Raw genomic sequence first — 57,671 nt, forward strand, 5'->3', positions numbered from 1 at the left:
AGTTTCATCATTCCGGTCCGGTACAGCTGGGGCTCGTAAGCCGCGTAGAGACCAACGAACAGGATGACGAACGCGCCTGTGATCGCCGCTCCGGCCGAACGCATGCCGCTGAGGACGCCCTGCCACGCAGTGCTCGCGTGCTGGAACAGAGTCGTTTTGAGGTCAACCGATTCAGGCACCACTTTTTGGGTCAGCTCTGATTCGCTCGCCCGCTGCTGGGCGTTTACTAGCGAGGTTTGCAACTCGGAGGCGAACTCGTCCGCTCTCGCTACAACGAGCGACCCTAGATAGTAGAACCCCAGACAAGACGTCAGCAGAAACACCGCCACGACGATCATGTAGTTCGTTCGGTACGACAGCGGCGTGTTGGAGGCGAGCCAGTTAGCGATGCCATGGATGAGTAGTCCGAACATGAGCCCGGCGAAAATCAGCAACAGAACGTTCATTGCCGGGACCAATAGCCCGGCGGCCGCGAGTACCAAGCCGAGAAGCAGGATTCCGAGTACGAGCGGTTGGAGGTGGCGGAGACGATGGGACACGGGGGACTCAGAGCGAGGATGAAACGTGGGAAACGACAGGCGGTTCACGCAAGCGTTTGAAAACGCAACTTCGCCTGCAGGCAGGGGAAGCACTTTTCATGCCAGGCGGGTTGCATGCGTCGACTTCCATTTCAGCTACTTTGTTGCGTCAGCATCTCTATCCCAATCGCCGCATGGATCGATGCGAAACCAGAGTCGCTGACCGTCTTGGAATGGCATGCTGAGCTCGAAGTTCTCGAAGCAGACGCCGCCGGCAATGGGAGCGTCCGTTCCCCAATAGGTCCGCCGTGCATTCACCGCAACCATCGGCGCGGCATCCGCCTCAGCACGCCAAACGTGCATCGCCCCCTGGCCTTGGTACCGCCACTGGGGTGGAACCGCCGGCGCATAAGCGGCGCGAGAGGGGTGAGCAAAATCGCTGCTCAGACCGGCCCAGTAGTCGCCGCTGGCGGTCCGGTCGAGCGTCTCGGCGGGCCAGTCTCGCCAAGGGAGAAACCCGAGGCCGTCAAGCTGCTCGTCGCTCCAAAGTTGGGACGCCCACTCAACTCGACCCTCAGCGAGATGCAGTTCACGCAGTAACCCGTAATTGCCCATCGTCGCCGAAATGACACAGCTCTCCATCGGAGCACTCTCGGCGGCGGCATGGATCACGATCTCCACCTCGTGAGGTTGGCCGCGATGGAAGAGAAGTTCGAGGATCGGCTGAGCCCCATTTTGAAATCGTTCGGGATGCACGAATAGTCGCAGCGTTCCGGCCGCTCGATCGAGCACTCCCGGCGGCAGTTCGTCAGCGACCTTCGGTCCAGACAAAGAGTTCGAGGGGATGAACGTCAGACCACCCTGCCCTGCCCGCTGGCGGCTTTGCTCAAGCTCCGACTGCCCACGTCCTGCCTGGCCTTGGACTGCCGGTTCGACAGACAGGTAGTTGACCATCCGAGGGTAGTGCTGGCCCAGATAGGGCGCATAGATGCGAATCAGCCCGTGTGGCCCTGGGGCCGGGGCCAAGCCGATCTGCAGTCCATCACGATGTCCCCAGGTCGGCTGGTCCGCGGGGACGCCGTCACCGGGCCACACAAAATCGTCGCTTCCTGACGCTAATGGGCACGCGATCAACGACAGCAACAGGAACCGATGAAACCAGGACATGATGTTCCTCACGCGGGTTTTGCGTTGGTTTATTGAACGACATTGAAGTAGGGCCGGTTCCTACCGGCCGTCCCCAGTGCGTCACACACAACCGAACAACCGCCTTCCAATTCGCATTTGGAACCAACCTAATTGAATGAGCGGCGCCTTTGGCCGGTGGGAACCGGCCGTACGGTCGCGCACGCGGGTTTTGCGTTGGTTTATTGAACGACATTGAAGTAGGGCCGGTTCCTACCGGCCGTCCCCAGTGCGTCACACACAACCGAACAACCGCCTTCCAATTCGCAATTGGAACCAATTTAATTGAATGAGCGGCGCCTTTGGCCGGTGGGAACCGGCCCTACGGTCGCGCACGCGGGTTTTGCGTTGGTTTATTGAACGACATTGAAGTAGGGCCGGTTCCCACCGGCCGTCCCCAGTGCGTCACACACAACCGAACAACCACCTTCCAATTCGCAATTGGAACCAATTTAATTGAATAAGCGGCGCGGGTGGCCGGTGGGAACCGGCCCTACGGTCGCGCACGCGGGTTTTGCGTTGGTTTATTGAACGACATTGAAGTAGGGCCGGTTCCCACCGGCCGTCCCCAGTGCGTCACACACAACCGAACAACCACCTTCCAATTCGCATTTGGAACCAACCTAATCGAATAAGCGGCGTCTTTGGCCGGTGGGAACCGGCCCTACGTTAGCGTTGCACGCGGGCTGAACCGCCCTTGGCCAAGGCTTCAACTTCGGCGAGCGAGGCGCGGGAGACGTCGCCGGGGAACGTTGTCAGCAATGCTCCGTGAGCCCAACCCAAACGCAGTGCTTCGTCGGGGCTGCGACCATCGAGCAGGCCGTAGGTCAAGCCGGATGCAAATCCATCGCCGCCACCGATACGATCGAGCACGTCGAGTTCTGCCGTCGGGGCCACGTACTCTTTGCCTTCGTGCCACAGGACGGCGCTCCACGAGTGCCGATTGGTCGAGTGGACTTCACGCAGCGTTGTCGCGACGGCTTTGACGTTGGGGAATTTTTCCACCGCGTCACCGATCATCTTGAAGAAATTCTTGGGGTCGAGTCCACCGCCGGCTTTCTCTTCGACGTCGGGACCTTTGATGCCGCAACCCTTCTGCAGGTCTTCTTCATTGCCGACGAGCAAGTCAACGTTCTGGACGATCTTGGCCATCATTTCTTGTCCCTTGGACAAGCCACCGATGGTGTCCCAGAGCTTGGCGCGGTAGTTCAGGTCAAACGATCGAATCGCACCGTGGCGCCCAGCCGCTTCCATCATCTCGATCACGACTTCGGCAGTCGTTTCGGACAGGGCGGCAAAGATCCCGCCGCTGTGTACCCACCGCACACCGCCCGCAAAAATCTTGTCCCAATCGAAATCACCGGGCTTGAGCATCCCGCCGGCTTCGTTGGCTCGGTTGTAGAACACAACCGGGGCGCGGACGCCTTGCCCGCGATCGCTGTACACGGTGGCCATGTTCGGTCCCCGTACACCGTCATGCTCGAATTGTTTGTAGAACGGCCGCACGCCCATCGCTCGGACCTGACGCTGGATCAGTTCACCGATGCCGTTGTTGACCATCGCCGTCGCCACGCCCGTGGACAAACCAAAGCAGGATGAGAGGTTTGCGGCGCAGTTGTATTCACCACCCGAAACGTGCACGTCGAAATTGGTCGCCGTGCGAAACGGGATCACACCCGGATCGAGACGATGCACGAGGGCACCGAGAGCAAGGAAATCGAGATCAGCACCAGCAGCGGGGATGTTCAGGGAAGCCATGTTTTTTCCATTTCAAGCAAGAGGAGTTTAAGAGCCGTGGGGGCGTTAGGCCCTGGTTGCTACCAAGGAACCAGGCTGTTTCGTGAATCGAATTTCTGGCCGGCAATGGTGAGCCGAATGTCGTCATGGTATCGGGCAACGCGCGAAAGTCGGCCGACCGAAGGAGCGAGCGGGAAATGACTGTCTGAAATTGTGGTCGAGCGCTCCGCGGTCGACCATTCCGGCCGCGGAGCGTTCGGCCGCTTATCTTCCGCTCGTTCCTAAGCATCGCGGCTCACTATATCAACCGCCCGCGAACGCCAAAATGGTCAAACCTCAAACGAAGGTTCCGCTCTGGCCAGCAAGCTGATTGCAAACCGTTCCGTAGCCGGCAGCTAGATCGTCACCGAGGCGAAACCGCCATCAACGGCGATGTTCTGGCCGGTGACGAATGAGGACGCCCGTCGGCTGGCCAACCAGATCGCTGCACCGGCGAGTTCTTCGGCCTTGCCAAAGCGTGCCATGGGCGTGTGACCGATGATCTGGCCGCCCCGCTCGGTGTAGCTGCCGTCTTCCTGGAACAGCAATTTGCGGTTCTGTTCGGCTGGGAAGAAACCGGGGCTGATCGCGTTGACGCGGACACCGGTCGTCGCCCATTCACGGGCCAGCCACAGGGTCAGGTTGATCACGGCGGCCTTGGCAGCCGAATAGGCAACGACTCGCGACAGCGGAATGATGCCCGACATCGAAGCGATGTTGATGATGCTGCCGACACCGGCGTCAATCATCGCCGGTGCGAACACTTGGCTGGGTAACAACGCACCGCCAACGAGGTTCAGGTCAAAGACGGTCTGCCAGGCATCGAGTGGCAGGCCACAGATATCGCCGCCGGGAGGGATCGTGGCATCGGGGTGGTTGCCGCCAGCGGCGTTGACAAGCACGGTTGGCGTACCGGCCCAGGAGATCACGCTATCGCGGGCGGCCTCGAGCGAGTCGCGCTGCAAACCGTCGGCAGCAAAAAACTTGGCTTCGCCGCCCGCCGCTACGATCGCCTGAGCGCGAGCGTTGCCGCGATCCGCATTTCGCCCGAGTACGGCGATTTTCGCCCCCGCACTACCAAGCGATTCGGCCATCTGCCCACCGAGTTCACCGGTGCCGCCGATCACGACGGCGACATCATCACTGAGATCAAAGAGTTTATTCATAGTGGCCGACAATTTAACCCTCTGACGATGGAAAGGCTAGTCGTGATGCGGCGGCTCTGGGATAGGCTCCAAGCTATACCGACAAGCGTGTTTCTCTCCGGAATTTTGCATACCGCTATTCGTTGCCTGAAATGACCGACCAGGGAACGTTGTAGTAAACACCGTTGGGATCGCTTATTTTAGGGCCTCCAAAAGGAGGAGCGATCGCGGGGACCTCCCAAGCCGCCTCGTCGCCCCGAGATAGTTTCAGGCCGCGATGGTTCTGCCGGATCGCTGCGTAGTGCCAGGATCGTGTTTCACCTTCGACGCGTGATTCCACCAGCAGGAGCAGTTCAGGATCGGTGCTGTCGGCAAACGCAAAGAGGGACCCACCGTCGACGTTGTTGGCCTGGCTCTCGTAATGGTAGAGCGGCGATGTCAGCAGACGCAGTTCTCGGAATCGATCAGCTTCTCCCTCCTCTTGGATCCGACCGCGGAACTGTCGTGCGATCCGCGACATTTGCAATCGTCGCAAGGATGATTTTGGGCTTGGGGGAGGCACGTCGGTCAGCTCATTGAACTCAACTCCGGGCTCAGTGGGGTGCCAGACTGGAACGCCGTTCAAGCGAGCGGTCAGAGGATCAAGGGATAGCGACTGAAAAGTCAGTCGTCTGGCGGTGACGGGGCCATCGAATCTCGCGTAGATACTTAGGAACGCGGCGGGGCGACCTTGCTCGGTCCACAAGTACGAGTCCCCATGAAAATTTCCGGCGATCGGGTTGGACCAACGCAGCAGCGACTTGTCTTTCTGGATTAGCTGTCGCCCCGTCGAGTTGTTGCTGAGCTTCAAATTACCAACGACGTTGGTGACCCACTCACGCACCTGTTCGCGATCGGCGATTTCGGCGGGTTGCGATATTGGTTCCTGGGCTTGCGAGTCCCCTGCGAACAGCAAAACCAGCGAGATGGAGACCGCAGATAAGTAGAGAACGCCAACCCGGGAGCAACGAATCTGCATGACTTCAAAACTCGCTCATCGGGTTGACGCTAAGCACACGAGCAAATGTCTTTCGGCTGACGGGGTTACGCCCAAGCTCTCTCGCTCACATGCTCAGGAGATCCAGATCACTCACGACGGGCGGAGCCGTCGGTCGACAATTGACTTCGGAATGAGCGGGGAATTACTGTCTGAAATGGTGGTCCAACGCTCCGCGGTCGACCGTTCCGATCCGCAGAGCGTTCGGCCACTTACTTTCCGCTCGTTCCTTAGCTTAGAAGTCGAATGGGTCGCCTGAACCGCCCGTGCTGAATGGGTCGGCACCGCCGCCGGTCGGATTGGCGAATGGGTCGCTACCGGGGGCGTCAAACGGGCTACCTTCGCCAGCGGGCTCGGGAGCAGCAGCGGCTGCTTCGCCTTCGGCGGGGACCGCGTTCTTGGCAACATCCTTGAGCACGTCGTTGGATTCGACGACGGGATCTTGGTCCATGTCATCGGCAAAGGGATCGTCTCCTGCTGGCACGGCGGGGGCCATGACGGCACGGGGGCGGGCCGCGGCCGCTGGTGCGGTTTTCGCCGGGGCCGCGGGGGCTTTATCCGCTGCGGGAGCCTTGGCGTCGGAGGAGGCTCCGAGTTCGCCGTATCTCGCCTGTGACCGGGCCAGTCCCTTCGCTAACGCAGTTAAACGGGCGGTCTCGCGAATCTGTTCCAGTTTCAATCGAGTCGGGCCTTGGATGCGAGCCAAGGCACGGCCGACCGAATTGCCGAACGCGCCGCTGGCTTCGATCTCGGCACCCTGCTGGAAATCACCCTCCGCTTCGACTTGGCGACCACTCGCCGCAGCGCTGAAGCCAAGGAAGTAGTAGGCGCGAGGGTCACGGTAACCGTTGTCAATTGCCATGTTCAACCATTCCGAGGCGCGGTCGTACTGTCCAGCGTTGTACGCATGGACTCCCCGGCCGTAAATCTCAGACAAAACCGCGGATTGAGCGTGGCAGGTGGTCCCGGGAACGGTCGCCGCCAAAGCAGTCACGCAGGCAAGAACGTTAAATATAGGGGTAAAGCGAATTTTCATCGCAGACGAGATCCTTGAGGAGGCAGTGAACACGAGAGGCGTCTGTGTTGGCAGCTTAACTTCCGGAACGACCGCTGGCAAACTTTTTGTCGTGGCAAGCCGGGAGATTTGCTACGAAAAACACCTTTTCGCGCGGTGAGGGGAACTGTGCGGGTTGTTTTTTGGGGTCTTACAGATGGGAGCGAATGATCGGGATGAGTTGTTTTTGTGGGTTGTGCCCCGTCCGGCCCACGCTGCCGATGTGAGGCGACTGCACCAAAAAACCAACTTGGTTTTCAGTCAGGGGTGGTGCGGATTTGGTAGAGTGGAGTGAACTGTCGACGATTGTAGCCAGGCGGTTCCGTCCGTCTGAGCTGGTTGAGCCTGCACTTCATTTTTGCGGATACTTCTGACGATGTTACTCAGTCTGCCATTTTTGAACCTGTCAGCTCGCGTTCCACGACGTCTTGTAGTGGCTGCTCTGCTGGTGTGGGTTTGTCTGGGATGCGGGCGAGTGCCCTGCTCTGCCGCCCAGCGTGAGGTGGTCGGGGTGAGCGATGCTGAGATCGCCAGGTTGATCGAAGGGCTGGCGTCGGATAGTTACGCGATGCGAACTCGCTGCCGCGATCATCTGATGCAAATCGGTTTGGCGGCCTTTGATCAACTGCGTGAAGCACGCAATCATCCCGACAGCGAAGTGGCTATCGTGGCGCGGCGTTTGACGAGCGGTTTGCAGGTCCAATGGTCCACCCCCGCGGACGCTACCGAAGTCCGTGATTTATTGTCGGAGTACAGTTCGCACAGTGTCTCACAGCGACGCAAACGGATCGACGCGATCGCCGATCTGACTCGCAGTGACGCGTTTTCGCCGCTGTTGCGGCTCGCCCGATTTGAACCGGAGCCCGTCCTCGCTCGGGCTGCAGCGTTGGCGTTGATCGGATTGGATGCTCGGGGGGCGAATCCTCTCGAGTCCGTGACCGGGGGCGCGGCCTCGGACCGGGAATCGAAAGCATCGGTCCGCCGTGAAATGGAGGCCGCCCAGATCGCAGCGAGCTCACTGCCGCCGGCCCGGGTCAGCAGCGAATGGTTGCAGCAGTACGCCGTCGACCTGCGTTCCGGGCGTTTGGATGTGGCCGCCTGGGAGAAACTGATCGCCAAAAACCGCGAGCAACTGGTTTTGGATGACGGTGACTTCGCTAGCGAGTCCAATGTTTCGGCTGTCGAGCTGCTCGATCTCATTGAGATGACGGCCGAGCGAGCACTTGCCTACGAGAGCCAGGACGATGCCGTCAGGATCATGGTCGCTAACGTCGATCTCATTCCGGCAAAAACTCAGACGTTGATCGAGGCGGCGACGTGGGCGCTCGATCATTCGCTCGACCCTGTCGTGATCGCCCTGTATGAATCGCAGCGAGCATTGGTCGAGAAAAGTCCGATTCTGCTCTACTCGACGGCGGAGGCGTTCTCGCACCTCGATCGTGATGCTGACGCAACCCGGCTTGCCGACGCTGCGCTCGCGATCAACCCCTTGTCGCCGCCTGACGACGCCGCGGTGCACCCGCAAACCATCGAGTACAATGCTCTGGCGCATATTGAAATCGCGGCCGAGCTGATCGAACGGGGGCTCTTTCGCTGGGCCGAGCAGGAGTACGGGCTTGTCATCGATCGATTGCCCGTCGACACCGCGGTCTCTTCGTTTGCACGATTGCGACTGGCCGAGATGCTCGGCGAAATGCAGCGTCATGCCGATGTGGTGGACATACTCACGCCGCTGACCGAGCGGATCGATCAAGATAACGAGTTTCGCGACCGATTGATTGCACGTCGCTTCTCCTACACCGACGTGCAAAGCAATCTGGACTTTCATCGTGCGTTGTTGATGATCGAGCAAGGCGAGGGCGAGGCCGCGAAGCCGATCCTGCGGAAAGCCTACGACATGGACAAGGAAAACATTGATATCCTGATCGCGATGTATCGCCTCGATGGCGATGGCGATGGCGATGGCGAGTGGGCGAAATCGGTCGCCAAAACGCTCGATGAGCGAATTCGGATGGTCCAAAGTTCGATCGATGACGCCCGCAACAACATGCAGCGGCTGGGGCCGTTTCGGACATCGAGTTTGGAATTGGCTCAAGAGCTCAATGCCTATGCGTGGTTGGTCAGTAACACGGCCGGGGATACTGCCAAGGCACTGCGGTACAGCAAGGAGTCGCTGCGAATCTCGCCAGGCCGATCAGCGTTGATGGATACTTGTGCCCGCTGCTATTTTGCGGTGGGGGATCTCGAGGCCGCCGTCAAGATGCAGGCCGAGGCGTGCGCGCTGACCCCGCACTCACCGCCGCTGCAACGCCAACTCAAAGAGTTTCGCGACGCGTTGCAAGCGTCGCAAAAGCGTATAGATTAGGTGGCCGTGGTATCGACTTCTTGCCTATGTTGAAGAACCCTCGCAGGCTCCAAGTCGATGCCGCGTTCCACAATGCACCTTCGCCGAAATCGATTCACTTTTCATGACCCAGCCTATTTCACTTGGACTCGATTTCGGTACGGAATCGGTTCGTGCCGTTTTGGTCGATTCGACGGGCAAACAGCACGGCACGGCAACGGTTCCGTACGCTCACGGCCAAATCACCTCGTCGCTGCCAGGCTGTTCCGAACCTTTGCCGCCGCACTATGCCTTGCAATCTCCTCGGGACTGGGTCGATTCGGCAGCCGAGGCCACGCGGGCGGCGATCGCCCAAGCGGGTGTCACGGCCGATCGTGTGAAGGGTATCGGTGTCGACTTCACCAGCTGCACGATGTTGCCCACCACGCGAGAGGGGCTGCCGCTGTGTGAGTTGGAGCGGTTTCGCACCGTGGCGTTAGCGTGGCCGAAGTTGTGGAAGCACCACGGGGCGGTGACGCAAACAGCGCACATGAATGAGGTCGCGAGCGGTCGGGACGAATCGTTTTTGAAACGATACGGCGGCACGATTGGGTTGGAATGGTTCTTTCCCAAAATGCTTGAGACGATCGAGGATGCACCCGACGTTGCCGCAGCGGCAGAGATTTGGATCGAGGCAGGCGATTGGTTCGTCTGGCAACTCGTCGGTGGACCTGCCGAGTCACTGGCCCGCTCGACGTGTCAGGCGGGCTACAAAGCGATGTGGTCCGCGGCCGACGGATACCCTTCGCAAGACTATTTCTCAGCCGTTTCGCCGGCACTCGCCGCCGCGGTTGAGAAATGCTTGCCTGGTGAGATGCGTTCCCCTGGCGAACGAGCTGGCGGCTTGAGCGATGCGATGGCTGAGCGGTTGGGCTTGGCACCGGGCACCGCCGTTTCCGCAGCGATCATCGATGCTCATGCCGCCGTGCCGGGCGTCGGCGCAGGCGATCCGGGAACACTCGTGATGGTGATGGGCACGAGCAGTTGTCACATGCTTAACTCCCATGCGCTGGCGGATATCTCCGGTGTAGCCGGTGTGGTCGATGGCGGGATTTTGCCTGGGCTGTATGGTTACGAGACAGGGCAAGCCGCTGTGGGGGATGCGTTCGCTTGGCTGCGAAACCTGCTCGGATTGAAATCATTTGACTCGCTTTCCGACGCCGCCATGGGGCTGCCGCCGGGTGCCGAAGGCGTGACCTGTTTGGACTGGATGAACGGTTGCCGCACGCCGTTGATGGACGGTGACTTGCGAGGTGCGTTCACTGGGCTCGGCCTTCATCATCGTGGCGAGCACTTGTATCTGGCGATGTTGGAGGCGTCTGCCTTTGGTCTCCGCTGGATCGTGGAGTTGCTGCGTGAAGGCGGGGTGGAAATCAACCGGTTCATCGCCACCGGTGGACTGCCGCATCACAATCGTGCCTTCATCGAAATCTACGCAGACGTGATCGGCAGCGAGATTGAGATTCACCCTTCAACGCAAGCGACCGCGGTCGGCGCGGCGGTGTTGGGGATGATCGCGGCGGGCTCGCAGGCCAGCGGTTTCAGTGAGATTTCGGCTGCCGCCACCGCCATGGCAGCAGCACCGCAGTCCGAATTTGACGTCGTGCGTCCGCGTTCGGACCGCACCGAGAAGTACAACGATCTGTACCGGAGATACCGAGGCTTAGCCGCCGCTGTGGCCGGCGGTCTCTCCAGCGAATGATCCCTGTCCCCACAATTTTGAGCCGAGTGCCGTAAGGCACCGGGTACCACCCCGCGAATATTCCCTGTCCTCACAATTTTGAGCCGAGTGCCGTAAGGCACCGGGTAACTCAAGAAAATGATCCCTGTCCTCACAATTTTGAGCCGAGTGCCGTAAGGCACCGGGTACCACCCCGCGAATATTCCCTGTCCCCACAATTTTGAGCCGAGTGCCGTAAGGCACCGGGTACCACCCCGCACCCGGTCGCTCACGCGGTTCGGCTTATTCTTCATTATTCCCCAACCACACCTGTCGCCTATGTCCACTGCATCACTCAACGCAAACGCACCCATCACACTCGTTGCCTCGGGCGACTTACGCGATTCGGCCAACCAGGTTTGTTGGGAGGCTCAGCAAGCCATGGAATCGCAGTTGACCGCGGCGATCGGTCGTTTCGGGCGCACGGTCGTTCGCGGTCACGAGTTCGACGAGGCTCGCGGCCATGGCTTCATTCGCTCACAGCGGCAAGGGATGGATGTGTTTCGTGGCATTGACCCTGATTCGCCCGTGATCATTGCCGAAGCGGTCTGGCAATACTCGCACCACGTGCTCGCTGGATTGATCTCGCACCGAGGGCCAATTCTCACCGTTGCAAACTGGTCGGGACAATGGCCTGGGTTGGTGGGGCTTTTGAATCTAAACGGGTCGCTCGCCAAGGCAGGTGTGAAGTATTGCTCGCTGTGGAGCGAGACATTTGACGATGACGCTTTTCTCGAAAAGCTGCAGTCATGGCTGGAGACCGGTTCGCTCACCCATGACACCTCTCACGTTGGCCCCTTCGATCTCTCGGCATGCGACGATCAAGCACACGCGGTCGGCCGAGAGGTTGCCCAGACCCTGCGGCGTGACCAAGCGATCATGGGTGTTTTTGATGAGGGGTGTATGGGCATGTTCAATGCCATCATTCCGGACTCGCTGCTCAATCCACTCGGTGTTTTTAAAGAGCGGCTCAGCCAATCGGCCCTTTATCACGAGACCCGCGGCGTGTCCGATCGCGAGGCCCAGGCTGTCCGTGACTGGCTGGACAACCAGGGCATGAAATTCCATACCGGCGATGATCCTGCGAACGACCTGACGGATGCTCAAATCCTCGATCAGTGCCGCATGTATATCGCGACATTGCGGATCGCGGATGATTTCGGTTGTGATTGTGTCGGCATTCAGTACCAGCAGGGACTCAAGGATTTGTTGCCGGCGAGTGATCTCGTCGAAGGCATGCTCAACGATTCGGTGCGGCCAGCGGTGATGTCGCGCGATGGTTCACGCGAGCTGTTTGCCGGCCGTCCCTTGACGCACTTCAACGAAGTCGATGAGTGCGCGGGCGTTGATGGCCTGTTGACCGACCGCGTCCACCGTGCGCTCGGCCAACCGGTTGAAAACACGCTCCATGACTTGCGGTGGTCCGACCGAGATGCCTCCGGCACCGTCGATGATGAGGTGTGGGTGCTCGAGATCAGCGGCGCAGTGCCTGCGTCGCACTTTGCCGGCGGTTGGGCCGATGCGGAAGGCTTTCGGCAACCGCCCATGTATTTCCCTAGCGGCGGCAGCACCGTGCGAGGTGTTTCGAAGCCAGGCTCCGTTGTATGGTCGCGAATTTTCGTGGCTGATGGCCGACTGAAGATGGATATCGGGCGGGCTACTGCCGTTGAGTTGCCCGCCGAGGAAACGCAGCGCCGCTGGGATAGCACGACTCCGGTATGGCCGGTCATGCACGCGGTCTTGCACGGTGTCACCCGCGACCAAATGATGGCCCGGCATCACGCCAATCATATCCAAGTCGCCTATGCCCATTCCGAGGCGGAAGCCGATCTCGCCATGCAGGCGAAGGCAGTCGCCGCGGCCGAGCTGGGTATCGAAGTGTTCCAGTGTGGTGGTGCGAAGTAGCCCAGGACGACAGCCATTGCCGTCGGTTTAATGATTTTTCGGTGGCTAGGCATCGCGGGATCGCATAAACTAGACGGTCCCGCCGCCGACTCGATCGGCAGAATTCCCCTCTCCCTTCCCCTCATTTTGCTCTTGCGGAGCACCTGATGCTCGCGATACGCCACGCCACGATCCTTTTGCTTTTGCTGGCCGGTAATTCGGTCGGCCGAGCGGAGTCTCTGCAGTCTACTTTCGAAGGCACCGTGCAACCGGTTCTGCAGTCGAGTTGTGTCGAGTGCCACAACGGTGACACCACCGAGGGTGATCTCGATTTGACGGTCGACCATGACCTCGCGTCGGTGGTCAAGAATTTCCGTCGCTGGTCGGGTGTCTTGGATCGGTTGGAGGCTGGTGAAATGCCGCCCGAAGACGCCGATCATCAACCGACGGATGCGGAGCGTGCGGCGGTGATCGCGTGGATCGAGCAAGTCAAATCGGCGGAGGCGGCGCGGACCAAGGGCGACCCCGGCATCGTGCTGCCCCACCGGCTCAGTGGTAGCGAGTACAACTACACCATCCGCGATTTGACGGGCGTTGATATTCAGCCCGCCGCAGCCTTTCCGGTCGATCCAGCCAACGAAGCGGGGTTTGATAACTCCGGTGAATCGCTGGCCATGTCCCCTGCCCTGCTGAAGAAATATCTCGATGCGGCGGGGAAGGTTTCCGAACATCTGGCCCTGACGCCGAGTGGATTTGAGTTCGCTCCACATCCCGTGATCACGCCCACCGATCGCGATAAGTTTTGTGTCAATCGCATCATTGATTTCTATCGAAACCAGCGGACGGACTACGCGGATTACTTTGAAGTGTTGTGGCGGTTCCAGCATCGCGAGGATCTTGGCAATGACGACGCAACGCTCGCACAGTTGGCGAGTGAGCGCGGCCTCAGCGAGCGATACTGTGAAACGCTATGGCAACTTCTCGGTGGCCATCATGAACCAACAGCAGACCTCCCATCGGTTGGCCCCGTCGCCGCGTTGAGGCTTTTGCTGAGCGGACTTCCCGATGCCTCGACACCCGAGAACATCGCTGCCGCACGGGCGGGATGTCAGACGATGGCTTCGTTCGTTTCGGATTTGAGAGCGTCATTGGTCCCCAGTATTCCGAACTTGACCTCACCGCAAATGAACAACGGGTCGCAGCCGTTGGTGCTATGGAAGAATCGCCAATTCGTCGCCAACCGACGTCGCTATGTCGAGGGCGAACTACCAACAGGTGGCTTTGGACTGGAGCCTGATTCGGCGGCCGCCAAATTGATGGAGGTGGCTGACGATGCGGATGCAGCGGCGCTGAAGCAGTCACTGGCTCAGTTTTGTGATGTGTTCCCCGACACCTTTTTTGTTTCTGAACGCGCTCGCGTGTATCTCGATCAAAAGAACGAGAAGAAATTGAAGGGGCGGTTTCTGAGCGCTGGGTTCCATAGCCAAATGGGATACTTTCGCGACGACGCGCCGCTGTACGACTTGATGCTCGATGATGCTGAACGAGAGGAACTCGACCGTCTGTGGCTAGAACTTGATTTCGTCGCGGCGGCTCCGATGCGCCAGTACTCCGGGTTTATCTGGTTCGATCGTACGGATTCAGGGTTCATGCGTGATCGCGTGTTTGATCTCTATCGCGCCGAAGATAAAGACAATACGTCGGCGGAAAAGGTTGCTGGGCTAGCGGATGCTTACTGCGAGAAAGCCAAGCGAGTCGGTGCGAGCGACCAAGCCCTGGCGGTCATCCGGTACTACTTTGAAGACATGGCGAAGACCTTTCGAAGACTCGAGAAACTCAGTGTTGAGTCACAACCTCGCCAGCTCGAAGCGTTAATTGATTTCGCAGCGCGCGCGTACCGGCGCCCGTTGTCCGGGGCTGAAGTCGCATCGATTCGGTCGTTCTACGATGCCATGCGTCAAGACGAAGGGCTCAGTCATGAACAAGCGATTCACGACGGGGTGGTCGCGGTGTTGATGTCGCCTCATTTCTGTTATCGGATCGATGTGTCGCGTGATGGGCAGCCTGCTGCCTCCTCGCTGGACGCCGCTCCAACGGTGGCGCCAGCAGTCCAACCGCTGAGTGATTACTCTCTGGCCAGTCGCCTGAGTTACTTCTTGTGGTCGAGTATGCCCGATGACGAACTGTTGGATCTGGCGGCCAGGGAACAGTTGCGGGAACCGCAGGTCATGCTCGCGCAGACCCGGCGACTGCTCGCTGATGATCGGGTCGAGGGGTTCGTTACCGAGTTCGCAGGTAATTGGTTGGATTTCCGCCGCTTCACCGAGCACAACGGCGTCGACCGGGAGCGGTTTCCGGTTTTTACCGATGAGCTCCGGCAAGCGATGGCAGAGGAGCCACTCCGGTTCTGCCGCGATCTCATCGAGCGAGATGGCTCGGTGCTGGATTTTCTCTATGCCGACTACACCTTCGTAAATCCTGTGTTGGGTCAGCACTATGGTCTCAATGCCGATCACGTGGGTGAGTCGAATGAGCAGTGGATACGTTGGGGCGAGGCGGGCCAGCACGGACGTGGCGGATTGTTGCCCATGGCTGTGTTCCTGACGCACAATTCGTCGGGGTTGCGGACGAGTCCGGTCCAGCGAGGCAACTGGCTAATCAAACGGATGCTCGGTGAAAAGGTGCCCGCGCCGCCAGCGACCGTGCCGGACCTGCCTAGCGATGAATCCAAACTCGGCGATTTGACGCTTCGTGAAACGCTGGCGCGACATCGGCAAGACGTTGCCTGTGCTGGATGTCACAACCGCATCGATTCGATGGGGTTGGTCTTCGAAGGCTACGGTCCGATCGGCGAATTTCGCGATGTGGATCTCGGCGGGCGTGCGATCGACGACTCGGCCGTGTTCCCCGACGCCAGCGAAGGAAGCGGTTTGACGGGCGTGCTGGAGTATATTCGCACTGCACGTCAGGATGATTTTGTCGACAATCTATGCCGAAAACTGTTGGCCTTTGGTCTCGGTCGGACTTTACAGTTGTCTGATGAGTCCATCGTTGCCGACATGAAACAAAGGCTCGCCGAGAACGATTATCGATTCAGCTCGATGATTGATGTGATCGTGACGAGCCCCGTATTTTTGAACAAGCGTATTCGCATTCCTCTTGATGAGACGGTAGCAATCCCATGACGTCTGCAAACTCTCACTCCAATCCTGTGAACGATTCTGTTTCGCGTCGGACGCTGCTGCGTGGTGCGGGCGTCGCGATGGCGCTGCCATGGTTGGAATCGGTTCCCGTGTGGGGTAGCGAATCGCCTGCGGGTTCCGACCCCACCTCATCACCCCAGCGTTTTGCCGCCCTGTTCATGGGCTGCGGAATCAACCAAGACCATTGGTGGGCCAAGGGCAGCGGCGCGGAGATGGAGCTCGGCAAAAGCCTCGCGCCGATGGAAGCGATCAAGCACAAGATGAATTTCATCACGGGGCTGTTCAACGAAAATGCTACCCAGGTCGGCATCCACCCGGGGCAAACCGGCAATATCCTCTCAGGAGCTTCGTTGAAGAAGGGTTCGGAGCTGCGTGGCGACATTAGCGTCGATCAGGTGCTCGCCAATCATTTTGCCGACCAAACGGTTGCCCCCAGTCTCGTGCTCGGTTGTGAGCAGCCAGTGACGGGGTATCACGAAACGAATTTCTCGATGGCGTACAGCTCGCATATTTCGTGGCAGAATGCGACCTCGCCCGTGCCGATGGAAGTCTATCCCTCGCTGGCTTTTGATTCACTGTTCGATAATCACGGCAGCCGGCGGATGGAGAGTATTTTAGACCGCGTCCGTGAAGACGCCTCTTCGCTGAGTCGACGGGTCAGTCAATCCGACCGCACCAAACTCGACGAATACCTCAGCAGCGTTCGCGAAGTCGAAAAGCGTGCTGTCTCCATGCGCGCCGCCCACGCCAAGGCCGCCGAGCGAGCCCAGCACCGCGGCAAGGACATCGCGGCGATGAAACGTCCGGATGATGGTCTGCCCGAAGACATCCGCGAGCACATGCGACTGATGTGCGACCTCGTCGCGATCGGATTCCAAACCGATAAATCACGAGTGGCAACCCTGTTGCTCAATCGTGACCTTTCAGGATTGTTCTATCCGTTTTTAGATGTCACCAACACGCACCACTCCGCGTCGCACAATGACCGCTCCGATGAATACGAGCGGATCTCACGCTACTACTGTTCGCAGTACGCGTATCTAGCGAGCAAGCTCGATGCGATGCCCGAAGGGGACGCTACCGTGCTGGATCATTCGTGCCTGTTATTCATCTCAAGCATGTGGTCGGGTAACTCACACGACTCGAGCAAGGTACCCGTGTTGTTGACGGGCGGTTTGTCCGGAACATTGGAAACCGGCCGCGTGCTGGATTTCGTCGGCAAAGACGACGACGACCGCAAACTCTGCAGCATGTATTTATCGATCATGGACCGCATGGGCGTGAAGCTCGATCACTTCGGTGACGCCGAAAAACAGCTCGCCGGATTGTAATCCTGCCGCCGCGCTCAGCAGCTTAGCGGCGTGTTGATTTCATGAGCCGAGTCGCGTGAGCGGCCAGGTGGCTCGCGTTACCCGACTGCCTTGCGGCATTCGACTCACCATTGCTGGTTGAAATTCGACTGAGCATTGCGTGAACAACACGTGATAAAACCTCCCGTAGCTACCGTCGCCAGACGGTGGGATCCCACGCTCTGGCGAGCGTACCTGCGTCCGTTTTTCTTCGCGTGATGCTAAATCAACAGCAGGTAAGGAGAAGCCCAGGCTAGCCCCGCCATTGGTCGGCACTGCGAGCCATGATCCGTTCGCAGTGCACGTTGAACGGGCCATTGGGAAGATCGAAGTTTTCGACGGATGCGGCGAGGAATCGAGTGTTTTTTGGGGAAATGTTTGGATTTCGGGTAACCTTATCCAAACAGCTGCCATGACACTAATGTGACTACCATGAACTCATTACCGGATGATTCGCAACCCGATGATTCGAAAGTGACCGATGCCTTGCAGCGTGTTTTGCGTGGTGAGACGGCTGCTTTTGAAGTCGTGCTGCGCCAGCATGAGCGGTCGTTGCGCGCCTGGTTGGCGGCGCACGTGCCGATGGGCGTTGATGTCGATGAGATTGCTCAACGTAGTTTTGTGGCTGCGTTCTCGCGTTTGGAAGAGTTCGAAATGGGAACAAATTTTGGAGCTTGGTTGTTCACCATTGCACGCTACCAGTTGATGTCTGAAAAGACTCGCCTGCGACGAATTGCGGACTATCATGCTCGCTACGGGCCGGAGCTGTTGCAGAGAGAGCTCGATCGTCGCTGTGACGAACCCCCGGAGGTTTGGACGGCAAGGCTCGAACATTTAGAGCGTTGCCTGGGGGCGTTGGGCGATCACGTACGCCGCTTCGTAACGTGGCGTTATGACGAAGGGATCCCGCTTCAAGAGATGGCTGCACGCAGCGGACGATCGGTGCCCGCGGTGAAGAAGCAGCTTTGGAAGATCAGGGGAAAGTTACAGGAGTGCATTGATGCAAGGCTTGCCAAAGAAGGGGTGTCGCCGTGAATATCCAAGACCGTTTCGCCGAATTGTGGACCGATTACCTCGAAGGTGAGTTGGACGAACGCGGATTCGAAGAGTTGCAGGAATTGCTCTCCATTGACGAGAACTTCGTGCAGCGTGCCGCCGACTTGCTGCAAACACATCGGCTGCTTGGGCTGGTTGTCGGGGATTCGGCACCGCAAAAAGATGCGTTCGTTCGCGAGACGCTAGCTCGATTACCGGAGGGCCAGGATGCGTTCGTCACCCAGGTGATGTCGCAGGTGACTACCCAGGTCGCCGCTCAGGGGGCGACGTTGGAGCCCACTCGGCGAACGCAATGGAATCGCTCTGTGATCTCTCAGCCCGTTTGGGGTGTGGCCGCATTGGCGATGGTCGCGTTCTTGTTCTTTACGTTTCGGCCGCAAGAACGATCTCCGGGCGTAATCAATGGTTCATCTCCGCACGTCAAGACAGTGGCAGGACGTCAGGTTCGGCTGGGCAGCAGTGCGCATGCGAAGTTTTTCGGTGAACTCCCTCCGCCCGTGGGCGCCGTGCTCGCACCCCATCGCGAGTACGTCCTGATGAGCGGCCTGATTGAAATCTTGTTTCCCGCTGGCGCGGCGGCGATTCTCGAAGGACCCGCGGTGTTTCACGTTTTGTCCGACGAGAGTCTGGCGTTGGACGTCGGCCGCTGCTCGGTCCATGCACCCGAGGGGGCGGAAGGTTTTCATGTCGAAACGCCAGTGACCCGCGTGGTGGATCGAGGGACCCGGTTTTCCGTGAACGTCAGCGAAACAAGTGAAACAGAAGTGCAGGTGATCGAAGGTGCCGCAGATATCTATGATGTTCAGCGATTTGCAAACGCTCCCGACGCAGACGACTCGGGGGAGCGGTTGGCGGGCGGGGAAGCGAAACGGTTTGTGACGGCAGGTTCCTTCGCGACAGTGGATCTTCCATTTCAGGCGAACTCCTACCGCAGTCAATTGCCTGACCGCGTGATGTCTTATGAAACAACTTTGGGACCGGACGGGGACGCTGAAAACTTGACGAGTGTGACCGTCCAACGTGGCGGCAAAGTGACGCAATTCCCCGTTGGTTCATTGATTCCCGCGCGGCTCACCTGGTTCAAAGCGACCGTCCCCCGACCGTTCCTGTGTGGTGGTGCAACACTCCCAGCGCCCCGCATCGAGTCCCTGGTGGATTGCAGTCTCGTCACAGGCGTGATCAATCCTGATGGGAGCGTCGATCCGCTGACAACCGATCCGGTTCTCGAAGGTGATGCGGGTTCGCCGGGGATGGCAATTCGATTCGACCAACCGGTCGTTAATGGTCCCGGAGCGGATGTGCTCGTCTTTGACCTGCAAGCATTCGGGAATCCGCCTGATGGTGATCCGTTTCACGTCAGCCCGCTGAAGTTCCGCGACGGTCTAAAATCGCAGACAATTCGGAAGTATGATCTCACGATGGAATCGCCCGAAGTAAAAGTACTGACGACGTTCCATGTCCACTTTTTTGCGGACAAGGTGAGATCGCTCGCAGAACTCGACTCACTTAAGACTTCATCTCAGCAGCAAAATATCAAATTTCGCGGCCTCGCCGTTGGGATTGATCTCTCAGACATGGGATACGCGAGCGGCGAGGTCGTCGAAGGACTCTTTATCCAGGACGCACTTGACGATGGTCATTATGTCGACCCTGTTTTCATCGCTGGCCTGCCAGAGGAAGAATTAGAATGAAATTTGCTGAACAACATGATGTTCGAGCGACCGGTACGCCGGCGCGTCAGCGACGGAACGCGTTGAGGCAGTTCCCTCGCTTACGCTTCGGAGTGCATTGGCTATCGTCGCCAACAATGCTTGGCGTTCTAACAATCGCGTCGCTGCTCGTGTGCGGACGTCCAGCGATCGCTGCGGACCCATCGACGGCAAAACGGGACTTGTTTGAACAGCACGTCCGACCGATGCTGCTGACGAACTGCATCAAGTGCCATGATGAGAGCAAGCAAGAGGGCGGACTGAACCTGACCACCATGGAAGGTTTGCTGCTCGGAGGCGACTCCGGTCCCGCGATCGTTCCCGGGAATCCCGATGAAAGTTTGCTGCTCGAAGCACTGCGTTATGAATCGTACGAAATGCCTCCGAGTGGTCAGCTAGAAGATTCACTGGTCGGCGGCGTCGCTGCCTGGGTGGCTGCGGGGGCGGACTGGCCAACCGGTCTGGAACTGAAGAAGGTCTCGAAGATCGACGAAAACGATCGCCACTGGTGGTGCTATCAACCTGTTGGGAATCCTGCGGTTCCCGACGTCGATGATAATGGCTGGTGTCGTAATGAAATTGACCACTTTGTCTTGCAGCGTTTGCGGCAGGACGACGTCAGCCCCGCGGTCGAAGCGGAACCGCGAAAGCTCGCTCGCCGCGTTCATTTTGCACTCACAGGATTACCTCCTTCCGACGAAACGGCTTTGTTGTTGCAGAGTGGAGATGGATGGTACGAATCACTTGTCGATCAGCTTCTCGACGGGGCTTCCTATGGTGAGAATCAGGCAAGGTTCTGGTTGGATCTTGCCCGCTATGCTGATTCGGATGGATACAATGCGGATCACGGTCGCCCCGAGGCCCGCCACTTCCGTGACTATGTGATTCGTTCCTTTAATGAAGACAAACCTTATGATCGTTTTGTGCAGGAACAACTCGCCGGGGATGAAGTCGATCCAGGGAATAAAGATGCCCTGATCGGCACGATGTTCTTGCGACACTGGATTTACGAATACAATCAACGTGATGTTGAGGGGCAATGGTCGCAGATTATCAACGACGTCACCGAAACAACTGCGGACGTCTTCCTCGCCCAAGGTCTCAAATGTGCCCGCTGCCACGACCATAAGTTTGATCCCTTGTTGCAGCGAGACTACTTTTCCTTCCGCTCCTTCTTCACACCTCTGCTGCCTCGCGAAGACCAACCGATTGCAGACGTTGCCACACGCACCAAGCATTTTGAGCAACAGCTCGTCTGGGAAGCAGCGACGGCCGAGATTCGTCAGCATCTGCACGAAATTGAAACGCCTGTGCTCCTCAAGAAGGCGGGAGGACAGGGCTTCAAGATGTTCACCAAGGAAATCCAAGCTCTCGTATCGAGTCGACGTGCTGAGATCAGTCCGTACGAGTATCAGATTGTGGCACTGACGAAGCGTCAGTTGGAGATCAAGCCTGAGAAACTACCTGAATGGCTCGACGAGGCTCAGGAAGCTGAACGCCAGGAACTGCTAAAGGAACTGGCGAAATTTGATCACTTAAAGCCTGAACCACTGCCAACGATGAAATTTGTCGTCAGCGACGTAGGGCCGGAAGCACCACCGACGTTCATTCCCGACATGAACGATCAGACTCCCATTGAGCCTGCATTCCCTGTCGTTTTGGGAGATGAATTGCCGGAAATACAGCCTCCTGCCGTGGCGCTGCAATCGACAGGACGACGCACCGCGTTGGCGAATTGGATTGCCAGTAAAGAGAATCCTTTGACCGCCCGAGTGATGGTCAATCGTGTCTGGCAACAACATTTCGGACGTGGTCTCGTCGAGAACACCAGTGATTTTGGTCGGCTTGGAACACCTCCATCGCACCCGGAATTGCTCGATTGGCTCGCGCGTCGGTTCATGGACGACGGTTGGAGCTTCAAGAAACTGCACCGTCTGATTTTGACGTCAGCGACCTATCGTCAATCGTCTGAACGTCCCATGGACGATCAACTGGCGACGCTCGACCCGCAGAACATACTCCTGTGGCGGCAGAGTCCACGCCGACTTTCAGGTGAAGAAATCCATGATTGCTTGATCACGGCCAGTGGTGAAATGGGACCGTCGAAACGAGCAATCTACAAGAACGTCAAACGCAACGCTCTGGATCCGTTGTTAGCCGTGTTTGATTTCCCAGACCGTGTCGAGAGTCAGGGGATGCGGCATCGGACGACCACCTCGCCTCAATCGTTGCTGATGATGAACAATCCGTGGCTGCACGATCGTGCCAAGGGGTTCACCGGAAATGTGGGGTCAATGAGCCTGGATTCGCTGGTGGACGAGGCCTTTCAACGCCTCTATTTCCGTTCGCCGAGTCCGGAAGAACTCGAGATGGCCGCCGCGTTCATCGAGTCGTATGAAGCCGATGCCGAGATTTCTGAACCGCCGAATCCATTGGTCTCCATGCCGAGCGGCGGCTCCGCAATCCAGCTCAGTGCGAAAAAGCCGATGTCCATTCAAGTTGCCCCGCTGAAAGAGTTGCTCGAGCCTGAAGCCGATGGTGACTTCACGATCGAAGCGACCGTGATGCTGCATTCGCTGTACCCCGATGCCTCCGTTCGGACAATCGTCTCGGGTTGGTCGGGCAATAACTCCCAACGCGGTTGGTCGCTCGGTGTGACGTCCACCAAGAGTAGCTACCAGCCCCGCAATCTGATTCTACAGTTGATCGGTTCACGAAGTGACGAGAGTAGCAAACCGGAATACGAAGTCATTGCCTCGAACTTGCGACTGGAGTTAAACAAACCGTACTACATCGCAGTGTCGATTGATTTGGATAGTCCTTCCGAGGAAGGCATCACGTTCTATCTGAAGGATCTGTCGAAACCAGATGCTGCACCGGAAGTTGCTCATGTTGCTCACCAAGCTCGCTGGAACGTGCAAGCGAACCGCCCGATTGAAATTGGTGGTCGTGCGGGTCACCATGTTTGGGATGGGTTGGTTCAAAATGTTCGGTTGCAAAGGAGTGCTTTGAGCCAGGAGGATTTGTTGGGCGATCAACCCGATAAGTCCCCGTTACTCTTCGATCTCCAGTTTACAGACATCAAAAATTTAGGTCAGGATCAATCGGGGCATCAACATCATGCCAACGTGACTGATCGAGAAGCGACATACGCTTCGCCTGCGATGCAAGCACGTATCGCATTGATCCACGCACTCCTATGCTCTAATGAGGTGATTTATGTCGATTGATAAGAGTGGACCAAACTTCCCGTCTGCCATGCCGGAACGCCAGCCCGAAAGCCCATCCTACGAAAACCTGTCTCGTCGAGAAATGCTCTTGAAGGGTGGCGGGGGCTTCGGTGCGTTGGCCTTGGCGGGTCTATTGCAAAACGACGAAGCCAACGCATCGGAGCAGGCGGCGACATCACCGCTGTCCGCCAAATTGACTCATCATGCCGGCAAAGCGAAGAGCGTGATCTTCCTGTTCATGGATGGGGGACCAAGTCATCTAGACACGTTCGACCCCAAACCCGCTCTCGACAAACTGGCGGGGAAGCCCATCCCTGAAAGCTTTGGTCGTGTGATCACGGCAATGGGCGAATTTGACTCACCCATCATGCCGACGAAACGAAAGTGGAAGCAGCATGGAGAGGGTGGGCTGTGGATCTCTGACTGGTTGCCGCACACTGCAAAGATGGCCGATGAACTTGCCGTCATCCGCTCCTGTTGGACCAACGGTATCAACCATTCAGGCGGCATCTGCCAAATGAACACAGGGACTCAGTTCGCCGGTCGACCATCACTGGGCAGCTGGGTGACTTATGGTCTCGGTACCGAGAACGAAAACCTGCCAGCATTTGTTGTGATGCAGGAAGGCAAAGGACGTGTGATCAACGGTGCCCGAAATTGGGGGGCTGGATTCATGCCCGCGGTCTATCAGGGAACCACGATGCAGCGGCAAGGGCCTGCGTTCTCGGACCTCGTTCCTCCGAAGCACGTCGCGATGACTCAACAGCGCAAAGAACTCGACTTTCTTTCGCAACTGAATCGACGACACGCCGAATCCCGGCAGGACAACACGGACCTCGACGCGCGGATTCGCGGTTATGAACTCGCATATAAGATGCAGTCGCATGCTCCCGAGGCCGTGGACCTGTCACAAGAATCCGCCGCGACGCATAAGCTATACGGCATGGATGATAAGAAGACAGAAGGGTACGGACGTAATTTGTTGATGGCACGTCGACTCGTCGAACGAGGGGTTCGATTTGTGCAGTGCTACCATGGCGCCGGTAGTAAGTGGGATGCCCACTCCGATATGGAAGGGAATCATACGAGGATGTGCGGTGGCATGGATTTGCCGGTCGCAGGACTTCTCCAGGATCTCAAACAACGTGGATTATTGGACCAGACTCTGGTCGTTTGGGGAGGTGAATTCGGTCGGACGCCGATGAGCGAAAAGGGAGACGGTCGCGACCACAACCCAACCGGTTTCACGATGTGGATGGCCGGCGGTGGAGTCAATGGTGGGCAAGCCTATGGCACGACCGATGACTTGGGGCTTCATGCGGTCGAAGATCGCTTGCATGTTCACGATATCCATTCCACCATCCTGCATCTGATGGGTGTGGATCACAAAAAACTAGTGTATTTGCACAAGGGACGCCCGGAACGGATTGATCAAAACGAAGGCCACGCCTACAAGGAAATCGTATCGACATAGAAGTCGATTGAGGTGTGGCGTGGATCGTTCGGCGCCGCAAAACAAGTAAGGACCGAGCGGGGAATGACTGTCTGATATGGTGGTCGAACGCTCCGCGGTCGACCATTCCGACCGCGGAGCGTTCGGCCACTTATTTTCCGCTCGTTCCGAAACAGGTTGTCCGCCTCAGGCTGGTTGTTCGGTCAGCTTGCATGTTTCTTAGGCGGAACCGTTCTTCGCCACGTCCATAGGTGATTCCAGCCCGCTGGCGCCGGACGATCAACGACTCGGATCGGCTCTCTCGAAACGCAAGAGTCGTGGTGTCCCCGTGTGGGAGCCGACTCGTTCATAAGCACAAGCCATCCGTCGCCGACGGTGCATCACGATCGTGAACAGCGTTTCGTCAAACGATGATCCATCGATCGCTGGGGCGATCACGGGGAGGTCAACATCAGTGCTGTCATCGCAAGAACAGGCGGTAGACCGGGTTGTTGGACTCGTCGGTGCAGCGGTAACCCAGCGAGTCGATGAAGTCCGCGAACGCGGGCAGGTTGTCGTCAGGAACCTGGATCCCTACCAAGATGCGTCCGTAGTCCGCGCCTTGGTTGCGGTAATGGAACAGGCTGATGTTCCAGTCCGGGTGCATGGTTGAGAGGAAACGCATCAACGCGCCGGGGCGTTCGGGGAACTCGAATCGGTAAAGTCGTTCGTTCTCGCCCAGTCGGCTTCTGCCGCCGACCATGTACCGCAAGTGTGCTTTGGACAGGTCGTCATCGACGAGGTCGAGCGTCGCAAAACCCTCGGCGGTGAGTGCCTGGCTGATCTCCGGGACTTCATCACGATTTTGAATCGTCAGCCCCACCAACACGTGGGCTTTTTTTTCGTCCGAAAGCCGGTAGCTAAACTCGGTCACGTTTCGCTGGCCGATGGTTTGGCACAAACGCATGAAACTGCCTCGCGCCTCGGGAATCGTGACAGCAAACAGTGCCTCGCGCCCCTCACCCGCTTCGGCCTGTTCGGCAACAAATCGCAGCCGATCGAAGTTCATATTGGCGCCGCAAGTGATCGCGACAAGCTCTTCTCCAGCAAGCCGATGCTTGGCGATGTATTGTTTCATTCCAGCAATCCCCATCGCGCCGGCGGGTTCGAGAATACTGCGGGTATCTTCAAAGGCGTCCTTAATCGCGGCGCAGACGGCATCGGTATCGACGGTGACGTAGTCATCGACGAGTTCTCGCGTCAGCCGAAAGGTTTCATCACCGACTTGCTTGACAGCCGTCCCGTCCGAGAACAATCCGACATCCGCCAGTGGCACGGGCCGGCCCGCCCGAATCGATTGAATCATGGCGTCGGAGTCAGACATCTGCACGCCGATCACCTTGATCTCCGGCCGGACAGCCTTGATGTAGGCGGCGACTCCCGAGATCAGGCCACCACCACCAATGGCCACAAACACGGCGTGGATGGGGCGTTGGTGTTGGCGGAGGATTTCCATCCCGATGGTGCCCTGCCCCGCGATCACGTCGGGGTCGTCAAAGGGATGAACGAAGACGTACTGATGCTGAGCCATCAACTCCATCGCGTGAGCATAGGCGTCGGAATAACTGTCGCCGTGCAGGATCACCTCGCCGCCCCATGCCGCGACCGCATCGGCCTTGAGCGAGGGCGTCGTGACTGGCATCACAACGACCGCCCGGCAGCCCAACTGGCGCGCACTGAGGGCAACCCCTTGAGCATGGTTCCCGGCTGAGGCACAAATTACGCCGCGCGCCAGCTCGGCGGCCGACAGATGGACCATCTTGTTGTACGCCCCCCGCAGCTTGAAGCTATGTACCGGCTGCGTGTCTTCGCGTTTGAGCCAAATCTGATTTCCCAAGCGGGCCGACAGTCGCTCAGCCCGATCCAGCGGCGATTCAATCGCCACGTCATAAACGCGGGCGTTGAGAATTCTCTGCAAATAGTCCAGCAAGCGGGTGTCCATGGATACTCATTCTGATTCGGTGCAGCGTGTCCCAGGCGAGATCGCCTGTATATTGACGTGACCATGACCATCCTACCGAATTGCTTATTCGGTGCGAATGAGTAGGCAGGTTTCTCCGGGACGTCGATTCACTGTCACCGTACACGAGAACCGTTGTAGACGCGGGGTTTGGGTTGGCGGGTTTTGCTACCCGCACCCAACGGAGAAACCCCATGACCTATTCCGAAACCACGAACCTTCGGACACAGCGATTGCGGAGATTTGATCAAGCCGATACTACGGTTGCCAAGTTCTGTGCACGCGAAGGCGTCTCTCAGCCTTCGTGCTACAACTGGAAGCGAAAACTATGTGGATCTGCAGTCGAAACCGATCGTCAACTATCCGCGTCGTTCGCTATCAGGCGAAACCGACTGGCGGTCGATGACGCCGAACGTATGGAAGGCCGAGCACGCCGAATCGATCCGGCAATACCGCGACGACGAACGCCGCCAAGTCGCCGACCGCAAGAAAACCCGTCGTGCCCGCCACGGAATCCGCAAGAAGTAGTCGAGCCCAAGGAACCGACTGGATCTGGTGTACGGTTACGGTTTTGTCAAAGATCCTTCGGGTGATAGAGCAGGTCATTCTGGAATCGACCTCCCATGCACACGTGGATGCTCGGTACACTAGCACGGGATGACAGTTTACAACCAATGACAATGCAATAAAGGCCATTCAGTGCGATATGCCAATCGTCGCGGCGATACTTACTTCGCGTTTCAGGGCACCACTAAAACGGGCAAGCCCAAGTACTTTGCGTCCAAGAAAACCGACAGTCCGAAAGCGGAGCGTGTGTCCGAATTACCGAGTGAGTATGAGTTCTATGAGAACCCGATGAATGCAACGGTGGTGATACGTCGCCGCAAACAATCCGTGTTGACGACCGCCGAACGGAATCTACTCTCACGTCTCGCACTCGAACATTGCGAGGTCGCGTGCGAAGTCGTGATCGATGGCGATTCCCTGATCGTATACGCGGGCCCGTCCCCTTGTGACAACAGTGCGTTGGAAGCAATGATGCCCGGAATCAGCGTGACGCTCCAGCGTGGATTCAACCTTGAGCCCGGATTCAAATTCACGTTGGCTCAGGTCGAAGCACGCAAGTTTACAGTCGAGAGGTATTGCTATCGCGGTGCGATCGATGGTTGGTGGGAACTTCACGATCGGCCAGGCGTTCTGGAGTCGCTTGCGGTGAAGTACTTGCCTCATTTGGGACAAGAATCATTTTTCGAGCTGGTGTGAGGCGAGGTTCTTCTCGGAATTGAGTGGCTGGGGTGCCGGATGTTGGATTTTTCAGGCATTGACTCCTGCGTCCAATGAGCAAAAAAGGAAGTCCCCGACGGGAGCATTCCCGTCGGGGACTTCTCGCACCATGGGCGAGCTGTCGACCGAGATGTCCCTTCGCAGGCCAGCGTCCCCGCAGTGCCCGCGTCCGTTTTTCCCGGCACAATTCAGTGTGTCGCCTAACCTCTCGCGAGGCAAAGAAATTATTGGACGCAGGAGTCAATTCCTTGAAAATCCACCACGCTGTGTAGCCGCCCAGCAATCAAATCGCGATCTTCAGTGCCACTCAATTCCGAGAAGAACCCGAGGTGAATGGCTCGCTCGCAGGTGTGGTGCAACTCAGTCATGGATTCGATATTAGCTGGTCGCGTATCTGAACTTTTCCATCGTCAGTATCTTTTGCGAAACAGCAGCTCGAATGCTGGCGTCAGCACAGACGGACGGAGCCGTCTGGATAACAGTGTCGACCGCTGGCTCCGCCTGTCGTGAGAAATTAGCGTCGAATCGCTCCGGCTGATCGACGAGAACTGTGCTTTTGACACGAGCCTTGCAACCGCATCGTTGGCCAATACGCTATTACTTTGCCTGCTGGTTTTCAACTGAATCGAGGAAACCGCGAATCAAGAGTTCTCGCGTGGCTCTAATCCAATTGCTTCAGGATCTTTTTTAGATAGTTCGCCATTCTGTGGTCCAGGAAGCTTATTCCAGGAATAATGCCTTCGACGTTCGGTGTGTCGGAGTTGGTTGCTTCACCCATGGCAATGCTCGATTGCAACTCGCGGAATTCCGTCTCGGACATCGTCAGCGTTTCTGTCCCGTCTAAAGATGCAGTTCCCAAGCTCTCATTGGAAACTCCACCAAAGAATCCGAAACGGTATACTTTGCCGACATGAACGTACCCCGGCGGTACTTTGGCAATGAGATCGCCATCGTTCACGACGCGATAGAAACGGGAGCTATACCGCTGCATAAAGGTGCGGAAGTCTTTTTTGCCAACCGCAGGCTGACCGAATGTGTAGACACCAGACACCGAATATTTCTCATCAAATTCAGCCGCTGCGATCGTTGCAAGTGCCCCACCGAGACTGTGCCCCGTCAATACGAATGACTTACTCTTTGCATTGACTCTCTCGAGCACGCGGAGGATTGGGGCCTTCACTTGTTTCATACCGAGGTAGAATCCTTCATGCACAGATCCGTACTCCGCATTTGTGCTATAGACCGTCAAGTCCCGAACCCAATCGGCAGTCCCTGCAGTACCGCGAAACGCGAGCAGGACTTCATTTGCTGTTGAGGCGACGAAGCATTCTGTATCGTTGACGTGGATGAAATCGCAAGTATCGAAATGCCACGTGTCCAAGCATACTCTCTCGACACCCAACCTGTTTTGATACGCCAAATTGCTCGCGGCCCCCGTTGCTAGCACGGTCTCCCAGTCGAAGCTCGTTCGTCCCAGTGCGCTGGTGGAAAATTTTCCATATGCCTTTGCCACGGTCTCTGCTGCGGTGTCACCAAATATTCCTTCAACCCCTGCGTCTGCTGATGGCGGAGGTTGTGCTGCTCCGTCGGCAGGGGCGACTTGCGGCATGCCAAATGTAATCGTCACACTCAGCGGGATCGTCCAGGTTACGGAATTGCCCTGGACTTGGACACTTGGGCTTGCTGGCGGTTGCTGAGTTGGCTGTTTCGACGGTGAAGGTGGCGGTTGTTGAGGCGTGATCGATTGTTCTGTGGGAAATCCTTCAAGAGGCTGATCTGCGATTCGCCAGCGGCCTGCCCAGTCATCTGTTTGTTCGACATTACCGGCAAACCGGACTCCCGCATTCACAACGCGGCTATCTCGTGCCAGTTCATACGACGGGACTGCGAAGTTCGCATCGAGGTACAGCCCAGCGAAATGCAAAGCAACAACCTCGCCGGTGTTGATATCGATCACTGCCGACCCCGAGTTGCCTCCCAGGGTCGATGCGTCATGAGTGATTGCATTGACTTGATTTTCAAAACTTGTGATTTCTCGCCGCTGGCGAAGAAAACCTGGTTGCAGGCGTTTGACGTCGAATACGCCCCCAAATATTCTATTTTGTAGTGCAAGGTCGTTTCGTTGATCCTGCGCGGGATATCCGATGATCACGACGTCGCGGCCATCTAATTCATCAGGATGCAGGACCGACAGTTTCAGTGGCTTTCGCTCTTCGCGATGACCCTCAACTTGCAATAGAGCCATGTCCCAATAGGGATGGATCATTAATACCTGTCGCACTATCAGGCTTTCAACATCGCTGGGGATTTGCTCTCGCCGGAAATTGATCGCAGATCGATGGTTGGGTTTGAAACGCAATCCATGATCGCCCAGTCCTGCTGCAAAAATCTCCGCTACATGGCGGTTCGTCATGATCAAGTCCGGACCAACAATGAATCCGGTGCCGCCATATTTCCGAGAGATGTCGCCTGGCAGCTCTATCCGGCCCACAGACAGAATCGCATCCTTGATTCTCGGCTTGATTTCCTGGGATCCCAAATGTTCCCAAGGAGCTGACGGCGGGTGATAGTCGTCATTGATTACATATTGAGCTGGACGGAACTGCTGATGAATGATCGCCTCCAGCCCGATCGCTTCTACGGATTCAAGTACCTGATTCGCTTTGATCTTTTTCAACCCTCGCTCGGCAGCTTCCAAACCGGTCGACTCGGACATGCCCATCGACTCCAATTCTGTTCGTGGGTTCTCCAGCAGCTCCGGTGGAGCAACCTGCGGCAGCATTTTCCTCAACAATCGAGTCTTCTTTTTCAAGTCCATCGTCGATCTCCAGAAATTACAATGTGTATCTAGTATGCTAATAAGCAGACGCTCGATGACCGATTTCGGCTTCCCAGCAAACTCAAAATCCGTGGTTTGTTTGTTTAATCCGCCGGATAGATTCTAAGGTATTTGAGCATCAAATTGTTCAAGCCTAGAAATTTGTTTGCTGTACTTCGAAAGATCACCCGTGACCATCTCTGATTCGGAACGAAGATTAAGACTAGCGTGCCTGCTTACGAAGCTTGCCCCCGAGGGTTCGTTGGCGCAGTTGCAGGAATCGCTTCAATCCAGGGCATTTGGATCCGAATCACTCGAAGCAAACTCGGCGGGGGAGGTGCTGGAGTCTTTTTCGCTCGCTCATGGGCCCTCGAAAGCTATGGAAGGCCTCGATGTCTTGATTCAGAAAGGGCCTGATGGTTTGGACCGACAGCTCACTGAATCCCTCGAGGCTGTGGTGCACCTTCGTCTGCGTCCTGCTATCGACATTGTGAACGATCGTTTCGTCGAATTGTCTCCAGAATCGGAATGGAGTTGGCTCTCCGAGTCGAAAACACGCGAACACATCGAACGAAACATACGATCGATAGGCCGAATCGAATTGCCCGGCAAGGCGTTATTGCCCTTCGCAGGAACTGGTTTCGTTGTTGGTCCTGAATTGGTGATGACGAATCGACATGTGGCAGAAATTTTTGCCGAGCAGGACGCTGATTCGCTGATTCGCTTTCGGACCAGTTACACCGCGAACATAAACTTTTTTCATGAAATCCGTCCACGTGAAAGGGAGTTGGAGCAGATTTTGGCTGTCGAGGATGTCGTGATGCTTCATCCGAATTGGGATATGGCGTTGCTGAAAGTGAAAGGTCTTTCCGCACAGCAGATCCCGTTGCAGCTTTCCACCATTCATCCCGATGACTTGACGTCCCGCGATGTTGTCGTGATTGGCTACCCCGAAACGGATGATAGGGGAGACATCAACGAGCACAATCGAATTTTTGGCGGTATGTACGGCGTGAAACGTATGTTGCCTGGAAAGGTTGGAGGGTATCAGCGAACGGTAGGGCTGAAGGATGTCGTCGATGCACTCACCCACGACGCATCGACCCTGGGAGGCAATTCCGGTTCGGCCGTGATCCATGTCGCGACCGGCGAGGTTTTGGGACTGCATTTTGCCGGTGAATACTTGAAAACAAATTACGCGGTCGCCACCAAGGACTTGAGTCAGGACAACCGGGTCGTTGATATGGGAGTGAATTTTGTACAGCCACGGCAGCCGAGGTTTGGTAAACCAAGTCGGCTGAGAGTTGGAAGTCATATCGGTGATGGCGATGATCGGAGCGGACCTATCAGCGAAATTCCGGCGAAGTCTCTGTTACCTAATGGTGCCAGTGATCAACCGAAATTGACCGAACTGGACCATGTTTCTGAGAACGATAACTGGGAGGACGGCACCAAGGAAGTTGTTCCGAGACGCCACGAACCGACCTCACATGTTCGCGGAATTTCCGAGGAAGATGCGATCTCCAAAACGAACGGACCGCCGCTAGGTCCTGTGATCGCAGATGTTGTCCGTGTGCCCTCGCCAACGCCCGAGGCACTCATTGGCTCTTCGGTTGGCGGTGCGAGCACGGGAATCATAAAACTGTTCAGTGACGCGATCAAAACTCTTCTGGAGGCGCTTTCACCGTTCACTATTCAAGCTGAGTTGCAGGAAACCGTTTGGTACATTGAAGCTCATTTCCCCAGCGAGCTCCCACAATCGGGCTCGGGTGTGATGATCCGCCTGAAAGATTCGTCTGGAAGAATGGAGAACTTCGTGTTGACTTGCCAGCACGTCGTGAGAAACCTTGCCTACGGCAACTATTCCAGCGACATCCGTTGCTGGCGTCACAACGATGGCTACCATCCTGCGCAGTTCTGGCAAGCGAGTGTATCTGGCATCTCAGGCTCAACTCGAACGGATGTCTTTGAGGCCAAGGTTGCTGGCGGAAAAGACTGGGTTCTGCTGAGGGTCGAAAAGTTGGGTCAGTTAACCAGCGGCCTGCCCTTTGCTCCCGGTTTTGCAGGCGTCCATTTTGCCAAACGGTTCTGGCTGGTTGGATTTCCGGGAGGGACTCAGACGATGGCGCGATGTATCGTCAAGGCGGATATATCCCAGGAGTTCCGACTTTCGCGTTTGGACGCCACCACCGGAACATTGCCCCTGGCTGGATATGAGCGAACTGGGGGCGGTTTCAGTGGCGGCCCCTATTTAAAGAGCAACGGCAAGATTGTTGCGTTACATCGAAGTGTTAGGAGTACGAACCAGAGGCCTGTTGCTGTGGACGGCAAATCAATCCTGACCGCCATCAAGGATAGAGGCTGGGACGTTGTTGATACCGGAGACAAAGCTCCAATGCGATGGGCGATCCGCGCCGCCGTCGCGGTGGTTGTTATCGTGGTTTTTTACTTTTCGACACGCGCGCCGGATTTGACAATTACCGCGATCGAAGGAAAACAGGTGGATTTTGAATTGCCAGCGGAAGACTATTCGATCCTTCGTACGCGCTCACAAGTTCTGTCGAAGTACGATGCCAATCAACGACCTGCAATCACTGGCAAAACCTTCCGTTGGGCAAATCCAGTTTTTCACGAACGAAAACAAAGTTATGATCGCGCAGAACGGTTTGTTTCGACTTCGCATTTTCAGTATCAGAGGAAAATCTTCGGGATTTCGCTGCCAGTTGGAACGATTACGGTGCGTGTTCGAGATCACAAGGTATTTGCAAACTGTAAAGAATTCTATGATGCTCTAGAAAAAGAGTCTCCCGAAGAGTTTATGGAATGGTACGACGATTCCGAACTTCGGCCTCTGCTTACCATTCATTTTTTTGCCTCAAAAAAACCAGCTGTAACCAAGCATAGTGTTGTAGCCATGACGGTCTGTCAGGACCCAAGTATCCAGCTAACGTTAATCACCGATTCAGTGATTCCGAAGTCGCGAACGGATTACTTGATTCGCAAGAGTGACGGCCAGGATTTACCACGTGAGTTCACGTTTGAGGACGTTTATATCAGCAAAGATTCCAAACCTATTATCTCTAGTGCAGGGACGTGGTATATTGCCTTCGAGCGTTGCAAATAGATTCATTCCTTGTTTAGGAACACGCGAGAAACAAGTGGCCGAACGCTCCGCGGTCGGAGCGTTCGACCGCAATTTCAAAAATTAATTCACCGCTCATTCCTTACATACCTGGGTAATTGTCATCGAGGATTCGCTGCAAGGTGTCTGAGTCCACTGTTCCTTTAAGTATCGCTTCCTTGCTGACTCCTTCCTCAAGGTTCATGTCGGTGTCATTGCTGAGAAGATCCTTGAGGAACTTCTGAACATTGTATTCAGGTACACTGCGGGTATAACTCGATTCCACCGGAAAGACCTGGGTCACCCTTGCGCCGTGATCGAATCCCAGCGGTGCGACGGGAGAACGTCCGGGAAAAGCTGGGCCCTCATGCCCGACCGCTACTGTTCCGGCAGATGGTTGACACAGGACCACATTTGGTGGACTGGACGCGACGGGATTGCAGACCGTTGGCGCGCATGGGTTACAAACAACGGGTGCTGATTGACACCGGTTGTTGCGGCTTCCAAAACAACCTGCGTCCGCGTTGGTCGCGAACAAGCCCGATAGCATCGAGGCAATTGCCACTGATCGTAAAACCATCTTTCGTCCCCTTCTTTGTGCCTAACTCGATGTTTTAAACCGTAGATCAGACTACGATGATAGAACAACTTGAAGCACAAATCAAATCGGGGGGTGGCTGAATGGCTCACGCACTGTTTTTACAGATCTTTTGCACTGCTCTTTTGGTTGAAGTGGGGTTCGCCTACGAGCCAGGCGAATTAGTGATTGCGGCACGAAGTCTTGCTTTGCGGGAGCGGTCCAACGTCAATGACGAGGTGGCTGCGGGCCAGGTGCTTCGTGTTCTATCCGTTGCCGAGTCGCGTTTGTGGGTCAGTCGCGGCAAGCCGGGGTGGGTCGAACAAACTTGGGTGTTGCCGCTCGGTCAGGTCGAGGAATTTTTCAGCTCCGCCATTGAAGCATCGCCCACAGCTCAGAGTTACCTTGCCCGCGGAAATTCTCGACTCGCGACGGGAAACCACGCGGGGGCACTGCAGGATGTTCGCAAAGCGATGGAGTTATCTGGCGGGTCCGACGAGTACCTTGAGCCCCTTGCATACGCTCAGCTCGCATCGATGCAACTCACCGAAGCAGCCCAAACGTTTCAGCGTGTTCTGGCGCAGAAGCCTGATTACGTGTCAGCGTTGATGGGGCGCGGCGTCGCGTACTACCAGCTTGGCAACCATTCGGCGGCTCTGGATGATCTCAAGGACGCGATCAAAATTGAGCCGAGGCACGCGTTTCCACGCAAGTATCTTGGCGCGCTTTATTACGACCAATCGAAACTTGATCTGGCAAGCCTGGAGCTCGACGTTGCGATCGAATTGGACGCGTTGGATCCGTTTGCGAGAAAGGTTCGCGGCCGGCTGCATTTTGAGATCGGTGAATACCAGTCAGCACTCACCGATTTCGCGGTCGCGTTGAAGGCCGACCCCGACGATATTGAAGCGCTCACTGGTCATGGCATCGTCGCTCACGCGATTGGGGATGACTTGGAGTTGGCCAAGCAACACTTCAAACGCGCCGTCGAGCTAGGAACCAAGACAAGTGGCGATGCTTACCTGTGGAGCAACATAGGGCAAGTGCAAATGGAACTTGGAGAAAAAAACGTTGCCTACGAGAACCTCACCCGTGCAATTGAACTGGATCCCACGTTCAATGAAGCACGCAGCCATCGAGCCTTTCTATTGGCAAACTCGCGTGACGCAAACCACGAAGCGAGGAACCAAGCGAAAGACGATGTGATCAAGGTCTTCGCATCGGAGGGGCCAAGGTCATTTTGGGATTATCGGGCGCTCGCCGCAGTCAACGCAGCGATGGGAGACTTCTCTCGCGCGCATAAGTATCAACAACAGGCAGAAAAAATAGTTCGAAAGACTGGGCCTTTGCGTTTCATTGAAACCGCTGTTGAAGCAAAACTTCGCTACCGCAAAGAGGGGAATGTAGATGTCGAGAAATGATGAGATGAGATGAGATCGTTTGAATCAATTCGTAAGATGGAATGGTCAGGCTTCTGGGATGCCGAATTCGGCGAGCAGAGAGCTTGTTAAAGGCGGAGCGTGTTTGTTCAATTTCGATGACGAGATCTGGTGGCGGGGCGATCGGTCTTTTCGGCGAGAGAGAGATAGGTTTCCAGTCAAAATCACGGAGCACGACGCGTTGGTCGCGTGGCGATGCAGTCGTGCTCATGAGGGCTTTCTCCGGAATGGATTTCTTTGCAGGGTGACGGAGATTTCAGTGCGTGCTCACTGCTTCTTCGTCGGTTGCACGTTGAGGATTTTTAGGTCGGGGAGGGAGGTTAGGAAGCGGCGGCCGTAGGGTTTCGTTTTGATGCGTCCGTCGAGGACCACAACCATGCCTTCGTCGGTGCGGGTGCGGATGAGCCGTCCGAAACCTTGCCGGAACTTGATCACCGCTTCGGGGAGTTGGTAGTCCGAGAATGGGTTGCCACCCGAGGCTTTGATGGCTTCCAAGCGGGCTTCGAGCAGGGGGTGATCGGGAACCGAGAACGGAAGTTTGGTGATGATCACGTTGGTGAGTGCATCGCCGGGGACATCAACACCCTGCCAAAAACTATCGGTACCGAGCAGGACACCACGCGGGTTCTCGCGAAAGGCGTCGAGGAGCTGCGTGCGATTTTGCTCGCCAGCTTGCGAGTACAGCTGCAGGTCTCGTTCGATCAACCACGGCGTGATCGCTTCGGCGCAGCGTCTGAGCAATGCGTAGCTGGTGAAGAGCACGAAGGTGTGTCCGTCGCAGTACCCCGCAAAACGTTTGATCTGTTGCGGGATCGATCGTTCAAACTCTTCACGCTGCGAGGAGGGATCGGGCAAGCCATTGACGATCACCAGCTTGGCTTGCTTTTGATAGTCGAAGGGGCTGCCGACTTGCAGGTTCCGTCCGCCGGTTAGCCCCACGCGGCTGCGGAAGAATGAGAATCGTTGTTCGTCTCCGCTGGCCAGCGTCGCGCTGGTCATGATGACGGAGTCAATGTCTTCGTTCTGAAACAATTCGGTGCGCAGTGTTTGCCCGATATCGACGGGCGACGCGGATAGCGACACGCGGTCCATGCCGCGACGGTTGCCGGTCTTCTCGACCCAGTACACGCACTCATGCTCGCTTTTTTGGGCCAGCCAATCCCGCAGTCCGCCGGCGAGGGCGAGCAGGCGATCATGAGCGGACTGGAAATCCTGGCGGTCGGATTCGTTCTTTTGCGCGTCGGCATGAGCGCGAAGTTTCCGAGCGAGCTTCTCCATGGGCTCACTGAGCGGGTTGTCGACCAGGTTCGGATCATGGACGCGGCCGTTGCGTGATTTGGTTTGGTCGAACCAATCCAGTACGTCGGCGAACAGATTGCTGGCGGCATACCGGCACTGTTCGACTTGCGATTGCAAGCCTTGCAGGTCATGCGCGACGAGCAATCCCTTTTGCTGGCGATCGTTATAGAGTCGGTCGAACAGGTAGTCGAACTGGCCGCTGGTCAGCCGGATACCGAGGTGGTCACCCGCGACCGCTTCGATGGTATGGCACTCGTCGAGAATGACGACGTCGTAATCGGGCAGGAGCGAGAACCCTTGCCGCCGCATCGCCATGTCGGTGAAGAGCATGGCATGATTGACGATCATGACTTGGGCGTTCTGGGCTCGCCGCCGAGCACGAAAGTAAAAACAATTCTTAAACTCGGGGCATTTGCTGCGGAGGCAGTTCCCCGTGTCGCTGCGGACCTCGTCCCATACTGCACCGTCGGGCTTGACCGGCAGCGTGGCGAGCGATCCGTCGCCAGTCGTCTTGGACCAGGTTTGCACGCCGCGGAGCTGCTGGATCTGAAAGTCGTTGGCCATCAACGAGGTGGATTTGGCAACGGCCCGTTGCATGCGGCGGAGTGAGAGATAGTTGCCACGGCCCTTGACGAGGACGGCGGAAAACTCACGCGGGATCACGCTGGCGAGCAGCGGCACGTCTTTGCCCACGAGTTGTTCTTGCAAGCTGATCGTGTGCGTGGAAATCAGGACGCGGCGACGTTTGGGTTGTTCACCGGAAGATTGCTTGGCTTTGTCGGGATCGACCCGATCGTCGAGTTCGGCATCATCGAGTTTCTCACCGGCGGCCAGCGACTTGGCATCGGGTTGTTTGGCGCCCGCTGGCTTGCCCAATTCGCTTTGGTTGGCGGTCGCGTACAGGATGGCGGGGACGAGATAGGCAAAGCTTTTCCCCGTACCGGTGCCCGCTTCGACGACCAAGTGCTCTTTGGCTGCGATCGCAGCAGCGACCTCGCGAGCCATGTCGAGTTGTTGCTGACGGGGTTCGTAGTTGTTGAGCCGGCGGCTGATGCTGCCGCCGGGACCGAGAATCGCATCGACATCGAGATCCGGGGTATCCGGTATCGCGTTCGATGAGGGATCCGGCGGTGAGCTCATGAAGTGGAACCTGCGTCAGCGCCGGCGACCAGATCGGCTGCGGGTTTGCCGTCGACATCGCCGGAGGTCAGCGGGCGATCGTAGATGCGGTGCGTCTTGGTCGCCTTTGCCCCGCCCCGCTGGATCGTGCCGCGGGAGAGCTGATTGCTTTCGAGCACCCAGGAGAACTCGCCCATCTGGATGCCGAATTTAACCGCCGCTGGCACGATCGGGTACAGCGTGACCAGTCCGAGGCCCCATTTTTGATATTCCGGTAACACGTTTGCGCTGACCATCCGCAACCGCGTGAGCTTTTTGCGACCCATCAGGAGGTGCAGCCAACCGAACGGGAGTAGCTTTCCGCCGATGCGGCGGATGATGGGGTTGTAGTCGAGCAAGCCGAATCCGGCACCGACGGGTTTCCCATCGATCTCCGCGATGCTGGTCAGTTCGGGGACCAGCAATTGTTTCAAGCCGTTGCTTTGTTCGTCGACTTCGGCTTCGCTCATCGGAACGTAGCCCCAGGTTTGTTGGAGCGACTTGTTGTAGATTTCAAGGAAAATTCGCACGTCTTCCTTGAAATGGGAGCGGCGGATCGGTCGCGTCGACGTTTTGAAACGCTTCTGTGCCTCTTCGATGATGAACATCAATTTGGGATCGAGATGGTTCAGGATGTCGATGCTGGCTTCATAATTGAACACATCTTGAATTTTCTCGAATCCAGCGGCATGGATCAGCGATTCGTAGTAGGGATGGTTGTAGGTGATCAGGAACGTCGGCGGCGTGTCGAATCCATCGACGAGCAGTCCGACTTCATAGTTCAGGCTCGGGTGAATCGGGCCGCGGGCGATCGTCATGTCGCGTTGGGCGAGCCAATCGCAGGCGGTGTCGAGCAGCAGGCAAGCGGCTTCGGGATCATTCTCGCACTCGAAGAAACCGAAAAAGCCGACTTTGTCCTTGTGAGTTCGGTTGTGGGCGTGATTGACGCAGGCGAGCACGCGACCGACCACTTTGTCGTGGCGCAGGACGAGAAAGGTTTGACCCTCGGCATCGAGCCAAAAGGGATGGGGTTTGAAGCCGACGAGTTTCTTTCGCTCGCTCCATAGCGGGGGGACCCAATTGGGGTCGTCGCGATACAAACGTCGTTCGAGTTCGAGAAACGCTTTTTGATCGCGACGGTTCTCGACCGGGCGGCAGGTGACCTCCGACATGACAGGTTTGGTTTCGCTCAGGCGGGTGCGGAAGGGGGAAGGTAGTGCTGGACAGACAATCTGTGGGCAATCTGTGGGCAATCTGTGGGACGCTGGATTCCGTTGGGAGGATTCGTCGGTGGGCGTTCGCCCCGGTTACCCAAACGCTTCGCGTTCTACGCTGAAAACCGGGGCTAACACCCATCGGCTAATCGCGTTATACCCAACGGCTTCTTCATACCCGTCTAGAATAACAAACCGAACTCGATCAGCCCATTGCGTTGTCAGAAAGGAAGACCCCCCTTGGAAATTCTCCGCAGTAACCAAAACGCCACCATTCGCCGTCTGGTGGGGTTGCGTAATAACCGCCGCCGCCGTGCTTCGGGAGCGATTTTGGTCGATGGGGCGAGAGAAACTCGGCGGGCGATTGAAGCGGGGCTGGCCCTGCGTGGCTTTTATGAACAAGTCGACGCGGCTGGCAAAGCGATCGCGGATGGCCCTGATTGGCGGTTCCTGCGGAGTCATGCGGTCGAGGCCGGCGTGTATCGTGGCGTCGTGGGTGAGCTGTTTTCCAAGGTCTGTTACGGGGAGGCGGCCGATCGCTGTGTGGCGGAATTTGAGGCTCCGAGTGATCGTCTCGCGGATCTGCCGAGGCTCGGGCCGGGGTTGATCTTGATACTCGACGCCGTGGAGAAGCCGGGCAATGTGGGAGCGGTGTTCCGCACCGCTGATGCCACGGGAGCCTCCGCGGTCCTGCTGAGCGATTGCCCGAGCGACCGTTTCAATTCCAATGCCATTCGTGGGTCCTTAGGGGCTGTGTTTACCGTGCCCTCGGCGGCTGGTAGTCAAGCGGAAATTGCCGACTTCCTCGGACGCGAAGTTGACGATGTATTCGCGATGCGAGTGGAGGGGTCTCAGTCACTCTATGACGTGAGTTTACAGCCCGCGGGGCCCCACGGCCGGATCGCGGTCGTGCTCGGCAGCGAAGCGGACGGCTTGGGGCAGCGGTGGCAAACATGGCCGAAAGTGAATTCTGCTGGTGAGGCGGACGCCGCGGGCCGTTCGATCGGTGGCATCCATCTGCCGATGGCCGGCCGTGTCGACAGTCTGAATATTTCCGTATCCGCGGCCGTTGTCGCGTTTGAATTCGTCCGTCAGCAGCACAGTCGCTAGGAATCGCATCGTTGGAAAGGCCCTTTCATGCCGAACTATCATGCCAACTGGAAGAATCGCTAACGTCAGCGGGTTCGGTCGACGATACAGAGACTGTCTGACAGTGCCAACGTAAAAACAGGGCACGTCGGCGCGGAAAATGTGCCGGGGGGGTACATGGACCCAGTGGTCATGTGTGGAAGGAATCCGTGATGGATAGTTACAATCGCAGAGAACGTCGCCGCAATCGGTGCGTTTCTCCACAGCAAATGCGGATGACGCATTTGCTCGGTTTGAACTCTCTCAAGCTGGGGGCCGGTGTATCGATTTTTTTGAGTTCCTGTGGCATGGTGAGTGGATTCGCCGCAGCTGAGGAGACATCGCTCTCCGTTCTGCCCACCTCGGATCACCCGGCATCGGAGATCCGATTCAAATCGATAGGCTCGAGCATCTCCTTGACGCCCATTGGCCAATCGACGGACGCTGTTTCGAACACCGAAGTTTCTCGACTTCACCCGTCCAAAATCCAACTCGATCCGATGGCCGGTGGTGCTACAGAAGTGCTCGATCAACCTGTCTTCCTTGGTGAGGGCGGCGAAAACCTCGGCCATGCTATGGCGAGTCCGGACGCATCGGTCGTCGAGCACGGCGACCTTCAGCAAAACCCTCAGGCCTGCCCAAATGTTGAGCTCTGCCTAGGCGTTGCGGGAGTCGAAGCAGGCCCGCAAGCTCACTCCAACCATCCACGCATCCTCTCGATCCGGCGGCTGGATCTGAATCCGAACATGGACAGGTCCGTCCTCCTGGCCGACACGCTCGAGCCCACTTTCGACGGCCCGCCCGCGAAAACGGTGGCACTGACGACACCGGCAGCACCGGCGACACCGGCAGCACTGACGACACCGGCAGTAGCAGCACCCACCGCACCGGCGAGCGACATGCCAGCGAGTCTGCTCGTGCAATCGCTCGAAAGCGAGGCGGAGATTGAAGTGAAGCAAGCGATTTTGTTTTCACTCAGTGACGCCGCGGCTGCTTCCAGCAATGAAGCTGAAGAGATCGCGAGTTTGCCACCGTTGCCGGTTCCGAATCGACAGTGGGTGGCGGCTGGGACAACCGAGCCGGTCGCTGGGAAACACATGGATCAACGCCGGCAGCGTGTCGAGGTTTCGGCCCCGCGGACGATCTCGGCCCCGCGGACGATCTCGGTAGCGCAGGTGAATCGTTTAAGCACGATGCACTCGATGAGCGTCGTGCAGGCGAAACCTGCAGGATTCGTGCGGCCTGTCCAAGCGGCGGCCCCGGCGCGGAACCATGTCACGCGGAACCATGCCACGCGGAACCATGTCACGAGTGCACCGAACTCCGCCTCGCTCATGATGAGAGCGATCCGGGACCGCTATCCAGACGCCCACGTTGTGTTGGCGAACGCGGATAACCGTTTTGTCGTGAAGGGCAACTGCAGCGACCGTCAACAGGCCACCGAGATCATTCGCATGATCCGCAGCCAATACCTGATCCCAGTGGATGACCAATTGGTCATTCGCTAACCGCCGTAAAACATTACCCATCGTTCGTACGTTGTCGGCCAACCGGCCGTCAAAACATGTCTTGAGGTTCGATCATGAACATTCCCTTGCTTCCACTCACCACCAAGCACGTCGGTGAGTCGATTCGTTGCTCCAGCTTGGGCATGGCGGCGGGTATTGCTACGCTCGCATGGTCACTGAGCGGGAGCATCGCGGATGCTCAGCAGCCCAGAACCCTGCAGCACGAGGGGCAGTCCTTCGAGGTCGTCCCTGCTTCAGAGATGGGGAGCGTGTTCGAGACGTCCAGCAATGAGACGATCGTGTCGGAGTTCGATCAGAACTTTCCGCTCGTTCACGGCAGCCAACTTTCAGCGGGCTCGTGTGGCAGCGGTCAGTGTGCCGGCGGTTCGTCCTGCTCCACGGGTGGGATGAACGGTGGTGGTTTCTTCGGTGGCCGTCGGAATAACTGCAATGACGGATGTGCGACCTGCAATCCGTTCTGGTACGGACGCGTCGAAGCCGTCTACATGCAGCGCGACGGACTGGATCGCTTCACCCGCTCGGGAAGTCTCGGACTCGTCCTGGACGATCCTGGCTTTGAGGTCGCCCCACGCATCACGATTGGCACCTCGCCGGACTGCGTTACCGGATTCGAAGCAAGCTTCGTCGGGCCGCTGAACTTTGAGACCAGCCGTACGGCAACGGGGCTCTATGGTGAAACGCTGCTGGGCGATACCGAATCGGGCGACAATATCTTTCGACTCTTCGACGGTCCGACCGATCCAGCGATTGCACCCGATAGCGTTCAGTTCCAACGCTACGAGTCGAATTACTGGAGTGTCGAAGCCAGCAAGACGTCGATGGCCTGGGACATTGCAAAGCTGTTATTCGGTGCACGCTATATTCGCTTTGACGAGCAATACGACTACAGCGGCTCGACCACGAACGCACCGAGCAGCGTGATGGCACCCTCACGGGAGAGTGGCTCGATCTATTCCCAAGCAAGAAACAACATGTTCGGGTTGCAGATCGGTGGCGATATCTTCACTCCCGTCTGCCGTTCGGCCGCGGCATATTTCCGAGGTCGCGCTGGGGGCTACTACAATAATGCGGAATCGACGGCGTACGTGAACAACTCGGTGAGCACATCGGGCAATCCGGCAGTGAATGTTTCTCGCTACGGGGGCCGTGACAACCACGACGGCTTGGCCGCGATGTTTGAGTTCGGTGGCGGACTGCAGTATCACATCAATGACATGTTCTCGATCCATGGCGGTGGCGAACTGTGGTACCTCAGCAAAGTCGCTACGGCGGCTGATCAGATCCCCACGGTCGTCGGTCTCGGCACGACGTTTCGTGGAACGAAGGCTAGCGATGACGTGTTCTTCGCCGGTTTCAACGTCGGTGCCACGATGAAATACTGATGCCCCTCGCAATCAGCGACCGTGGGGTGAGAGTCGCCGAGCGACGGCAATCTCTCGTCTGGGGATCATAAGGAACGAGCGGGAGAAAAGTGGCCGAACGCTCCGCGGTCGGAATGGCTGACCGCGGAGCGTTCGGCCACAATATCAGACAGTATTTACCGCTCGTTTCTAAACAGTGGGTGGTCCGCAGGGCGGACGCCCCGGGCTCAAACGCTGCCGTGCCTTCTGCACTCAGGGAAACGTCGCCCCCAAATGAAACCGACGGGTTGCGAATTCAACTGTGGCTGAACGCGTCGGCGACCGCTTGGTTCATGATCTCGCCGTGGTGGATGTTCAGCGCCGAGGCCAACTCCGGATCATTGGGTTCCGACGTGTTGCCTTGCCCGGCCAGGCGCACAACGTAGGGAAGCGTTGCGTTGCAGAGTGCGTACGTGCTCGTGCGGCCGACCGCGCCAGGCATATTGGCGACGCAATAGTGAACGACATCATCGATGATAAACGTCGGTTGCTGGTGCGTGGTGGGACGGCTTGTTTCGATGCATCCACCTTGATCCACCGCGACGTCAATGATCACGCTGCCGGCTTTCATGAGTTTCAAGTCTGCCGCGTGAACGAGCAGGGGTGCTTTCGCTCCCGGGATCAGGACGGCACCGACCACCAAATCAGCACGCTGGATTTCGTCTAGAATGGTGTGTCGATCGCTGAAGAGCACATTGACATTGGCGGGCATGATCTCATCGAGAAATCGCAGTCGATCGAGATTCACATCGAGGATGGATACGTTGGCTTGAAAGCCCGCGGCGATTCGGGCCGCATTGGCACCCACGACGCCGCCACCGAGGATCGTGATGTGTGCCGGTGCAACGCCCGGTACACCTCCGAGCAAGATCCCACGTCCCATCTGAGGTTTTTCGAGATACTTGGCGCCCTCTTGAATGCTCATGCGTCCCGCCACTTCACTCATCGGTGTCAGCAACGGCAATCGGTCCTTGCTGTCCCGCAGAGTTTCGTAGGCGTAGCAAGATGCGCCCGACGCGACCATCGCGTCAGTCAACGGTCGACTGGCGGCAAAGTGAAAGAACGTAAAAAGAATCTGTTCGGGATGAATCAATTCATATTCGGACGGTAGCGGTTCCTTGACTTTCACGATCATGTCGGCGGCGGCGAACAGCTCCGCAGCCGTCTCGACAATCGTTGCCCCCGCGACTTGATAGTCTTCGTCCGTCATCCCCGATCCCGCACCCGCTCCGGACTGGATTAGCACCTCATGCCCCTTCGCGGTGAGTACCTCGGCACCGACGGGCAGCATCGCAATGCGGTATTCATCGGACTTGATCTCGGTTGGAACGCCAATTCGCATGATGTACCTGAGTTGGGAGGGGGGTCAGTGGATTGGAATGAATGTTGGCATTGTAGGTGATTGTGGAGGTGGTCAAGTGGAATACGCCGCCTATACATTGAAGGGTTCAGTCAAGTCGGCAAGTCCGATTGTCGCACTCGTTCGCAACTTCAGCTCCCATTCCCACGCTCGGCGATCTTCGTATCGGAGCGGGGAGACCGTCTTGATCCCGCTGCTCGCATGACCACTGACCTGCTCCATCGCCTCACTGCCGCGAACGACCACCCGCTACGTGGCGATGGTGATTACGTGCTGTACTGGATGATCGCTCAGCGTAGGTTGCAGTACAACTTTGCTCTCGACTATGCAATCGAGCGGGCGATCGAGTTTCAACGTCCATTGTTGATTTTCGAACCGCTGCGGATTCGATATCGATGGGCGAGCGATCGACTGCACCGATTTGTGATCGAGGGCATGCGAGACAATGCTGCCGCTGCCCAAGAACTCGGCGTGAACTACTATCCCTACGTCGAACCGAGAGCGGGCGATGCATCGCCGCTGTTGCATCGTTTGGCAAGGCGTGCTTGCACGGTGGTCACCGATGAGTTTCCGTGTTTCTTTCTGCCGACGATGATTGATGCGGTGAAAGAACGCATTCCCGCGAGATTGGAACTCGTTGATGGGAATGGTATCTTGCCACTGCGTCGGGCTGAGAAAACCTATACGGTCGCACACAGCTATCGCAGGTACATGCAAAAGAACGTGCTTGACGAACTGCAGCGAACCCCTGCGGCGACTCCCCTGCCCTGCCCTGCCCTACCCCGCTCAAGTTCGAATTTGATTGAGGACAAAATTCTCAAACGGTGGCCTGCTGCCGATCTTGATGATTTGCTCGAAGGTGATGGAATCGCACGGTTGCCGATTGATCACAGCGTCCCGCCGTCGCTCGTTTGTCCGGGGGGCAGCGCCGAGGCGGCGCGACGGTTGCAGGATTTTCTCGATAGGAAGCTCGAGCGGTATGATGACGACCGCAACCAACCCGACGAGCACGCCACGTCCGGGCTCAGCCCGCACCTTCATTTTGGGCATCTCTCGGCCCATGAGATGGTACTGAAACTGTTCGAGCATGAGGGGTGGACCGCCGAGCAAGCATCCCAACCCAACGGCAAGAACCATGGTTTTTGGAATGTCAGCAAGTCCGCCGAGGGCTTTCTCGATCAAGTACTGACGTGGCGTGAAATTGGGTTCAATTGGTCGTTCATGAACCCGGAGACCTACGACACGCTCGCATCGCTACCCAACTGGGCGCAGAAAACATTGCGGGAGCACGCCGCCGACGAACGGCCCTATCGATACACCCTCGAGGAGTTTGAGAACGCTCGCACGCACGACGAGCTTTGGAATGCGGCTCAGACGGAGATTGTGCGTACCGGTATGATGCACAACTACATGCGTATGCTGTGGGGGAAAAAAATCTTGCACTGGACCCGCTCACCGCAGGAAGCACTCGATGTGATGATCCATTTGAACAACCGATATGGGCTCGATGGTCGGGACCCCAACTCCTATTGCGGTATGCTGTGGGTGCTCGGCCGGACGGATCGGGCGTGGGGGCCTCAGCGGCCCGTTTTTGGGAGTGTTCGGTACATGACCAGTGACAGCGCTCGCAAAAAACTCCGCCTCAAGGATTACCTTCGAAAATATAGCCCCGAGCAGCCTATCCCCCGAGCAGGTCAGTGCTCCGATACCTACAACCGTGAAGGTAAACCATCGCCATGACTTCATCGTCTTCGATTCCCCTTGCCGACGCCCATGATTTGAACTGGCCCACGTTCTCGGTCGCGCAGTCGCGAGAAGTCGATCGTTTGGCGATGGAGCAGTTCCACGTCGCCGGTATCGAGCTAATGCGAAATGCAGGGCGAGCCTGTGCCGAGCGCTTGCTGCGGGAACTCCCCGAGTCCGCGCCCACCACGATGATTTTGACGGGGGCGGGTAACAATGGCGGCGACGGCTACGTCATCGCGAAATGCCTTGCCGAGGTGGGCCGGTCGGTGGTCATCGTTTCGTTGGCGCGGACCCGTCAACTGTCTGGAGACGCGAAAGTCAGTCATGACGACGCGGTTGCTGCGGGGGTCGTCATCACGGAGCCCAACGCCGCTGGGGTCGTTTCAGCCATTGCGGGGCATGACGGCATGATTGTCGACTGCATGTTGGGGACGGGGTCTCACGGAGCACCCCGGAGTCCGTTTGCCGAGGCGATCCGTGCCGCCAATCAGAACGCCCGACTTCGACGCGTTGCGATCGACGTGCCCTCGGGCTTGGACGGCGATACGGGAGAGCCAGCCGAGCCCACTTTCCAGGCGGATTTGACGTTGACATTTGTCGCTCCAAAGACCGGAATGAGGCATCCCGAGGCCGTCTCAGTGACGGGGGAAATTGAGATCATCGACATCGGCATTCCAAGCGAATTGAAACGCCAACTGGGGATCCCCGGATAGCAGGCGATCGAGATGCTGTTAGGCTGTTGGCGAGATTGTGCTCGATCTTCGACAACCCGCAACCCAAAAGCATTTCTTCCCGTGGACCGCGTTCGCCAACTGTTCAAACACAACGAACTCCATTCGCTTGGAAAATGGATCCTTTTGGCATCGTTGGTGGGGGTTGTTGCGGGACTCGGTGCGATTGTCTTTGACGTTCTCGGCCAGACCGTGACGCGGTACACCCTGACACAGTTTGCAGGATACACGCCCCTCGAAGCTGCTGGCGAGCATGCTCGCTATGCTCATGTGACGCAGTCGTTGTCGCCCTGGATCCTGGTCGGCATCATGACGTTGGGTGGTTTGGTTTCTGGCATCATCGTCTTCCAGTTCGCTCCCGAAGCGGAAGGGCATGGTACGGACGCCGCGATTGACGCGTTTCATAATAAGCGGGGCCGTGTGCGTGCGATCGTTCCGATTGTCAAAACGATTGCCTCGGCGATCACGCTGGGGACAGGCGGGTCGGGCGGTCGTGAAGGTCCCATTGCGCAAATTGGTTCCGGATTTGGGGCGTGGCTCGGGACGAAGCTGAAACTCTCTGCTCGCGAGCGGCGGATTATGTTGGCGGCCGGAATGGGCGCGGGGATCGGCGCGATCTTTCGTGCTCCCTTGGCGGGTGCTGTGTTCGCCGGCGAAATTCTGTACAGCGACGCGGATTTGGAGGCGGACGTTATCGTCCCTGGCGCCGCCGCATCGATCGTTGCCTACAGCGTTTATGTGCAGTCACTCCCCGCTGATAGCCGCTTTGTTCCAATCTTTGGTGACGGACTCCAGCACCGGTTCGATTCGCCATTGGAACTGCTCGCCTACCTCGTATTGGCCGTTGTGCTTGTGCTCGTCGGTGGTCTCTATGTGCGGACGTTTTACGGCACGCAAAAACTGTTTCACAAACTTCCCGTCATCCCCCACTTTCGTCCCGCAATCGGGGCCGCACTCGCCGGTTTACTCGGAATCGCATTGCTGCAGATTTTCGTAGACCAGCCCGCGATTCTGGGCGTGTTGGGGACAGGGTACGGCACCCTGCAAATTGCTCTGACCGGTGCGACGAGTCTCGGCATTCCACTGTTGATGGTGGTCGCTCTGATGAAAATTGTGACGACGTCGTTGACGATCGGTTCGGGCGGCTCCGCAGGCGTGTTCGGGCCATCGATGGTCATTGGCGGTTGTACGGGCGCGGCAGTGGGTCTGACCATGCAACAGTTTTTCCCGAATCTCGTGTCCGAACCCGAAACGTTTGCGGTCGTTGGTATGGCGGGCTTTTTCTCTGGCATCGCCCGCGCCCCGATTTCGACCATCATCATGGTGCGCGCCCTCACCGGTGACTTTGGGCTGCTGGTGCCCACCATGCTCGTGACCACCTCCACCTTTGTGATGAGCAATCGATTCCATTTGTATCAAAAGCAAGTCCCCACGCGGATGGATTCGATGGCCCACCGCGGCGATTTCATTATCGATGTCTTGGAAGGTTTGCAGGTCAAAGATATTTTCAACCCCGATCGCAAAATCACCAAGATTCCCGAGGGCATGACCGTCGAAGACATCGTGCATCATCTGGCCTATAGCAGCCAAAACTATTTCCCAGTAGTCAATAGCGATGATAAAATGGTAGGGATTTTCTGTGATGATGACGTGCGCGGGTACCTCTACGATGAGAGCCTTTGGAAGCTCGCGGTCGCGCGAGATATCATGATCGACAAGTTTGTGTCCGTCGCCCCCGACGACGATCTGAACACTGCCCTGCTCCGGTTCACCTCTCACGATCTCGACAAACTGCCGGTCATCAATCCAGAGCACCCCGGCGTGTTGCTGGGCATGCTGCGTCGTCGCGAAACGATCGCAGCCTACAATCAACGTGTCATGGAACTCAAACGCGACTCCAAAGAAGACGACGAAGCGGTCTCTTGAGCATCGTCGATCCGTTTTCCGCTTCGTCAGTAACCGGGCGTGTCAGGACGATGGGTGGCCGGTCTGCGGACCGACTCATTCAATTGCTTTGTGAACGGAAGTAGAATAACAACTTCCCATTTGTCGAAACCAATAAGGTTGCGTGATGTCTCTCTTTAAAATTTGCCTCTCGCTTGTATTTGGGGCGACCATTTTCGCCGTCGATGCGAGATCTCAGGAGCGGCCGAACGTCATCGTGATTTTGGCTGACGATTTGGGCTATTCCGACCTCGGCTGCTATGGCGGTGAGATCAATACGCCCAACATTGACTCGTTGGCAGGTGGCGGTGTGAGGCTGACCCAGCTCTACAACTCGGCGCGATGTTGCCCGAGTCGTGCGTCGCTCATGACGGGGCTGTATCCGACTCAGGCGGGCATCGGTGATTTCACGACAAACAAGCCGGATTCGAGTCGTGGGGCGGGCTATTTGGGTCGACTTCGTGATGATTGCGTGACGATGGCGGAAGTGCTCAAGCCCGCTGGTTACGGTTGCTATTACGTTGGCAAATGGCATCTTCACAACGAAACAGGTCCGATCCAACGCGGCTTTGACGACTTCTACGGCTACACGTTCGATCACTCGCACGATCAATATGATGCGAGCTACTACACCCGACTGCCCGAAGGGAAAGCCAAGGAAATTGATCCGCCGGCCGATGAGTTCTATGCGACCGATGTCTTTAACGACTACGCGATCGAATTTATCAAGCAGGGGCAGAAGACGGACAAACCGTGGTTCCTGTTCCTCGGCCATTCGTCGCCGCACTTCCCGGTGCAGGCTCCGCCCGAGCGAGCCGACAAGTATGAAGAGACCTACCTGCGTGGCTGGGATGTGCTGCGAGAGGAACGCTTTGCACGCATGCAGAAGCTTGGTTTGATCGATGGGAAGCGTTGGAGGCTGTCGCCGCGTGAGATGGTGCCCGTTGATCGCGATGACATCGCCAACCATTTTTCGGGACAGCAGAATCCGGCGTGGGATTCACTGGACTCGGATCGTCAACGCGACTTGGCTCGTCGCATGGCGGTGTTCGCGGCGATGGTGGAAGGCGTCGACACGGGCGTCGGTCAAATCACGGACCACTTGAAGGAGACCGGCGATTTTGAAAACACGTTGATTGTGTTCCTGAGCGACAACGGAGCTTGCTACGAATGGGGACCGTTCGGATTTGATGGTCGGTCTCGTCTTGGGGAAACGATCCTGCGAACGGGCGACGACCTTCGCGACACCGGCGGGCGAGGTACGCATCAGTCCTACGGAAGCGCATGGGCGAATCTTGGCAATACGCCGTTTCGCATGTACAAGCACTTCACTCATGAAGGTGGCATCAGTACCCCGTTCATTGCTCATTGGCCTGAGGGCATCGGCAAACAAGAGGACTGGGTACGCGAGCCCGCGCACATGATGGATGTGCTGCCGACTTTGATCGAAGCGACCGGCGCGGAATACCCGAAACAGTTCGGTGGCAACGAGATTCAACCGGTGGAAGGTAAAAGTTTACTCCCAGCGATGAGGGGCCAAAGCTTGGCCAGCCGTACCATTGGCTTCGATCATCAAGCAGCTCATGCACTACGCGATGGCGACTGGAAAATCATCTATTCCAAGCGAATGCCTGAACCCTTGCAGTGGGAACTCTATCACCTTGCTGAAGATCGTTGTGAACTGAATGACTTGGCGGCAAAGCATCCGAAGCGTTTAGCTTCGATGGTCGCCAGTTGGGAAGCATGGGCGACTCGCGTGGGCGTCACTTGGCGTCCGTACGAATCATCATCTGATCGTACCGCGTCTGGAACGAGCGATATCCCATCGCCTCGGATTGCCAAACAAGCACTCTCGGTGACTGCGAAAGTCGAAGCAGACCTGCCCCACGGGGTCGTCGTTGCCCAGGGTGGCCAGGAGCATGGCTACGCGCTGCACTTCATTGATGGCACACCGGCATTTGATGTGCGAGTGAGAGGCGAGGTCACGCGAATTGTCGCTAGCAAAAAGGCAACCGGTACGATTAAGCTGCAGGCGACACTGTCCGCTGGCAGGATGACTCTATCGGTCAACGACGGGGCGCCCCTCACAGGGCCATCGCCCGGCTTGATTCCCGTTCAGCCGGTCGACTCGCTCAGTGTTGGGTTCGATAAACAAACATCGGCGGGCGACTATGCATCGCCCAATCACTTCAATGGAAAAGTTCTCGAACAACGCGTTGAAGTTTCTCCACCAACGGAAAATGCTGACGACCGAACATTGAAGTTGCTGGGCAATGAGTAGCCCGCGGTCGTGGGACGCTGGGATTCGGCTCATCCGACGGCAGGGTGCGCGGGAGTCCAGTGGAAGGTTTTTTGAAGGCATCGCTCCAGTATCCAATCTGTTTTCAAAGAAGCGTCCCTGCCGAACGAATGTTCGGTAGGGACTGGCAACACCCTTGGCGTACCATCGACCGGGATATCCCTTGCCAAGCCCGCACCTCTGCAGAGCTTCGCTCCGATTTTCCCGGCAGGCCCAGTCTAAGAGGACACCAGGAACAATAAGTGACGGGTTTACCGTAGTGGATCTTGTTAAAGATCCTGTTCTGGATGGATCTTTAACAAGATCCACTACGCCAGTTATTGATCTCACGTTGCTAACGCTGTCAATCCAATCCCACAAAAACCATTGGATACTTCAGACATACCTTCCAAACCTCCGGCGCACGCTTCCGTCGGATGATTCTGGGATTCTGCGTGCACGCACGCTTGGTAGGCAGAGCTCGCGTGGTGAAATTGGGGAAGTATCCGCTCAACCGATCGCAACGAATGGGGGGTGTTCGCCCATTGCTGCCGTGTTCTCCACCGCGCGCTCGTATCGAACCGGACTCAGTTACGATACAGTTCAGTGTCTCATCACCTTCTAGTGGCCGAGGAAATAATGGCAAAAGACGATCAAGCAGCCCCGATGAAAGATGCCTCCGTGGCGTTATCAGACCACACGGAAAAGATCAAATCGCAGGTGCTGGAGAAAATCGGCAGGCCACCGCGTCTGCATCGTGTGGAGGTGTGTCAGCACCACAACGGCAACTATCGAGTCAACATTTGGGAGAAGTTGGAGCCGATCGGGGACTTCGCATTATCCATGCGTGTCCACATTTTATCGTCCTATTATTTGAAGGTATCCGATTCAGGTGAGATCATTGGCAGCAACCCGCCGTTGACGAAACTCCGTTTCCCGGCTTGAAATCATCGACGCGATCGCCCAATAAATAGCATGAATTCAGAGCATCCCAGAGTTTGTCGATAATTTTCAACCTCGACTGAGGTTGATTGTGCAGCCCGTGGTATCCTCGATCTTGCGATCGCTGGGACGGGGATGGTGGCCAGCCTGAATCCTAGCCCTCTCGATTTCGCTCGGCAATCAATTCACGACGTTGCTCGTGATACCGCTGCTTGGCCCGGTCGTATTGCTCAGCCTTCTTGCATCCATAGACCCCGCTCCCGATGGCCATCACGATAAACAGAATGCCGAATAGCGCCATGGGGGGAAAGATACTGCCGGCAAGGACGGTCCAGAAAACTCCGAATAATGCGACGCTCCCCGTCCCCAACATGATCGGTCCCTTCGACGGCACACTCTGCATCCCGTTCTTATTGGTGGAAATCAACTGACTCCGCTCCCGATCCCACTGCCGATCGAGTCGGTCGAGCTCGGAATTTCCCTTGAGTTTCTCCACGTCCCGAACGAGGGTCTCGGTGGTTTGCTTGATCTCTTCGAGCAGCTCGGTCGAATAGGTGCTTCCAGTATGATGAATCGCCAATCGGGCGCTGCAGTACGCGCAAGTCACGAACTTCGCCGACTTGGGAACGTCCAACGGCGCGCCGCAGTGATTGCAGGTCAGAGAGATCAGTTTCATAAGCGGGTCGGCCGTGGTCGCGTCGAAATTGGATTGTCAGACCGACAGTTATACACGACACCGGATGCCAAGAGCGATTCCATCCCGTCCAGCCCTATTTCGACGGTTTCGTTTTGTGAGTCGAGTGCGGCAAGGCAGCGGGCAATGCATGGCACCCGGCGGCTTGCGTGACTCGGCTCATTCAATCAACCGCCCCTCTCCCCTCGCCCCTCGCCCCTCGCTTCGTAGGGAAGACTCAGGGATGCGTATTTCCTCGTATTTCCTGGGGATCGGCCTCGCTCTCTCAGAGGCGTCTGGTGGGCTATAATGGTCGAGCGTGCCATGCGACACCTGAAAACCCGTTCGGGCGTGAGGCCGCTCGAGAGCCGCCCCACCGAACATCCAATCCAAAGAGCCACCCTATCATGTTCGATCGCCGTCAATTTCTAGGCGTCATTCCCGCCAGTGCGCTCGCGATCTCTGCGGTGACGTCTCCGCAAGCAGCGCAGTCGCAAGACTCACCTGCGGGCGACGAAAACCGGATCGCCAGCCCTCCGGTTGTTCAAAATCCGCGTCCCAAAAGCTTCGGCGTCAGTATTGCTGTCAGTGGATTGGCGACAGCCTGGGTGGAGTACGGTTTCGCCCCAGAGGACTTGAAGTTTACGGCCATCGCCAGTCACCATGGTTTGATCCAAGCCGACGACCAAGCACTCCACATTCGCGTCAATCATGCCGACGACCTGCCGACCGACCGACCTGTTTTTTATCGTGTCGTCGTGCAACCGCTCCGATATGTGACGGCATATAAACTGCAACGGGGCGAGCCTCAATCGACATCGACGTACGCGCTCCGCCTGCCCAATCCAGCCGCTAAGAAGCTACGTGTGGTGTCCATCAACGACACGCACGAGAATCTCCCCACCATCGTCAAACTGCATGACGAAATAGAGAAACTCGATCCTGATCTTTTGATCTGGAACGGTGATACCTGCAACGACTTCCACAAAACAAAGGCGACCGAGCAACTTTTGCTCAATCCAGGCAAGGATCACACACTGAGTTGGGCGAGCACCCGACCGCTGCTGTTCTCCAACGGCAACCACGACGTGCGCGGAGAACGAGCGAGAGAAGCCACGAAATCGTTCGCTGGCTGTCCCGAATCACAATCGCTACCGTACAATCAAGCGTTGCGACTCGGTCCGCTCGCCCTGGTCACGCTCGACAGTGGCGAAGATAAACCCGATCGCCATCCCGTGTTCGCTGGGACGGCGGCGTATGAGCCGTATCGTGAGCAGCAAGCCGCATGGTTAAGACACATCGTCACCCAACCTGAAATCGCAGCAGCACCCTTCAAGGTAGCGACCAGTCACATTCCACTGCGCGGATTGCCAGGTCACAACGACGGCACCTCGCTCGAAGGTTATGCGTACTACAGTGGTTTCGGCGCCAAGCTGTGGTTGCCAACGCTCAAGGATGCGGGCTTCCAAGCGGTCCTTTCGGGACACATGCACGCCGATCGCCTCGACGGTCCGACCGAAGAAATGCCTGTCCTGCAATTTGTTGGTGGTGGTCCCAGCCCAAAAACGGCCACTCTCACCATCATCGACGTGGAGCAGAACGACGATGCCGCTGAACTGGATATCCGCATCGTCGACTTAGCAGGAGTGTTGCTGCATCAGAAGAAGTGGTCGGTGTAGCGGCAGGCTACACCCACAGGTCGGCGTCGAGGTTACGGTAGCTGATCGCCTCGGCGAGATGTTCTTCTTCGATCTTGTCGCTCGCGGCGATATCGGCGATCGTTCTCGCGACGCGGAGAATTTTGTCGTGGGCGCGGGCGGAGAGCCCAAGGGATTCGACGCCGACACGTAGTAACTGTTTGCTCGCGGTGTTGAGCTCGCAGTACTGACGGACCTGCCGGCTGGTCATTTGAGCGTTGTAACGCACCGGGCTGTTTTGGAACCGTTCACTCTGTGCGACGCGAGCGCGGACAACGTTCTCACGCATCATCGCACTGCTCTCGGTCGTCGTGGTCTTCGCGGAGAGTTCTTCAAACGGGACTGCGGGAACTTCGATGTGAATGTCGATGCGATCAAGCAGTGGACCGGAAATTTTGCCCATATACCGCTCGATTTGGGGCGGCGTGCAATTGCAACTTCGCCGGGGGTCGCTGCGATATCCGCAGGGGCAGGGGTTCGCCGCCGCGATCAGCATGAAATCGGCGGGAAAAGTAGTGCTCCGCAGAGCCCGTGAGATCGTCACGACGCCGTCTTCGAGCGGTTGCCGCATCACCTCGAGCGTCTTGCGATTGAACTCGGGTAACTCGTCGAGGAACAAGATCCCATTGTGAGCTTTGCTGATTTCACCGGGCGACGGTGGACTGCCACCACCGACCAGTCCCGCGTCACTGATCGTATGATGTGGACAACGGAAGGGCCGTTTGGCCAGCAACGGTTGTTTCGAGGGCAGTTGACCGACGGCGCTGTAGATACGTGTCGTCTCGATCGACTCGGCGGGTAGCAACTGCGGCAAAATCGTCGGGATGCGTTTGGCGAGCATCGTTTTTCCACTGCCCGGTGGACCGATCATTAATAAATTGTGTCTGCCGGCGGCGGCCAAGGTCATCGCTCGCTTGGCGAGTTCTTGGCCTCGTACGTCGGCGAAGTCGACATCGTATTCGCTGAACTCTTCAAATATTTCTTCGAGACGACTCGGGACCGCGGGGATCTCGATCTCACCGGCCAGGAAGGCCACGCACTGCGCCAGAGAATCGACCGCAATCACTTCGAGGTCTTCCACGACGGCGGCCTCGGGTGCGTTCTCCGAGGGGACGATCAAACCTTTGAGTGATTTGTCTTTGGCAGCTTCGATGGCGATCGACAACACGCCTTTGATGGGGCGTGTGATGCCCTCGAGCGCGAGTTCGCCGACGACGGCGTAGTCTTCGATCCGTTCGGCATCGAGTTGCCCGCTGCCGGCGAGCACGCCCAGTGCGATCGGCAGATCAAACGAGGGTGCCTGCTTGGGCAAATCGCCGGGAGCTAGGTTGACCACGATACGATCGGTGGGACGAATAAAACCGCTGTTGGAAATGGCTCGTTCGACGCGGTGCGTCGATTCTTTGACGGCCGTGTCGGGCAGTCCGACCAGAATGGTCTTCGGCATCGCGGCGGGCGAGATGTCGACCTCCACATCGACCGGCATCGCTTCAATGCCCAACAACGTGAATGTCTTCAGTCGTGCCAGCATGAGTGCCTCGGTATCCACAGAAGAAAAGTACGCTCGATCGAACTTGAGCTGTCCGGTCGACGCAGCTCATTGTCAGCGCAGTCCCTGAATGCGCCGACACATCGATAATCTTGCTTCAGTATACCGGCTCATCCGACGCAACGGTACTTCGTGGTGACTGGTGCGAAGCCTGAAAACCTGTCGCTGTACGCCGCCCATTCGCCTCTAGAATCAGTCGCTGTTTAGGCGTTTCTGACGTTCGGGGATCATGGGCGCGGGCGGAGAGCCCAAGGGATTCGACGCCGACACGTAGTAACTGTTTGCTCGCGGTGTTGAGCTCGCAGTACTGACGGACTTGCCGGCTGGTCATTTGAGCGTTGTAACGCACCGGGCTGTTTTGGAACCGTTCACTCTGTGCGACGCGAGCGCGGACAACGTTCTCACGCATCATCGCACTGCTCTCGGTCGTCGTGGTCTTCGCGGAGAGTTCTTCAAACGGGACTGCGGGAACTTCGATGTGAATGTCGATGCGATCAAGCAGTGGACCGGAGATTTTGCCCATATACCGCTCGATCTGGGGCGGCGTGCAATTGCAACTTCGCCGGGGGTCGCTGCGATATCCGCAGGGGCAGGGGTTCGCCGCCGCGATCAGCATGAAATCGGCGGGAAAAGTAGTGCTCCGCAGAGCCCGTGAGATCGTCACGACGCCGTCTTCGAGCGGTTGCCGCATCACCTCGAGCGTCTTGCGATTGAACTCGGGTAACTCGTCGAGGAACAAGATCCCATTGTGAGCCTTGCTGATTTCACCGGGCGACGGTGGACTGCCACCACCGACCAGTCCCGCGTCACTGATCGTATGATGTGGGCAACGGAAGGGCCGTTTGGCCAGCAACGGTTGTTTCGAGGGCAGTTGACCGACGGCGCTGTAGATACGTGTCGTCTCGATCGACTCGGCGGGTAGCAACTGCGGCAAAACCGTCGGGATGCGTTTGGCGAGCATCGTTTTTCCGGAAAGCGAGTACATGCCTTTATTGCGTTCCGACCAAGCTACCATCAGGCTTGCCCGCCGGAGATCATCGCACAGAGCTTTGAAAAAACCTCTGCCAACTCTTGCTCGGGATCA

General features: G+C 57.2%; 37 protein-coding genes (2 of these 37 running past the window's edge). 22 read left to right on the forward strand and 15 right to left on the reverse strand.

Translation table 11 applies throughout. The annotated features are described in order from the left end of the window. The 6 genes from SH410x_RS00625 to SH410x_RS00650 form a co-directional block, all read right to left on the reverse strand. A protein-coding gene (locus SH410x_RS00625) for an AI-2E family transporter (protein WP_473673717.1) crosses the window boundary here: on the reverse strand, nt 1–539 show its 5' portion. Its footprint begins 520 nt before the window's first position; 539 of the gene's 1,059 nt are visible here — the first part of the coding sequence; its start codon is at nt 537–539; its stop codon lies off the left edge, out of view. 135 nt (nt 540–674) lie between these two features. Then, nucleotides 675–1,685, reverse strand: a complete 1,011-nt coding sequence (locus SH410x_RS00630; protein ID WP_473673719.1) for a hypothetical protein — start codon at nt 1,683–1,685, stop codon at nt 675–677. Between the two features lie 687 nt (nt 1,686–2,372). Further along, nucleotides 2,373–3,461, reverse strand: coding sequence for a PfkB family carbohydrate kinase (locus SH410x_RS00635; RefSeq protein ID WP_473673721.1), 1,089 nt, complete (start codon nt 3,459–3,461; stop codon nt 2,373–2,375). A gap of 374 nt (nt 3,462–3,835) precedes the next feature. Further along, a complete protein-coding gene (locus SH410x_RS00640) occupies nt 3,836–4,645 on the reverse strand; it encodes an SDR family oxidoreductase (RefSeq protein ID WP_473673723.1) in 810 nt (269 codons plus the stop codon). Nucleotides 4,646–4,760: 115 nt separating this feature from the next. Beyond that, complete coding sequence (locus SH410x_RS00645; RefSeq protein ID WP_473673725.1) at nt 4,761–5,642, reverse strand: hypothetical protein; 882 nt, start codon at nt 5,640–5,642, stop codon at nt 4,761–4,763. A 253-nt stretch (nt 5,643–5,895) separates the two neighbouring features. Next, nucleotides 5,896–6,696, reverse strand: coding sequence for a tetratricopeptide repeat protein (locus tag SH410x_RS00650; RefSeq protein WP_473673727.1), 801 nt, complete (start codon nt 6,694–6,696; stop codon nt 5,896–5,898). A gap of 394 nt (nt 6,697–7,090) precedes the next feature. Between SH410x_RS00650 and SH410x_RS00655 the strand changes: the two genes are divergently transcribed. The 9 genes from SH410x_RS00655 (at nt 7,091) to SH410x_RS00695 (ending at nt 24,722) form a co-directional block, all read left to right on the forward strand. After that, the gene (locus SH410x_RS00655) at nt 7,091–9,079 is read left to right on the forward strand and encodes a tetratricopeptide repeat protein (protein ID WP_473673729.1); all 1,989 of its coding nucleotides are present in this window, start codon (nt 7,091–7,093) and stop codon (nt 9,077–9,079) included. Between the two features lie 103 nt (nt 9,080–9,182). Next, nucleotides 9,183–10,799 (forward strand): ribulokinase, encoded by a 1,617-nt coding sequence (locus SH410x_RS00660; RefSeq protein ID WP_473673731.1) that lies wholly within the window; start codon nt 9,183–9,185, stop codon nt 10,797–10,799. 297 nt (nt 10,800–11,096) lie between these two features. After that, nucleotides 11,097–12,722: an L-fucose/L-arabinose isomerase family protein gene (locus tag SH410x_RS00665; RefSeq protein ID WP_473673733.1), complete on the forward strand. Its 1,626-nt coding sequence runs from the start codon at nt 11,097–11,099 to the stop codon at nt 12,720–12,722. 146 nt (nt 12,723–12,868) lie between these two features. Beyond that, nucleotides 12,869–15,886, forward strand: coding sequence for a DUF1592 domain-containing protein (locus SH410x_RS00670; RefSeq protein ID WP_473673735.1), 3,018 nt, complete (start codon nt 12,869–12,871; stop codon nt 15,884–15,886). Between the two features lie 26 nt (nt 15,887–15,912). Then, nucleotides 15,913–17,235 (forward strand): DUF1552 domain-containing protein, encoded by a 1,323-nt coding sequence (locus tag SH410x_RS00675; RefSeq protein WP_473673737.1) that lies wholly within the window; start codon nt 15,913–15,915, stop codon nt 17,233–17,235. Between the two features lie 450 nt (nt 17,236–17,685). Continuing rightward, nucleotides 17,686–18,288 (forward strand): sigma-70 family RNA polymerase sigma factor, encoded by a 603-nt coding sequence (locus tag SH410x_RS00680; RefSeq protein ID WP_473673739.1) that lies wholly within the window; start codon nt 17,686–17,688, stop codon nt 18,286–18,288. Beyond that, nucleotides 18,285–20,000 (forward strand): FecR domain-containing protein, encoded by a 1,716-nt coding sequence (locus SH410x_RS00685; RefSeq protein WP_473673741.1) that lies wholly within the window; start codon nt 18,285–18,287, stop codon nt 19,998–20,000. The genes SH410x_RS00680 and SH410x_RS00685 overlap by 4 nt, the downstream gene beginning before the upstream one ends. Further along, nucleotides 19,997–23,248: a DUF1553 domain-containing protein gene (locus tag SH410x_RS00690; protein ID WP_473673742.1), complete on the forward strand. Its 3,252-nt coding sequence runs from the start codon at nt 19,997–19,999 to the stop codon at nt 23,246–23,248. Before SH410x_RS00685 ends, SH410x_RS00690 begins: the two co-directional genes overlap by 4 nt. An 82-nt stretch (nt 23,249–23,330) precedes the next feature. Continuing rightward, nucleotides 23,331–24,722: a DUF1501 domain-containing protein gene (locus tag SH410x_RS00695; RefSeq protein ID WP_473677441.1), complete on the forward strand. Its 1,392-nt coding sequence runs from the start codon at nt 23,331–23,333 to the stop codon at nt 24,720–24,722. 439 nt (nt 24,723–25,161) lie between these two features. Here the strand turns inward: SH410x_RS00695 and ilvA are convergent, their stop codons facing one another. Further along, the gene (ilvA, locus tag SH410x_RS00700; RefSeq protein WP_473673744.1) at nt 25,162–26,682 is read right to left on the reverse strand and encodes a threonine ammonia-lyase, biosynthetic; all 1,521 of its coding nucleotides are present in this window, start codon (nt 26,680–26,682) and stop codon (nt 25,162–25,164) included. Between the two features lie 348 nt (nt 26,683–27,030). On the opposite strand from ilvA, the gene SH410x_RS00705 reads away from it, so the two are divergent. Both SH410x_RS00705 and SH410x_RS00710 read left to right on the forward strand, forming a co-directional pair. Continuing rightward, complete coding sequence (locus SH410x_RS00705) at nt 27,031–27,228, forward strand: hypothetical protein (protein WP_473673746.1); 198 nt, start codon at nt 27,031–27,033, stop codon at nt 27,226–27,228. Between the two features lie 171 nt (nt 27,229–27,399). Next, nucleotides 27,400–27,963: a hypothetical protein gene (locus SH410x_RS00710; protein WP_473673748.1), complete on the forward strand. Its 564-nt coding sequence runs from the start codon at nt 27,400–27,402 to the stop codon at nt 27,961–27,963. A 682-nt stretch (nt 27,964–28,645) separates the two neighbouring features. On the opposite strand, the gene SH410x_RS00715 is transcribed toward SH410x_RS00710, so the two are convergent. Continuing rightward, complete coding sequence (locus SH410x_RS00715; protein WP_473673750.1) at nt 28,646–30,802, reverse strand: lipase family protein; 2,157 nt, start codon at nt 30,800–30,802, stop codon at nt 28,646–28,648. A 190-nt stretch (nt 30,803–30,992) separates the two neighbouring features. Between SH410x_RS00715 and SH410x_RS00720 the strand changes: the two genes are divergently transcribed. Both SH410x_RS00720 and SH410x_RS00725 read left to right on the forward strand, forming a co-directional pair. Further along, entirely contained in the window at nt 30,993–33,926 is a 2,934-nt protein-coding gene (locus SH410x_RS00720) for a trypsin-like peptidase domain-containing protein (protein ID WP_473673752.1), read from the forward strand. Nucleotides 33,927–34,604: 678 nt separating this feature from the next. Beyond that, the gene (locus tag SH410x_RS00725) at nt 34,605–35,921 is read left to right on the forward strand and encodes a tetratricopeptide repeat protein (RefSeq protein WP_473673753.1); all 1,317 of its coding nucleotides are present in this window, start codon (nt 34,605–34,607) and stop codon (nt 35,919–35,921) included. Nucleotides 35,922–36,206: 285 nt separating this feature from the next. On the opposite strand, the gene SH410x_RS00730 is transcribed toward SH410x_RS00725, so the two are convergent. Next, nucleotides 36,207–38,378: an ATP-dependent DNA helicase gene (locus SH410x_RS00730; RefSeq protein ID WP_473673755.1), complete on the reverse strand. Its 2,172-nt coding sequence runs from the start codon at nt 38,376–38,378 to the stop codon at nt 36,207–36,209. Then, the gene (locus tag SH410x_RS00735) at nt 38,375–39,568 is read right to left on the reverse strand and encodes an N-acetyltransferase (protein WP_473673757.1); all 1,194 of its coding nucleotides are present in this window, start codon (nt 39,566–39,568) and stop codon (nt 38,375–38,377) included. Before SH410x_RS00735 ends, SH410x_RS00730 begins: the two co-directional genes overlap by 4 nt. A 282-nt stretch (nt 39,569–39,850) precedes the next feature. On the opposite strand from SH410x_RS00735, the gene SH410x_RS00740 reads away from it, so the two are divergent. The 3 genes from SH410x_RS00740 (at nt 39,851) to SH410x_RS00750 (ending at nt 43,649) form a co-directional block, all read left to right on the forward strand. Further along, nucleotides 39,851–40,720 (forward strand): TrmH family RNA methyltransferase, encoded by an 870-nt coding sequence (locus tag SH410x_RS00740; protein WP_473673759.1) that lies wholly within the window; start codon nt 39,851–39,853, stop codon nt 40,718–40,720. A gap of 191 nt (nt 40,721–40,911) precedes the next feature. Then, nucleotides 40,912–42,246 carry a hypothetical protein gene (locus SH410x_RS00745; protein WP_473673761.1) on the forward strand — a complete coding sequence of 445 codons (1,335 nt, stop codon included), beginning with the start codon at nt 40,912–40,914 and terminating at the stop codon, nt 42,244–42,246. Between the two features lie 74 nt (nt 42,247–42,320). After that, nucleotides 42,321–43,649, forward strand: coding sequence for a hypothetical protein (locus SH410x_RS00750; RefSeq protein ID WP_473673763.1), 1,329 nt, complete (start codon nt 42,321–42,323; stop codon nt 43,647–43,649). Nucleotides 43,650–43,923: 274 nt separating this feature from the next. Here SH410x_RS00750 and ald read toward each other — a convergent pair whose 3' ends face one another. Then, on the reverse strand, nt 43,924–45,009 hold the full coding sequence (gene ald, locus SH410x_RS00755; protein ID WP_473673765.1) for an alanine dehydrogenase: 1,086 nt from the start codon (nt 45,007–45,009) through the stop codon (nt 43,924–43,926). 300 nt (nt 45,010–45,309) lie between these two features. Between ald and SH410x_RS00760 the strand changes: the two genes are divergently transcribed. The 5 genes from SH410x_RS00760 (at nt 45,310) to SH410x_RS00780 (ending at nt 52,671) form a co-directional block, all read left to right on the forward strand. Further along, nucleotides 45,310–46,767: a cryptochrome/DNA photolyase family protein gene (locus SH410x_RS00760; protein ID WP_473677442.1), complete on the forward strand. Its 1,458-nt coding sequence runs from the start codon at nt 45,310–45,312 to the stop codon at nt 46,765–46,767. Further along, nucleotides 46,764–47,486, forward strand: a complete 723-nt coding sequence (locus tag SH410x_RS00765) for an NAD(P)H-hydrate epimerase (RefSeq protein ID WP_473673767.1) — start codon at nt 46,764–46,766, stop codon at nt 47,484–47,486. Before SH410x_RS00760 ends, SH410x_RS00765 begins: the two co-directional genes overlap by 4 nt. Before the next feature lie 81 nt (nt 47,487–47,567). Continuing rightward, nucleotides 47,568–49,430 (forward strand): chloride channel protein, encoded by a 1,863-nt coding sequence (locus SH410x_RS00770; RefSeq protein WP_473673769.1) that lies wholly within the window; start codon nt 47,568–47,570, stop codon nt 49,428–49,430. Between the two features lie 145 nt (nt 49,431–49,575). Further along, on the forward strand, nt 49,576–51,729 hold the full coding sequence (locus SH410x_RS00775; RefSeq protein ID WP_473673771.1) for an arylsulfatase: 2,154 nt from the start codon (nt 49,576–49,578) through the stop codon (nt 51,727–51,729). A 663-nt stretch (nt 51,730–52,392) separates the two neighbouring features. Beyond that, a complete protein-coding gene (locus SH410x_RS00780; protein WP_473673773.1) occupies nt 52,393–52,671 on the forward strand; it encodes a hypothetical protein in 279 nt (92 codons plus the stop codon). Between the two features lie 151 nt (nt 52,672–52,822). Here the strand turns inward: SH410x_RS00780 and SH410x_RS00785 are convergent, their stop codons facing one another. Beyond that, the gene (locus SH410x_RS00785) at nt 52,823–53,344 is read right to left on the reverse strand and encodes a hypothetical protein (protein ID WP_473673775.1); all 522 of its coding nucleotides are present in this window, start codon (nt 53,342–53,344) and stop codon (nt 52,823–52,825) included. Between the two features lie 404 nt (nt 53,345–53,748). On the opposite strand from SH410x_RS00785, the gene SH410x_RS00790 reads away from it, so the two are divergent. Then, on the forward strand, nt 53,749–55,020 hold the full coding sequence (locus tag SH410x_RS00790) for a metallophosphoesterase family protein (RefSeq protein ID WP_473673777.1): 1,272 nt from the start codon (nt 53,749–53,751) through the stop codon (nt 55,018–55,020). Nucleotides 55,021–55,027: 7 nt separating this feature from the next. On the opposite strand, the gene SH410x_RS00795 is transcribed toward SH410x_RS00790, so the two are convergent. The 3 genes from SH410x_RS00795 to SH410x_RS00805 all read right to left on the reverse strand — a co-directional run. Continuing rightward, a complete protein-coding gene (locus SH410x_RS00795; RefSeq protein ID WP_473677443.1) occupies nt 55,028–56,569 on the reverse strand; it encodes a YifB family Mg chelatase-like AAA ATPase in 1,542 nt (513 codons plus the stop codon). Nucleotides 56,570–56,684: 115 nt separating this feature from the next. Beyond that, nucleotides 56,685–57,572: a YifB family Mg chelatase-like AAA ATPase gene (locus tag SH410x_RS00800; protein WP_473673779.1), complete on the reverse strand. Its 888-nt coding sequence runs from the start codon at nt 57,570–57,572 to the stop codon at nt 56,685–56,687. A 29-nt stretch (nt 57,573–57,601) separates the two neighbouring features. After that, on the reverse strand, nt 57,602–57,671 hold the final stretch of the coding sequence (locus SH410x_RS00805) for an ATP-binding protein (RefSeq protein WP_473677444.1). It continues 1,706 nt past the right edge of the window; 70 of the gene's 1,776 nt are visible here — the last part of the coding sequence; its start codon lies beyond the right edge, outside the window; it ends in the stop codon at nt 57,602–57,604.

The organism is Rhodopirellula sp. SH410 (assembly GCF_055811895.1).

Bases quoted from the DNA above. Each gene is read 5' to 3' on its own strand.
- SH410x_RS00655 (WP_473673729.1), top strand. From the start codon at position 7,091: ATGTTACTCAGTCTGCCATTTTTGAACCTGTCAGCTCGCGTTCCACGA.
- ilvA (WP_473673744.1), bottom strand. From the start codon at position 26,682: ATGGACACCCGCTTGCTGGACTATTTGCAGAGAATTCTCAACGCCCGC.
- SH410x_RS00745 (WP_473673761.1), top strand. From the start codon at position 40,912: ATGGATAGTTACAATCGCAGAGAACGTCGCCGCAATCGGTGCGTTTCT.
- SH410x_RS00660 (WP_473673731.1), top strand. From the start codon at position 9,183: ATGACCCAGCCTATTTCACTTGGACTCGATTTCGGTACGGAATCGGTT.
- SH410x_RS00780 (WP_473673773.1), top strand. From the start codon at position 52,393: ATGAAAGATGCCTCCGTGGCGTTATCAGACCACACGGAAAAGATCAAA.
- SH410x_RS00640 (WP_473673723.1), bottom strand. From the start codon at position 4,645: ATGAATAAACTCTTTGATCTCAGTGATGATGTCGCCGTCGTGATCGGC.
- SH410x_RS00785 (WP_473673775.1), bottom strand. From the start codon at position 53,344: ATGAAACTGATCTCTCTGACCTGCAATCACTGCGGCGCGCCGTTGGAC.
- SH410x_RS00695 (WP_473677441.1), top strand. From the start codon at position 23,331: ATGCTCTTGAAGGGTGGCGGGGGCTTCGGTGCGTTGGCCTTGGCGGGT.
- SH410x_RS00760 (WP_473677442.1), top strand. From the start codon at position 45,310: ATGATCGCTCAGCGTAGGTTGCAGTACAACTTTGCTCTCGACTATGCA.
- SH410x_RS00775 (WP_473673771.1), top strand. From the start codon at position 49,576: ATGTCTCTCTTTAAAATTTGCCTCTCGCTTGTATTTGGGGCGACCATT.
- ald (WP_473673765.1), bottom strand. From the start codon at position 45,009: ATGCGAATTGGCGTTCCAACCGAGATCAAGTCCGATGAATACCGCATT.
- SH410x_RS00650 (WP_473673727.1), bottom strand. From the start codon at position 6,696: ATGAAAATTCGCTTTACCCCTATATTTAACGTTCTTGCCTGCGTGACT.
- SH410x_RS00800 (WP_473673779.1), bottom strand. From the start codon at position 57,572: ATGTACTCGCTTTCCGGAAAAACGATGCTCGCCAAACGCATCCCGACG.
- SH410x_RS00635 (WP_473673721.1), bottom strand. From the start codon at position 3,461: ATGGCTTCCCTGAACATCCCCGCTGCTGGTGCTGATCTCGATTTCCTT.
- SH410x_RS00725 (WP_473673753.1), top strand. From the start codon at position 34,605: ATGGCTCACGCACTGTTTTTACAGATCTTTTGCACTGCTCTTTTGGTT.
- SH410x_RS00680 (WP_473673739.1), top strand. From the start codon at position 17,686: ATGAACTCATTACCGGATGATTCGCAACCCGATGATTCGAAAGTGACC.
- SH410x_RS00715 (WP_473673750.1), bottom strand. From the start codon at position 30,802: ATGGACTTGAAAAAGAAGACTCGATTGTTGAGGAAAATGCTGCCGCAG.
- SH410x_RS00790 (WP_473673777.1), top strand. From the start codon at position 53,749: ATGTTCGATCGCCGTCAATTTCTAGGCGTCATTCCCGCCAGTGCGCTC.
- SH410x_RS00795 (WP_473677443.1), bottom strand. From the start codon at position 56,569: ATGCTGGCACGACTGAAGACATTCACGTTGTTGGGCATTGAAGCGATG.
- SH410x_RS00630 (WP_473673719.1), bottom strand. From the start codon at position 1,685: ATGTCCTGGTTTCATCGGTTCCTGTTGCTGTCGTTGATCGCGTGCCCA.
- SH410x_RS00665 (WP_473673733.1), top strand. From the start codon at position 11,097: ATGTCCACTGCATCACTCAACGCAAACGCACCCATCACACTCGTTGCC.
- SH410x_RS00670 (WP_473673735.1), top strand. From the start codon at position 12,869: ATGCTCGCGATACGCCACGCCACGATCCTTTTGCTTTTGCTGGCCGGT.
- SH410x_RS00645 (WP_473673725.1), bottom strand. From the start codon at position 5,642: ATGCAGATTCGTTGCTCCCGGGTTGGCGTTCTCTACTTATCTGCGGTC.
- SH410x_RS00735 (WP_473673757.1), bottom strand. From the start codon at position 39,568: ATGTCGGAGGTCACCTGCCGCCCGGTCGAGAACCGTCGCGATCAAAAA.
- SH410x_RS00750 (WP_473673763.1), top strand. From the start codon at position 42,321: ATGAACATTCCCTTGCTTCCACTCACCACCAAGCACGTCGGTGAGTCG.
- SH410x_RS00730 (WP_473673755.1), bottom strand. From the start codon at position 38,378: ATGAGCTCACCGCCGGATCCCTCATCGAACGCGATACCGGATACCCCG.
- SH410x_RS00765 (WP_473673767.1), top strand. From the start codon at position 46,764: ATGACTTCATCGTCTTCGATTCCCCTTGCCGACGCCCATGATTTGAAC.
- SH410x_RS00690 (WP_473673742.1), top strand. From the start codon at position 19,997: ATGAAATTTGCTGAACAACATGATGTTCGAGCGACCGGTACGCCGGCG.